The organism is Alistipes sp. D31t1_170403_E11 (assembly GCF_015553985.1).
Taxonomy (GTDB): Bacteria; Bacteroidota; Bacteroidia; order Bacteroidales; family Rikenellaceae; genus Alistipes; species Alistipes montrealensis.
On record NZ_JADNHQ010000001.1, the window covers coordinates 57,672 to 115,342 of the forward strand.

Below are 57,671 nucleotides of genomic sequence, written 5' to 3' on the forward strand. Positions count from 1 at the left end.
CAGCGCGGAAGCCACAGCCGTCATGGCGGCATTTTCCATCAGCGCCACCATCGCGGGAGTGGCGAAAACGGCAAGGTCGCCCGAACCCATCGCGGCGGCCGTATTACCGGCAGCGACGGTTGCGGCGCTGCGGGCGGAAAGTCCTTTTTCAAGCATAATATTATTCGTTTGCAATTCGTTTATTCGGTTGAATCGTTATCTTTGCCGCATAGGCTGTGCAAACCGGATGCAAAACCCCGCAGGGCCGCCCCGGACATAGTTGCAAAGGTAACAAAATTTCACAGACATTGAAAAAGTGGCTCTTCCTGCTCATCGTACTCGTCGCGGCGCTTCCCGAAGCGCAGGCGCAGGGCGGCCGTGGCTTCTGGCATCAGGAGTGGACGGTCGAGAAGGGCGATTCCATTCCGCTGGTCCACATACTGCCGGTATACGTTTTCAGCCGTCCGGTCGACCTGCGACGCTACCGCCGGCTGGTGGACGCCGTGAAGAAGGTCTACCCCATTGCCAAAATCGCCAAAGCCAAGATGGCGACGATGGAGGAGGAGCTGTGCCGCCTGCCGACCAAAAAGGCCCAGAAGGAGTATATCAAGCAAATCTACCAGGAGATCAAGGACGAATATACGCCTGTCCTGAAGCACATGACCCGCACGCAGGGCCGCGTGCTGCTGAAACTCATCGACCGCGAAACGGAATACACCGCCTACGAAGTGCTCCGGGAGTTCCGCGGCGGCTTCGTGGCGGGATTCTGGCAGGGAATTTCGAAAATTTTCGGCCAAAACCTCAAATCAGAATACGACAAGGACGGCGAAGACAGGATGATCGAGCAGATCATCATCTATTACGAGGCCGGACTGATCCGGTAAAAATCCCTAAAAATTGAACGACAGGCCCACGCCCAGTCCCATGTAGGAACGCGAAGGACGAAACTCCCCGGCGCGGAAATTGTCGGTCAGGTAGCAATGGTAGGTGAAGTCGCCGAAGAGGTTGAAACGCCAGATCGGAATAATCAGCCGCGCTCCTACGTCGAACGTACACGAGAAACGCTGCCGGACGGTATAGGGCCGCCACGAAGGGTCGGTCGTCGAATAGCCTTCGGTCGTAAACGGCCCGCACATCAGTCCCGGGGTAAAACCCGCATGCACTTCGAATGCCGAAGGCAGAATCGAGAGCAACGCATTGAGGAAATAACTGCCGTCCGCCGACCTGTCGTCGGGGTAATATTCGTGGTTATAGTAATATCCCCGGTCTTCGAGCGCATATCCCGTCGCACGAAAGTGCCTGGTCCGCCAGGTGAATTGCAGCGGCACGGAGAAATAGTCGTTGGCGTCCTCGTCGATAAAGACGTTCAGCCCGGTCCTGAAACCGATGTTGTAAAAATTATAACGGGCATAGTCGATCGAAAAGGCCTGCAACTCGGGTCCCCGCCCGTCGCCCACATAGATTTGCGCCCCATAGCGCACGCCCAGTTCATTGTCGAACGTCTTCGGGGACGGCGGCATCTCGTGCTCGCCGGGATAGACGAGGGTTTGCGCTGCGGCTGTCCCGGTCGCGGCAGCCAGCAGCAGGAAGACAAGGAGTCTCTTCATTGCATGTAATTCGGTTAGGTCCGTCGTCAAAGGTATAAAAAAGCGCACAACGTCGGTACATGGGGCAATTTTTAATTCACGAAGCTTTATTTTTTCATTCTGTTTGCCTATCTTTGCCGGGAATTAATCCCGGCTCAGACGGACGGCGCCCGGCAAGGTCAGAAAAACCGGCCGCAGCATCCCGGCCTGTACGGTCTCTGCGGGCAAAATTTCACAGTATATGTTTGAAAATTTAACAGATAAACTCGAACGGTCGTTTAAAATCCTCAAAGGCGAGGGCCGCATCACCGAAATCAACGTCGCGGAGACACTCAAGGAGATTCGCCGCGCACTGATCGACGCCGATGTCAACTACAAGGTAGCCAAGACTTTCACCGACGAGGTGAAGCAGAAGGCCCTGGGCCAGGACGTGCTGAAAGCCGTCAAACCGGGCCAGATGATGACCAAGATCGTACGCGACGCGCTGGCCGAACTGATGGGCGGCACGGCCACGGACATCCGGCTGGAGGGTACTCCGGCGGTAATCCTGATCGCGGGTCTCCAGGGTTCGGGTAAGACGACTTTCTCGGGCAAACTGGCCTCGCTGCTCAAGAGCAAGAAAGGCCGCCAGGTGCTGCTCGTAGCGGGCGACGTTTACCGTCCTGCGGCCATCGACCAGTTGAAGGTGCTCGGCGGGCAGATCGGCGTAGAAGTCTACACCGAAGAGGGGAACAAAAACCCCGTGCAGATCGCTGAAAACGGTATCAAATACGCCCGGCAGAAGAATTACAACGTAGTGATCGTCGACACCGCGGGCCGTCTGGCCGTGGACGAGACGATGATGCAGGAGATCACGGCGATCAAGGCCGCCGTGAAGCCTTCGGAGACGCTCTTCGTCGTGGACGCCATGACGGGCCAGGACGCCGTGAACACCGCCAAGGAGTTCAACGACCGCCTCGACTTCGACGGCGTGGTCCTCACCAAGCTCGACGGCGACACCCGCGGCGGTGCGGCCATTTCGATCCGTTCGGTAGTCAACAAACCGCTCAAGTTCATTTCAAGCGGCGAGAAGATGGACGCTTTGCAGGTGTTCCACCCCGAGCGTATGGCCGACCGAATCCTGGGCATGGGCGACGTGGTGTCGCTCGTGGAACGCGCCCAGGAGCAGTTCGACGAGGAAGAGGCCCGGAAGCTGAAGAAAAAACTGGTGAAGAACCAGTTCAATTTCAACGACTTCATTTCGCAGATTCAGCAGATCAAGAAGATGGGTAACCTCAAGGACCTCGCTTCGATGCTCCCGGGCATGGGCAAGATGCTCAAGAACGTGGATATTCCGGACGATGTCTTCAAGCAGACCGAGGCGATCATCTCGTCGATGACCCCTTCGGAGCGCAAGCACCCTGAGATCATCAACGCCCGCCGCCGCGAACGCATCGCCAAGGGTTCGGGTACGACGATGGCCGACGTGAACCGACTGATGAAGCAGTTCGACGACACGCGCAAGATGATGAAAGCCGTGGCAGGCGGCGGCATGAAGATGCCCAAGATGCCGGGCGGCATGATGCGCCGATAAACCCGATCACACAAAAATCCCCGGAACGCCGTTCCGGGGATTTTTTTACTCGGCCCAGCCGTTGCGGCGGACCTTTGCGGGGTCCCACTTCTGCTTGGGAGCAGGATTTTCGGCCGGATAACCGATCGGTATCACGTTGAGCGGCACGACGTGGCGGGGAAGCCCCAGCACGTTGCGAACGGCACGCACGCGATCCTCGTAGGAATACACGCCCGTCCAGACAGCCCCCAGCCCGACGGCATGGGCCGCCAGCAGCAGGTTCTCCGAAGCGGCCGCCGCATCCTGCACCCACCACCCGGCATTGGTCGCACCCTGCGACTCGGTCAGCACGCCGCACACCACGACCGCCATCGGAGCCGCAGCGGCGCTCTGCGCATAAGGCAGCGAGTCGGCCAGTTGCCGCAGCATGTCCTTGTCATCCACCACGATAAAGGCCCACGGCTGGCGGTTGCGGGCCGAAGGGGCCGACATCGCGGCGCGCAGCAACAGTTCGACCGTGTCGGCGCCCACCGGGCGGTCCTGGTAGGCGCGGATGCTGGTGCGCGCGGAAATGGCATCCAGCACCGCCTGTCCGGCATTGGAAGAGCTTCCGCCGCAGGAGACAACCAGCAGGATCGTCAGGACGATCCCGGGGACCATGTTGAAAATTTTCGGCATATTCATAAATTCGGTATTGCGGTTACGGCAAATATAACGGAAAAATTTCCGAAATGAAACCCCGGCGGTCTAAACGGCAAATTTACGGGGCAAATAATCGTTCCCGCGTTTGCAGGGGTCTGTTTTTATCGTTACCTTTGCACGTAATAGCTAAAAAACGCCCCTGACACAACATCAACTATGCATAAATCGGGCTTCGTAAATATCATCGGCAACCCCAACGTGGGTAAATCGACGCTGATGAACGCATTGGTCGGCGAAAAACTCTCGATCATCACCTCGAAGGCGCAGACCACGCGCCACCGCATCATGGGCATCGTCTCGGGCGAAGATTTTCAAATCGTCTATTCCGATACGCCCGGCATCCTGAAACCTTCGTACAAACTCCAGGAGTCGATGATGAAATTCGTGACGGGCGCCGTGACCGACGCCGACGTGATCCTCTACGTGACGGACACCGTCGAACGGAGCGAACGCTCGGCCGAAATCATCGAACGCATCAACCAAAGCGGCATCCCGACGATCGTGGTCATCAACAAGATCGACCTCACGACGCCCGAGGCCCTGGACGCACTGGTCGACAAATGGCAGGCCGAAATTCCCGGGGCACAGGTCGTTCCCACGTCGGCCAAGGAGAATTTCAACATCGAAGGGTTGTTCAAGACCATCCTCAGCCTGCTGCCCGAAGGCCCGGCGTTCTACCCCAAGGACACGCTCACGGACAAAACGCTGCGCTTCTTCGCTTCGGAGATCATCCGCGAGAAGATTCTCAAATTCTACGACAAGGAGATCCCCTACTGCTGTGAGATCGAAATCGAAAGCTACAAGGAGGAACCGACGATCGACCGTATCGCCGCGACGATTTACGTGGCCCGCGACTCGCAGAAAGGCATCCTGATCGGCCATAAGGGCGAGAAACTGAAGAAGGTCGGCCAGACGGCGCGCGAAGACATGGAACAGTTCCTCGGCAAGAAGGTTTTCCTCCAGTTGTTCGTCAAGGTCAGCGACGACTGGCGCAACAACGAGCGCCAGTTACGCCGATTCGGATACGAACAGGAATAATAAATCGCACGAAAAGCCCGTTAAAAGAGCAAAAACAGTCAGCATGCGGAAACTCATCGCCGGAATCATATTGGGGGCCGCCCTGCTGTGCGGCACGAAAACCTATGCACAGTACAACCGGGAATATTTCTTCTGGGTCGGCCGGTCGTGCATGATGAACAACGACTACCAGGAGGCCATCCGCACGCTGAATACCCTGCTGCGTTTCGACGAAGACGCTTTCGAAGGCTACTTCCTGCGCGGTATCGCCAAATACAACCTCGACGACCTGCTGGGCGCCGAGGACGATTTTTCGACGGCTATCCGCCTGAATCCCGTCTACACGCAAGCCTACACCTACCGCGCTATTACGCGTTCGCGCCTGGGCAATTACGACGATGCTTTGCAGGATTTCCGCGAGGCGATCGAACTGCGCCCCGACCTGCCGGGTCCTTATTACAGCCGCGGCGTGACGCGTCTTTTGAACCAGCAGTTCAAAGAGGCCATCGACGACTTCGACAAATTCATCCGCCAGGAAAACAAGGTCGCCGACGCATTCATCTGCCGGGGCTTGAGCTACCTGCACCTGAAAGACACCACGCGGGCCTACGAGAATTTCAACACCGCGATACGCACTAACCGCGAAAACCCCAACGGCTACAACCGCCGCGGCGGACTGCACCTCCAACAGGAGCAGTACAAGGAAGCGGAAGCGGATTTCAACAAGGCCATCGAGTGCGACTCGGCTTACCTACTCTCCTATTTCAACCGCGCATTGGTCTACTCGTCGACCAACCGTCCGATGCAGGCCCTGGCCGATTTCGACAAGGTAATCCAGCTCGATTCGACCAACTCGCTGACCTATTTCAACCGCGCGATGCTGCGCACGCAGATCGGCGACTACAACCGTGCGCTGGAGGACTACGACAAAGTGGCGCTCTATTCGCCCAACAACGTGCTGGTTTACTACAACCGTGCGGGCGTCTTTGCCCAACTGGGTGAGATCGAACGCGCCGTGGAGGACTACTCGTCGGCCATCAAACTCTACCCCGATTTCGCCAACGCCTACATTTACCGCAGCCGCCTGCGCGAGTTGCTGCGCGACCCGCAGGGAGCCAAGGAGGACCGCAATATCGCCCAGCGGAAAATCGCCGAATACAAGTCGCGCCTGAGCGACAGCACCTATTCGATCTATGCCGACACGACGCAGCGTTTCGACCGCCTGCTGTCGTTCGACAGCAAGTTCGCCGGAGGCGGTTTCGACCGCATCACGGGCCACAACGGCGGCCACGAGGAGATGCGCCTGCTGCCGCTGTTCAAGTTCACGCTGATGCGCCCCGACTCGGTTCCCGCCGTCAAGCCCTACCACCTCCAGCGTGTCGACGACTTCAAAAAACGCATCGACAACGAATACCTTACCCTGTCGTGCCGCGAAAGCAACATCGCGCCCGATACGCTCGTGATGCTCGACAAGCACTATGTGCAGGAACTCAAGACCAGCGAGCCTTCGTGGACCGTGCTCTTCGAACGCGCCGTCACACAGTCGCTCATCAAGCAGTACACCAACTCGGTGAGCACTTATTCGTCGGCCATCGAACTCAACCCGTCGAACCCGTTCCTCTACCTGAACCGTTCGACGACGCGCGCCGAGATGATCGACTTCATCTCGTCGATCGACAACTCCTACCAGCGGATCACGATCGACTCGGACCCTGCCAACCGATTGAACAACAATTCGAAACGCACGTACAGCTACGACGAGGCGGTGGCCGACCTGATCAAGGCCATCAAGCTCTTCCCCGACTTCGCCTATGCCTATTATAACCGAGGTAACCTGCTGGCCCTGTCGGGCAGCCTGCCCGAGGCATTCGAGGATTACTCGAAGGCCATCGAACTCAACCCCTCATTTGCCGAGGCCTACTACAACCGCGGCATCATCCAGATATTCATGAAGGACACCCGCAAGGGCTGTCTCGACATTTCGAAAGCCGGCGAACTCGGAATCACCGAAGCCTACGAGGTGCTGAAACGTTACGCATCACTGGATAACTAACTCAAACAAAAACAAATATGGTAGAAACTATCCAACGCAAACTGAACGATTCGCCTGCGGCCCGATGGACGGCATTGGTGCTCATCGCATCCACGATGTTCTTCGGCTACATGTTCGTCGACCTCATGTCGCCGCTCCAGAGCATGATCGAAGCACAGCGCGGATGGACTCCCGACGTGTTCGGCATGTACGGCAGTTCGGAGTTTATTCTCAACGTCTTCGGATTCCTGATTCTCGCGGGCATCATCCTCGATAAGATGGGCGTGCGGTTTACGGGTGAACTGTCGGCGTCGCTGATGTTTATCGGCGCCGCAATCAAATACTACGCCGTGAGTGACCTGTTCGCAGGTTCGGGCGTCGAAGCGTGGCTCAATTCGTGGTGGATTTCGTTCCCCGCTTCGGCCAAGCTGGCGTCGCTGGGTTTCATGATCTTCGGGTGCGGTATGGAAATGGCCGGCATCACCGTTTCGAAGGCTATCGCCAAGTGGTTCGAGGGTAAGGAGATGGCCCTGGCCATGGGACTCGAAATGGCCATCGCACGCGTCGGCGTCTTCGCCGTCTTTTCGCTTTCGCCCTGGCTGGCCAACATGGCTCCCGCCACGGTCGTGCGTCCCGTGGCGTTCTGCACCCTGCTGCTGCTGATCGGCCTGCTGACCTTCGTGATCTTCTCCTTCATGGACCGCAAACTGGACAAGCAACTCGGCCTCGACAGCCGGGGCGGCGGAGGCAGCGAAGAGGAATTCAAGGTCAGCGACCTGAAGTTTATCCTCAGCAGCAAAGTGTTCTGGATCATTGCCTTCCTCTGTGTGCTCTATTACTCGGCCATCTTCCCCTTCCAGCGTTTCGCCACGAACATGCTGGAGAGCAACCTCGGCGTATCGGCCCAGACTGCGGCCGACATTTTCCGCTGGTTCCCGATGGGTGCGGCGGCCATTACTCCGTTCCTGGGCCGTTATCTCGACCACAAGGGCAAAGGCGCCACGATGCTCATTCTCGGCGCAATGCTGATGATCGTATGCCACCTGACCTTTGCATTCGTGCTCCCGGAATTCCCGAGCAAACCCATCGCCTACGGTTCGATCGTCCTGCTCGGCATTTCGTTCTCGCTGGTTCCGGCAGCACTCTGGCCGTCGGTTCCCAAGATCGTGGAGACGCGCTACCTGGGTTCGGCCTATTCGCTGATCTTCTGGATTCAGAACATCGGACTGTGCCTGTTCCCGATGCTCTTCGGATTCGCACTCAAATATTTCAACGAGGGGCGCGCCGAAGGTATGCCCTATGACTACACGCGGCCGATGCTGATCTTCGTCGCCTGCGGCGTGCTGGCGATGTTGCTGGGAATATGGCTCAAGGCCGAAGACCGGAAAAAGAAATACGGGCTGGAACTGCCCAATATCAAGAAGTAGCCCAAGCTACACCCAATAAATGAAGAAAGGGCCTGTCATGCGATGCACGACAGGCCCCTGTTTTTTCAGATTTTCAGGCGACCGCGCAGGGCGAAACGCACCAGGAAGAAATTGATGGGAAAAGCGACCGCAAAGACACACAGCGGCGCATAGAGTTTCGGCACGCCTACCCACAGCCAGATTTCGAGCAGCACCAGTTCGTTGACCAGGTTAATCAGGTGAGCCGCCAGGAACTTCGCGGCGCGCGCTACCGAAGGCTGCACGCGGAAAGTGAAATAACTCGACAGGATGAAATTACACACGATGCTGACACAGAAGGCGCAGACGTAGGCAAAGGCGGGCCTGAGGTCGTCGAAATGCCTTACCAGCACGACATAGGTCGCATAATTGACTCCCGTGGCAATGCCGCCTACGACGGCGAAACGCACGAAAGCGCTCTCGTAGAGCGCCCGGATCAGCATTCCTACCCTATTCATCGCATCCGAGGTATTCGCGGGTCGTCGTAAAACGGCATCCGCGGGATTTCAGCCACTCCAGCAGCCGGGTGAACTTATTTTGCAACGCTGGTCCCGAACAATGCGAAAGATAGCCCGGAACGCCGAATGCAGGGTCTTTCAACCGTCCGGAGAACTCCCACGGGTGGAAGTAGAGGTTCAAGTGCCCATCGCGGTGCAGGGCACTGCGGCAAAGCTGTTTATAGAGCGGCAGCGGCATGACGTGCAGCGAAATCCAGAACAAAGGGACCCGGAAGGGCGCGGAGACCGAAACCGGATAGATTGCCAGTCCGTCACGGTGCGACACCGAACGCGGAGCGCGGAGGTTGTTGTAACGCGTCGGAATCCAGGTCGGGTTGATCGACGAATCGTATTTGTAACCCGCAGTGGCAAGCGTTGCGGCGGAGACCGCGGCCAGGCGCGGAGCACGGTAACCGGTCACGGTCTGCCCGGTCAGCTTTTCGAGCGCCTGTTTGCTCCCGGCAGGGTCGGCTCCGGCGGTCAATCCATGATAATAGTCGTGCGAGGCCACCTCGTGTCCTCCCGTGACGATGCGGCGGATGAGTTCGGGGCGGTGGAGCGCAAAATTGGCCGTCGTGTAGAACGTCGCCCGCAGACCGAGCCGTGCAAGGAGCTGCAACAGGAATTCCAGCCCTTCGGTGCTCACCGCGAGCTGTGTATCGAAGTCGATCTTCCGTCCCCTTTCGAGCGGGAAATCGAACTCCTCGACATCGAAACCGAGTGTTACTGTCATAAGCGGATGGCTATGCGGAAAAAGTTTCTCAATTCACGGAAAAGCACACGCCCGGACATCTTCGACATGACGATCCCGTCGCGGAGCGAAGTTTCGACCTCCCCGATGCGCAGGCGTTTGTCGCGCGCCGCAAGGACGACGAATTCGGTGTCGAACAAAAAGTCGGAAATCCGCGTGCGCAGCATGACTGCCCGGGCACGGGGCGACAGCCCTTTCAGGCCACCCTGCGTATCGGTATGGCGGATGTTCAGGAAGATGCGGTTGAGCATCTTCGAACCGTAGGACATCAGTTTGCGGACGGGCGAAAGCTGCGAATGGTAGCTCCGGTTGCGGACGGCGATCACCACGTCCTCCCCGGCGAACACCCGGTCGACCACCTCGCGCATCGACTCGGCGGTATAGGGCATGTCGATGTCGGTATAGATGGTGTAAGGCGCCCGGGAGCATGCGATACCGGCGCGGATGGCCGCACCCTTTCCCCCGTGGGGAATATCGACGATCTCGACTCCCGGAACGGCCTGCCGGAGAGCGGCGCGCTGCTCGTCCCCGAAGTTGCGCGGCGAACCGTCGTTGACGACGATCAGGTGCAGTTGCTTGTCCGGATAAAATCCGCGCAACTCCTCAAGTCCGTGTGCCAGCGAACCGACGAATCCCGGTTGCGGGTTGTAGCAGGGGCAGACGATATCGAGCGTATCGCCGGGCTGTGCCGGACGGGGTTCTTCGAACGCGTCGTCCTGTGTCGGACGGGGTCCATATCCCAGAGCAAGGTCCGTCGCGGCAAAATCCTCGCGCCACAGCCGCCAGATGCAATGGAGCCAGACGGCAGCGAACGGCAATGCACGCAGCGCATAGGCCATGAAAACGCCGCGGTAGAACTTCGTCGGCAGCAGGTTATAGGAGAAACTGGCGAAGAGGACTAAGGCCAGCAACAGCCATTCAAGCCAGCCGCGCCGGGGGGGGGAAAGTGTCACCCACCAGATGCCCGCGCCGAGCGAGGCGATCACATAGCCGCTGACCTCGCTGCCGCTGCTGAACAGCACGACGAACAGCAACAGCGAAGCCAGGATCGTCAGGCGGTAGCCGAGGTATTTATATTGCCCGATACGCAGGTACGAAACCAGGAACATCAGCATGGCGGGGACGATGATCAGCAGGTCGGAGTAGGCGGTCGATCCGCTGATTTTGCGTACGGCGCCCACCAGCGAGATATTCGTATAGGCGCAGAACATGTTCTCGGCATTCTTCTGCGCAATGTCGACGTACCACGCCTGGTACTGCGCCCAGAGGTATTCGGGGCTTACGAACAACAGCGGCAGCAGCAGGGCCACGGCGCTCCACAGCGCCATGTAGCCTATAAACCGCCATTTGCGCCGCACGAAGAAGAAGAAAGCCAGCCCGACGATGCCGTAGATTTTGACGAACGTACCGATGACGATGAACAGTGCGGCCCACCCTTCGCGGCGTTTCTCGATCATAACGAACGCCCCGACGACCAGCGCGGCAACCGCGATGTTGAACTGCTGCTTGAAACAGGCTCCGTAGAAGTCGTTGAGCGTCAGCCACAGGATGAGGGTCGTCAGGACGACGGGCAGCGGAAGCCGCCGCACCGCCCAGTAGAGCGACAGCGAAAGACACATACACCACAACGACAGGCCCAGCCACACCGGCAGCACGGCAAAAGGCGCGATGATAAACCCGAAGACCGGACCGTAATGGTTCAGGTCGCCGTATTCGAGCGGATAAGCTTCGTAAAGGGGCAGCGAGGAGAACAGGTGGTCGAAAACCCCGCGGAAAACCAGGAAATTATTGTAGCTGGCCGGAGCGGCCAACGATAGAGAGATGCAGATCTGGAGGGTGCAGAGCACCCACACGGCCAACACGACATACGGATTCAGCAATCTGCTTTTCAGATTGATCGATTGTGACGCCACTATTCGAGAGTAAGGTTAGGTCCGGCAAAGATAGGTCCATTTCACCCAAATAGCAAACGAAATACCAAAAATGTAAGCCTTTGCCGGCCTGCACCCTATTTCGGAGCCACCATGCCGTAGAGTTCCGTGATGCGGCTGCACATCTCGGCCCACGAAAAACGCCGGCGCACATCGACGCAGTTTTCCCGGAAACGCGTCAGCGTATCGCCTTCGTACATCCGCCCGATAGCCGCGGCAACCCCGTCGGCCGTCGGGGGGCAAACATAACCCACACGCCCGTCGGGCACGATCTCGGGCAGTCCGCCGACCGCCGTCACGACCATCGGCACGCAGAACTGGTAAGCGATCTGCGTCACACCGCTCTGCGTGGCGGTCTTATAAGGCTGGACGACGAAATCCGCCGCCGAAAAGTAATATTTCACATCGTCGTCGGGAATGAAGCGGTCGTGCAGCAGCACTTCGTCCTGCAACCCGTTGTCGGCAATCTGTTTCAGGTACGGCTCTTTCGCCGTGTAAAACTCACCCGCGACGATCAGCCGGCGGCCTTCGGTGCGGCCCGCCCGTTTGAGCTGCGCCCAGGCGTCGAGCAGCAGATCCAATCCCTTGTAATCGCGGATCAGCCCGAAGAAAAGCACATAGCGGTTTGCAGGGTCCACGCCCAGGCGCACGCACGCCTCCGAACGCCCGACGCGTTCGCCGAAATTCTCAAACAGCGGATGCGGCGAGAACAGGGCCGGAGCTTCGCTGTATGGTTTGAGTTCGCTGTGGACCTGTTCGGACATGTAGACGAAACCGTCGACCGAACGCAGGTAATAGCGGTTGAACGATTTGTCGGTCAGGTGATGTTCGTGCGGTTCGACGTTGTCGATCTGGCACAGCACCTTCGTATGGCCGTTGCGGCGGGCGATGCGGGCGATGGTCCCGAAGCAGGGGGCCATGAAAGGCGTCCAATACTTCATCAGCACGAAATCGGGGCGTTCGCGCCGGATACGGCGGCCGACACGAATCCAGTTCAGCGGATTCATCGTATTGACGCACCGGCAGATACGAAGGTCCCCAGGAGGAGGAGTCGCGACGGTCTGGCTCTCGCCGGGAAACAGCAGCGAGGGGTATTGGAGCGTAAAGGTCTTGATGTCGACCTCGTTGCCCCGCTGCTGAAACGTGCGGGCCATGATCTCCATGATCGACGCCAAGCCGCCGCGGTACGGGTGCGCAGGTCCCAAAATCGTAATTTTCATAGTGTGCAAATCATCTTTCTGCAATGCAGGACTTCTCTTCACAAAGATACGAAAAAACGGGGCCCCGCAACCGGGGCCCCGAAGATTTTGTCCGAAGGGCGTGCTATTCGCCGCTGCCCGAATGTTTGAAACTCTTCGACGTATGCTTGCTGCCGGCGGCAGATTGCAGTGCAAGGTACTCCTCACCGTAGTCGATCACATTCTGCAACTCGGTGCGGAAAGTATCGAGATGCTCTTCCTCCTCGACGATGATGTCCTGGAACATCTTGTGCGTCACGGCGTCCTTGTTCTCCGAAGCGATGCGCGAAGCCTCGTTGTAGCTGTCGATCGTGCTCTGCTCGAGCTGCATTGCCATGCGCAGCATCTCCTTCACGTCGGTAATCTGCTTGGTGCGGAACGAAGCGTTCATGTCCACGTCGCCCTGCAGGAACAGGATGCGGTCGGAAAATTCCTCGATGTGGCGCATTTCGGCGATCGAAATCTCACGCATGATCTTCGAGAGATACTGGTAACGGTCATCCTCGAAATGGGTGTGGAAATACATGTATTGCAGCGAGGTGGCGATCTCCTTGCCTACGGCATCGTTCAGCAGGTCGATGCTTACCTGATACTTGTTTTTCGTTTGTGTTTTAGTTGCGCTTTCCATAATGAAAAAGGTTTTGCAGCCTTAGTTGCAAAACCCGTTCCATAAACACCTTCCGGAGCATTCCCCGAGGGCCTATTTCCATTCGATAGAGGCACGCACGGCGGCCGTCGTTCCATCGCCCGAAATTTCGAACAGCGCCGAGCGGTCACGCAGCTCGCACCCCACCTGCAACGTCTGCCCGAAACGGCACTCCCTGAGGAAATGAATGTCCAGCCGTACGGAAGCCTCCTGCGTCAGTATTTCGACGGGCAGCATGTCGAGCATCATCTCGATATAGCGCATCGTGTTGACATGGCGGTTAAAGTCGATGTCGCTGTAAACCACGCGATGTTCGACCGTTTCGGTCGGATTTACTTCACGGATTTTGCGCGGTTTGTCCGTCGGAGGCGCGGCATCGACAATAGCGTCGGCATGGGCGTCGCCCACCCACGAAAGGTCCATCGCCGAGCGGGTTTGCAGGTCGATCATGGCCCACTGCGTCACGGCACGGCCGAATTCACGGCCCGTGGCAAGGTCGGTCAGCGTGAAATTTCGCGTCGAAAGCACGCGGCCGTAATCGCTGATCCACGTAGCAACGGTATAGTCGGTATATTGGGTGGGCTGGTAATCGAATTCGACGGCCATACGCGAGAGCACCCACGAATGATTGTCGGCGTTCAGCGCATCGACGCCGAAACCCTTTCCGTGGGCGTCGATGCCTGCGGTATTGAGGATCGAACCGCCCAGCGAAGGAATCGTCGCCCGCAGCGTGAAGTCCACATCCTGGGGTTCGACCCGGTAATTATAGCATGATTTCTCGGCCATTTCGTTGAATTTTACGGTTATGCAGGCAAATATACGATTTTTTTCATATATTTGTGAAAGACGCTAATCCTTAAAAATTGTTAGTTATGGAAGTAAAAAAACTTGATTTCGGAGAAACCCTAAAAGATTCCGTCGCCATCGGCGTGAAGAATGCCCCGTCGGTCATTGCCGCCGTCGTGCTGTTTTTAATCACGATCTGGATCCCCTACATCAACATCGGAACCTTCATCGCCATCACACTGCTGCCGACGCAGCTTGCCAAAGGCGAGGTAATCAATCCGTTGGGAATCTTCGACAGCAAGTACCGCCGTTACATGGGTGAATTCCTGATCACCATGGGCCTGATGGTCATTCCCATCTACATCGCCATGATCTTCATGATCGTTCCGGGCATCGTGCTCTCGATCGCATGGTCGCTGGCCTACTATTTCCTGATCGAAAAAGGCAAGAACCCGATGCAGGCCATCAAGGCTTCGAACGACGCTACCTACGGCAGCAAATGGACGATGTTCTTCGTCATCCTCGTATTCGGAGTACTCGCCTCGATTGTCATGCTGGTTTTCAGCGCTATCTGCGGCATGATCAACGTCGGCTTCATCACGTTCGTCGTCATGTTCGTGCTGGTCGTCCTGTTTATGTCGATCGGCATGTCGATCAACGCTTCGTTCTGGAAGCAGATGAAAGACAACGTAGAGTAAATTTCACCCCGTAAAACAGAGAAGGCCGCATCTATCGGATGCGGCCTTCTTGTCTGTCTGTTCAATCACTTATTGTTGACCGGAATCTTCCCACCATCCTTCCATTCGCTGATCGTAGGGTCGGTAATCGAAGGAACGATACCTAACGTCGAATCCAAATTCAACGTAATATCATAGGTATATGCATATCCGCTCAGCCAGGCCGTTGCAGGAACAGTCAAGGTAACCGTTTTATTTCCATTGAGATTGCTGTCGCCCATGTTCTCGACGGCTGCTACATCCAGCGTAATCACCATTGATTTATCCTGGGGATTCTGCGGAATCAGCATCAACACATCGTTGCTGGCATTAGTCATCTCCACCTCGGTTGCAGTCAAGACCTTATCGTAAGTAATAGAATAGCTGACAGGCGTTGTCAGCGAAGTCCAGGTACCGTCACTGAACTTCAGATTACCTTTCGAATTGATTTCCTGAAGCTCAATCGTCTTCAGGGTTACGGTATAATAAGCCGAATAATCTTCTGTCGTCTTAGCCGTAAAGCGCACCTGTGCAAGGGCATGTTGGAATCCCAAACTTACGACAGCCGTTTCATCTGCCTTCGTAAAATCCTTGGAAGCAGAGGCATACAACAGGTCTTTCTGGTCGGCAAGAGTGGTGGATACGGTATAAGGCACAGCCTCGGGGGCTGTCATTGTAAGGGCTGTTTCCGTAGGCGAATAAGCAGCGAAAGAATACTTATAGCCTTTTTTGAAGTAGTAGGTATCCCCAAGGCTGCTCCAGGCACTCCCCGTCTTAGACAAGACGATACCATCCATCCACGAAGTTTGCATGGCGGCTCCCAATCCGCTCGTAGCCGTAACGCTGAATTTATCTCCGTCCTCAAAATTTTTCTTGATTGTCGGCGCCGTTCGCGTAACACTGGAAATTTCGGTCGAAAATTTAACCGCAAGGTCTTCGGGGCCGACCGGAGTATCTTCCGTCGCACAGCCGGTAAAGGCCAGTGCAGCAACAGCTGCAGTTAAGAGTAGGCTTTTCATAATTTTTGCTTTTTAAGGGTTAGTGACTTTTTTTAATATACATTTATCAGTTTGCGTTATATCCTCGTTCAAAGCTAAGACAAAGTTAACACGTCCATACTACCGTTGTCCTTCCATTTCCGACACATTCAGGGCCTCTGAGAGTACGAAAACGACCGTGTATGATCATCGGACGCTTTTGTTTCATTTTCACCCGGATTGCCGGACGAATCCCTGTCGAGTTCTGGATCTTGAAACTTCAAAACGCTAAAAAAATTATCGAAAAACGATAAATATTATTTGTTTTTCGAAAATTAATCCTATCTTTGCATCAGTTAAAACCAAAAGAGTAACACATGCAGAACAAAAAATCACTCCTGCAGCGCCTGCTGGTCATCTACATTACGTTTTTTATCGTACTCGTAGCCAGCATCGCCCATGGGGTCCTGCCCAACTTTTCACGGGGTGCGGCCGAAGGCATGGAACTCGGCCACGACATTGCCGAAAAATGGAAATCCGGCGTCCCGCGCATGATTTACATGCTGGGAGACATCCGCATCACAGGACAACCCGAAAACGTCGTCCAGGTCGCCGCAACCACAGGCAGCGAAATCAGCGCGAGCGTCCGGCAACTCGAACTGATCGTCGAACAGGACGCCCCCGAGGCGTCGCCGCTCGGACTGGCCTTCCGTTCGGTAGGCGGCAGCGCATGGATTTATGCGCTGGTCATGCTTTGCCCGCTCCTCTACCTGGCCATCATCGTACTGATGTTCATGATCATACATTCGCTGCGCCGCTCGATCCGCGAAGAGCGCACGCTCGACAAGCGCAACGTCTGGTATCTGCGTGCGATCGGCATGCTGACGATCGTCACCGAACTGATCAGCGACGCTGTAAACTGGGTGATGAACAACCGTGCCGCCGAACTGCTTGCTGACAGCGGATACACCGTCGACACGGGTTTCCACATCTCCTATGCAATGATTATCATGGGTATCCTGATTCTTTTCGCCGCCGAGGTCTTTGCTATCGGCCAGAACCTGAGCGAGGAACAGAAGTACACTATTTAAAATAACGCCGACATGAGAGAACTGAAACCAAAACAAGGAGAAGGGAGGGAATTATGGCGATAATCATAAATATAGACGTAATGATGGCCAAACGCAAAATGTCGCTCGGCGAACTGGCCGAACGGGTCGACATCACGCCCGCCAACCTCTCGATCCTCAAGAACGGAAAAGCCAAGGCGATCCGCTTCTCGACACTCGAAGCGATCTGCCGCGAACTGGACTGCCAGCCGGGGGACATCATCGAATACCGCCCCGAAGAGACGAAAGAATAACACCCTCATACCAAAGCCTATGAAAAAATTAATGATGCTGGCCGTAGCGGCGTTCGCCGCAGGCAGCGCCGTGGCACAGATGAACCAACCCATCCCCGTCGACCCGGAGGTACGCACGGGCAAGTTGGAAAACGGGATGACTTACTACATCCGCCACAACGAAAAGCCGAAAGGCCAGGCGGATTTCTACATCCTCCACGACGTGGGAGCCATCCAGGAGAACGATTCGCAGCAAGGACTCGCCCACTTCCTGGAACACATGGCCTTCAACGGAACCAAAAACCTCCCGGGCAAACAGCTCACGGAGTATCTGGAAACCGTAGGCGTGAAATTCGGCGCCAATCTCAATGCCGGAACCAGTTGGGACTATACGGTTTACAACATTTCGGACGTACCGACCTCACGCCAGGGGATTATCGACTCGGCGCTGCTGATCCTGCACGACTGGTCGCATTTCATCGCCCTGGAACCCAAGGAGATCGACTCGGAGCGCGGCGTGATCATGGAAGAACTCCGCACGCGCGACGGCGCTTCGTGGCGTTCGTCGATGAAGATGCTGCAAGCTCTGGGCAAGGGCTCGAAATACGAGCACCGCAACCTGATCGGCTACCTCGACGGGTTGAAGAGCTTCCAGCACAAGGAACTGGAGGATTTCTACAACCAGTGGTATCGTCCGGATTACCAGGCCGTAGTGATCGTCGGCGACATCGACGTAGACGCCGTGGAAGCCCAGATCAAGACGCTGATGGCCGACATTCCGGCTCCCGCGGCCAATGCCTCGCAGAAAGAGACCATCGTGGTTCCCGACAACGAGGAACCCATCGTGAGCATCTTCACCGATCCCGAAATGCAGGGTACGAAGGTGCAGGTCTTCATCAAGCGTCCGGCCCTTCCCAAGCAGATGGCCAATACGATGCTCGCCGAAGCGACCAACATAATCGAAGCCTACATGACCACCATGGAGAACGCCCGTCTGCAGGAGATCGCCATGCAGCCCGATGCGCCGTTCCTCGGAGCCGGCATGGGTACGGGCGATGTAATCGGCATCATCCCGACGCTCGACGCCACCGTATTCGTGGCCATGACGCAGGACGGCAAGCTGGCCCGCGGCTTCGAAACGCTCTACACCGAAATAGAAAAGGTGCGCCGCTACGGATTTACGCAGGGTGAGTTCGAACGCGCCCAGGAGAACCTGATGCGTCAGGTCGAACGTTCGTACGCCAACCGCAACGACCGCCGCAACGGCGAATTCGTACAGACCTACCTCGACGGCTTCCGGAAAAATCACCCGATGCCCGACGCCGAGACCGAATGGAAACTCGACAGCATGCTGATCAAGATGCTCAACGTCGATGCCGTCAACGCATTCGCACAGCAGACCATAACTCCGACGAACCAGGTGATCGTGGTCAATGCCCCCGAGAAAGAGGGCCTCGCGACACCGACCGCCGAGGAGATTCTGGCCATCCGCGACAAAGTCACCGCAGCGGAAATCACGGCCTATGAGGACAACGTGGTGAAGGAGCCGCTGATCGCCGAAGGAACCGAACTCAAAGGTTCGCCCGTGAAGAAGACGACCGAAGACAAGCTGCTCGGCACGACCGAATGGACGCTGGCCAACGGTGCGAAAATCGTTGTGAAACCCACGACTTACAAGGCCGACGAGGTGCGCATGAGCGCCGTAGCCAAAGGTGGACTGTCGCTGCTCTCTGACGAGGAGTTCTATATGGGCGAGATGATGCCCGCCGTGAACTCGATGTCGGGCGTCGGCAAGTTCTCCGCCACGGAGCTCAAGAAACAGCTTTCGGGCAAATCGGCTTCCGTACAGCCTTCGGTGGAGAATTACACGAGTGCCATGGGCGGCGTCTGCTCGCCCAAGGATATCGAGACAATGCTCCAATTGCTCTACCTCAATTTCACGCAGCCCCGCTTCGACCGGAACGATTATGACAACCTGATCAAGATGCTCCGCACGCAGCTCGACAACGCAAAAACGAACCCCGATTATCTGATGCAGGAGAAAGTCATCGATGTCACCTACGGCAACAACCCCCGCCGTCAGATGATTTCGGTAGAAATCGTCGACAAGTTCGACTTCGAGCAACTGCCTGCCATCTACGAGAAGCTCTACCCCGGCGCCAACGGATTCGTCTTCACGTTCGTGGGTAACGTCGATCTTGCGACGCTCAAACCGCTCGTCGAAAAGTACATCGGCTCGATTCCCACGTCGAAGAAAGCGATAAACTACGTCGACGACAAGGTGGCTCCCGTCACGGGTGAAGTTACCGAGGAATTCACCGTTCCGATGCAGCAGCCCAAGGTTTCGGTCGTCTACCAATTCACCGGCAAGATGCCCTACACGCTCAAGGAGAAGATGGCCCTGACCTTCCTGACGCAGGCGCTCAACTCGCGTTACCTGGTCTCGATCCGTGAGGAGAAGGGCGGAACCTACGGCGTACGAGTCAAGGGAACGACGACGTATATCCCCCACCAGACATACGGCGTAACCATCGCATTCGACACCAACGAGGAGATGGCCGACGAACTGCGCGAGATCGTGATGAAGGAGATCGAAGAGATTGCCGAAAACGGTCCCAAGACCGAGGATATCGAGAAAACCCGCGAATACATGCTCAAAAGCTGGAAAAACAGCCTCGAACAGAACGGCAGTTGGATGCAATACCTCCAGATCAAGGAGGAGTCGGGACTCAACTACGTCGCCGACCACGAGCAGGCAATCCGCGACCTGACCAATGCCGATGTGCAGGCCATTGCCAAGAAGATTCTTGCCGACGGCAACCTTATGAAGGTGATCATGCGTCCTTCGAAATAAGCACCGACAAGCAGCTATTTCTGAAAAGGCAGCCTCGCTAAGGCTGCCTTTTCTTTATCCGGATAATCCCGCAAACCGTTCGCTCCGCAACCGGTTTACTCCGCCGAAGGGCTTTCGCCCGTTTATCGGCATACGCCGACGCACAGCGCGCGGCCGAGCCTCTTCCTATTGCAACGGAGATGCCCCGAAACCCACAACCAAAGTCGCTTCGAGAACCCCGCACTCCTGCTGCCGCAAGCAATCTGCCTCCACAGCACAAAAAAACTGCGACCCGGAAGAGTCGCAGTTTTTTATTGCCCGAAAGCGGAATTACTCGCCGTCGTAGTCGTCGCCGGCGTTCTTCACAGGCGGATTCAGCGACTCGGAAGGCGTATTCGCCGTGATCCATTCATCGGAAAGCAGCGACTCTTTGGGGAAGTCGAGGTCTTCGATGCGGCTCACCGAGATCTGGTATTGCGCCCAGTCGTTCGAACCTCCGGTAAAAGTACTCTGCTTCGAGTAGATACCGAAGATGCCGAGCACCGTGCCCTCTGTCCCGTCCTTCGGGATGGGCTTCATGGCGAACTGGCTGTAACCGCTCGTACGAATGCCGTAAATGCCCGGATCCGAAGTATATTCCGCCTCGTCATTATAGCTCATCAGCACCGAACCGTACAGTCGGATGTTCTGCTCACTATTGTTGTAGGCCCAGCGATACCATGCGCCGAAGATCGGCGTTCCCCAGTCGGTTACGATCCAACTCGGATAGGGATTCGCATTTCCGCCGTTTTTGAGGCTCGGGGGAGTTACGCCGTCCTGATTCTTCACGCCCGCATAGCGGATCTTCACACCCTTGAAACGCACCAGACGGCCCAGGCTCTTCTCGATATTGGCAGGCGTACCCAGCACCTCCTTGTAGTTCGAAGAAGTTACCTCCAGAATATCGTTCGCTTCGAGCGTCGTATATTCGCCCGGGAAGACATTCAGGGCGGCAACCTTGGGATTGTCGAGGTTCGAATTGGCGTAGTACTTATGGTTGCCGGCCGTATTGATACCGTCCGAAGGAGCGCCTCCGATCGAAAGCATCATGCGGTAGTTACCCAGGTAGAGACCGTCGAGACGCACGTAAACCCACTGGCTCTTCATCGTCTCCAGATCGAGCAGGTAGTCCACATACAGGCCCGAATAGAGTTTGAGCTCGATACCGGCCGTACCGTCGTAAATGAAGAGCGACTTGTAGATATTACCCTGGCGGTCGCTGCTGATCACCTTGCCCTTGATGTAGTAGTTCGCAGCCTCGGGCCAACCCGTAAGGCCTTCAAACTTGGTCTCTTCGGATGTGAGGGTTCCAAACTTGAGACTCTTGGTCGTAGCGAAATTATCGTTGGTTCCGGTATTGGAAATAGGACCGAATTTTTCCTTCACCTTGGCAATGGAAATCGGCGTAAGCCCCATCAGCGTCATATCCTCGTTCGTATAGAGTTTCCGCGGAGCCGGGGTTTCGAAATCGTTGTAGCAGCTCACGGCCACGAGGCCGATGAGAACCGCTATTGCTATTTTAAGACTTTTCATAGATTATGCTTTGCTCGATTAGAAACGGAAATAGACATTCAGGTAATAGGTCGTGCCGAACAGGTAGAAATACTTCGAAGGGAAACGACCGTAGATCTGTTCGCCTCCCGTACCCCTAACCTTGCTCATACGCATCTGTTCGTAACCGCCCGTGCGGATGTCCTGGTCGTTGAGGATGTTCTTGACCTCGAGGCTGAAGCCCAGCATATAAACACGGTGGATATACCAGTTTTTGCCCACGTTGGCGCTCAGCGTATAGACGCCGTCGAACTTCTCCTGCGCACGAATCTTTTTGATCGACGCAATGGCGACTGCCTTCTGATCGTTCGTCGCCGTATTGGAAGTCAGCACGTTGGCATAATACTTCACAGCGGTAGCCGTACGGTACAACGGGTTCATCGAAAGATAGAGGTTGTCGTAGTAGTTGAAGTTCACACCGGCAAACCAGTTGCGCGGTCCGCGGTAGTCGAGGCCGATGTTGAAAGCCAACTGCGGCGAACTCTCCACATGATAACCGTCCCAGTTCACCTTGTCCTTCAGCACGATCCGGTCGACGTTGTCTACCGTCTGCACGAAGTTGGCATTCGAGGTATAGGTGTAATCGCCCCAGCTCAACGCACCGACGACCGAAAGGCCCTGCCATACGGGAACCGACAGGCCCAACTCGACGCCGTAGTGGCGCTTATCGATACCGCTCATCGCAAAGTTGGTGAACGATCTTTGGATATCGTCGTAGAACGAAATAACCTTCGACTGGTCCTCGATCGTCGTATAGTATCCCGAAAGGCGGGCCTTGACGTAAGGCAGATTGAGGTTATAGGTGAGGTCGGCAGCGAAAACCTTCTCGGCTTTCAGCCCCGGAGTGGTCGTATTGCGCGTACGGGGCGACACGAATGCCGTTGCGAACTTGGGAGCCTGCTGCATGTAACCGACATTGGCTTCGATCGAGTGTGCTCCCGAGAACTTGTAGCCCAGCGAGAGTTTCCCCTCGTAAGTCAGGTAGTCGAGTTTCTTCGAATCGCCCTTCGAATTGTTGGGGAACAGACCCTTGCGCCACATGCCCTCGCGGTACATGTTCGAATAGCCGACCGATCCGGCCAGTCCCAGCGAGAACCCGCCGACAGCCCACGTATAGTTGGCCCAGGCGTTGGTTTCGAGCAGGTGAGCACGGTAGTAATAGCCGTACTTGTCGCCGCGGCGGGCAATACGGGCATGTCCCGTAGCCCAGTAGTAATCCAGATCGTTTTGGGCAGCCGTTGCACTGGCCATGTCGCGTTCGGCGAACTTGTCGATGTCGTACCAGTAATCGCCACCCATCAGGTCCTTGACCTGCGAATAGTAGTTCGTGCGGTTCACGCGCAGGTTCACACCGCCGACGATACGCATGTTGTTGCGCATGTTATGCTCGACATTGGCCGCGAAGTTGTAATCGAGCTGGTCGGTATGGCGCTCCTCGATCATGTAGTTCGAACGGTACTGGTTGCCCATCAACTTGGTCAACTCCGTGTCGATATAGTGGTTTCGGTTGTAGAGCTGGTCGTAATCGATCATGCCGTCCCATACGTTGGCTGCCGTAAGAGCGTCCTGCATGTAGAAGTAAATCGTTTCATCGGTCGTGATACCCGGAACAACCTGCGTGAAATCCGACGTAGGCATAAAGCGGTAGTAATCGCCGCGGGGATCGGAACCGCCGTTCCACGTCAGGGCCGAATAGCCGTTCTTGCCGAAACGCAGCGACGTGGCAGCGTTCAGGCGCGTATTGCCCGACATGTCCCACGTGTAGTTCAGCATCACGATCGGCTCGTGGGTATTGCGCACGCGCGAGTTGCGGAGCTTACCGGCCTGGTAACCCACGTTGGGGTTGTAGTAGTTATTGCCGAAAAGGCGATAAGCCTCGTCGGTCGAAGCCTGCTGGGCGCCGCGCTCCGAGGGCGAAGCGAGCAGCGTCAGCGCAAGGCGGTGGTTCTGGCCGAAGAGCTTCTCGGCCGAAGCGAAATAGGAGTAGGAGTTGTAATAAACACCGTCCACATAGCCGTTACCGCCCTGACGGGTTCCCACCGAGAAGGCATACGACCAACCGTTGTCGAGCTGTCCCGAGCCGTAGGAAACCATCGCGCGGAAGCGGTACATCTGGTTGCCGTTCGAAACGCTCACGCGGAAGCCCTTGCGCATCTGCGAAGCGCGGGCGTTGATGTTGGTCATGCCGCCGATGCCGCCGATGCCGAAATCCGAAGCCTGAAGGCCCGTGTAATTTTCCTGGTTACGCGTCGCGTCGTTCAGACCGCTCCACAGCGACCAGGGACCGTAGCCCGTCATGGCGTCGTTGAAACGGATGCCGTTCAGGTAGATGTCCGAGTACTGCGAATCATAGCCGCGGACGTTGAAACGCATCTCGCTGAAGCGGTACGAAGCGATGTTGTTGAAGAGGTCCTTCGACGACGAGAGCGACGAAGGCAGCGCCTGCGTATCCGACGACGACGAGTCGCTGTCGAATTCGGCGAAAACGGCGTCGTCCAGCACACTGCCCGGGCCCGACGGAACGATAATTACCGACTTGAGGTCCTGTACGTGCTGATTACCCACACGGACCATCAGGCTGAGGTCCTCGAATTCGGGTGTAGAGAAGAGCACCGTATAGCTGCCCGCGGGAAGATTCTCGAAGATGAAGTTGCCGTCCTTGTCCGTCGTTGCCGCCAGACCCAGCGATTCGATCTTCACCTGTACATTGCTCAGGGCCACGCGACCGTTGCGCGAAACCACCTTACCGCGGATGCCTCCGTCCTGCGCATAGGACGTGAAGGTCACGGCGGCGAGCATCAGAATAAGTAGAACTTTGAGTTTCATACAAATATTTTAGAGTGTTTATTTGGCGATGTAGATATAGACGGGGAAGTGGTCGCTGAAACCGCCCTGGAAATCGTTGCCCACGAACGTACGCAGCGGATAACCCTTATACTGGCCATCCTTCTGGATCATGTAGGGACGGCGGAAGATACCTCCGTAGAATTTCGAATTGCCCACAGGCTGGATTTTCAGTTCGCCCGTGGAGCCCGTAGCGAGGTTTTCCGAGACGATGATGTTATCGAACAGGTTCCATTCGTCGCGGTAAGCCAGCGTTCCGTAACCCGACTTCAGCAGGTTGATGAACGGGTTGAACATATCGCCCTTCTTAACCTCCTTGATCTTGCCTTTGGCGTTCAGTCCCTCGACGATGCTGGCATCCGTAGCATCGTCGTTCAGGTCGCCCATAATGACCACCTTCGTAGCCGGATTGGCGGCAATCACCGAGTCGACGATGTGCTTCACCTGGTTGGCCGCAGCCAAACGCTTGGGCGCCGAAGCCTCCTTGCCGCCCAGGCGCGAAGGCCAGTGGCTCACGAGGAAGAAGAACGGCTCGCCCTCGATCGTACCCCACATCGTGACGAAATCACGCGTCTTGAAGTTAGGCAACTCGGGCATCTTAAACGGAATGGCGGCGCTGCCTTCCAGCTTGAAGACATCGGGCCGGTAGTAGAAACCGACATCGACGCCGCGGGCATCAGGCGAATCGTAATGCACGATACGGTAGTTGCCGGGAACGAGTTTGGGCTGAGCGATCACATCTTCCATCACCGAACGGTTCTCGATCTCCGAAACGCCGATCACGACGGGATAATCCTTATCCTCGGCGGCAATGTCGAACAGCACGCGCTCCAGGTTCCCGATTTTCTTGGTGTACTTGGCCGTGTTCCACTTCTTGGGACCTTCGGGCGTAAACTCCTCGTCGAGCACACCGGGGTCGTGAATGGTGTCGAACAGGTTTTCGAAGTTGTAGAAGACTACCTTGTAGGGCTTCTGCGCGAAGCATGCCACCACGATCAGTGAGGCAAACAGTCCTGTCAAAAAGATTCTCTTCATAAACGTTTTGTGTTATTAAGGTTCTATCCGGTTTAATATTAATTCCAGTCGGAATAATTATAGTTGCTCTTCACCGCATCGGCGACCGCAGGGTCGAGATTGCGGAAGAACTCGAAGCCCGTCAGCTCCTCGATTTTCTTCACCGAGCAGGCGGCGTCCTGGAGTTCCGTGTCGGCACTCGACGATGTGTTGTCGAAGACAAAACCTATGGCTTTCAACTCATCGGCCCCAAACTCCGAAATCTGCTTGTTCTGATTGCCGCGCTGGCGCAACAAAACCTTCCAGCATTTATCCGGCACGGCTACACGGATCGTACCGCCCACATTCGTGTTCGTCATGGTCCTGTACGAATCCGAAAAATACGTTCCCGTTACGACATAAAGCGTATCGTAATTACGGAGGCCTCCCCAACCGCGGACTTTACCTTCGAGAGTGGCCCAACTTCCTCCGTTGAAATCACCGTTTTGCGGCATCATGTTCGTGGAGAAGAACGTCTGCGCATTGGTAGTCCAAGTGCTGTAACGCGATGCCGAAGGCAGCATGTGTCCACGCTGGTAACCCGAAAAATAATTGATCACATTCGCCTGATCGCGTTCAGAAATGGCAGGTTCGAAAATTTTCGTGCCCGTCTGCCGATAATAAGGCTTCGACGAAACATATTCCGTCGTCCAGTCGTCGTAGGCCCACGCATCGGTGCGCCCCTGCGTGCCCGGACCGGTCTCATAGGTGCGGCTCGACGTATAATCGCGGTAAATCGGATAAGCCACCCAATGTGAAACATGTTTCGTACGGTCGTAGCAGATCGAATAATTCCGCACGTATTTCCCGTTGACAAGCGTCGTATAGTAGGTCTTATAGGTGTAATCTGCGTTTTCGGCATATTCCGGCTGTTCGCCCCAGGCCCGGTCGTAGTCGAACGTAGAGTTTGCCGCCTTCTGCGTCAGCGTCAGCGAGGTGGAATAGCCGTTGGTATAGGTTACAGCGATCGTAGCGACACGATCGTTGTCGGAATTGTTTTTCAGCAGGTAGAGGTACGCCGGGTCCCCGACATTTCCACTGGCGGAGGAGACTATCTTACCGTCGTCCCTGATTAAAGCAAACGAACACCAATCCGCATCCCCGGACTGCGAAACGATCAAAGCCTCGAAAGTGATGCCCGAAGGCCCCTGGGTCGAAATCTTGTTCGTTGTGGTTAAACTGCTCACGGTCTCTGCAACGAGCTCTGCGTGGGACTGCTTATCGTCCCCGTCGTCCTTGTCGCCGCATCCCGCAAACAGGACAAGCATCGCCGACATCGTCACGAGCAGCACGCTTATCTGTTTAATTTTCAACATCATTCAAAAAATATATAACATTTGGTCCGCAGACCTTTTTAGAAACCAAACTCTTGACGGGGTGTTATCCCCGCCAAGAGTGGTTTGGTTTAAAAAGTCAGTTTCCTTGACTACTGAAGTTTATACAGCATCACAGATTTCTGTGTACTTGCGTAGATCGCAAAACGCTCCTGACCCGCATTTGAATTGAACTGGAAGAGACGCGGCTTTTTGCCAGCTTCAAACGACGTACACGTCAACACGATAAGATTATCTACCATCGTAGGAGTCCACTGATAATCCGGAGTAGATGCACTCGGAACAACTGACGAGAACGCACAACTGTTACCCGTAGAAGCTTCCCATCCTACATACATATCGCCGTATTTAATCGAATAGAAATCCGTATCGGTAATTTTAGCAATCGTTATCGTATTGTAAGCAGCATCATAAACGATATTCGTTTCATCGAAAGCCGGACTTTCAAGTTTATCATAGGTAAAAGTGGACTTAGTAGCAGTTGCACCCGAATATTTATCTTTCAAAATATAGCATACTTTGCCATCCGGATAGCCGACTACGTACTCTCCCGACCAGTCTGCCGGAGCTGCAGTCAAAGGCACATAATTTTTGGCATTCGATGCTGCCTGCTTCAATTCCACCGAAGCCAGCGTCACACCAGCGACTTTTGCAACGAGATTCGCCGTATAAGCAGCATCGGTAGTGTTATTACCAACAGCGTTTACAACAATCGTGTTATCAGTTTTGGTTCCGAGCGAGAATTTATCGATATTCGTGCCTTCAAGTGCAAACGTTACCTGATCGGCGGTCGTATTCGCGACTGTATAGGAAAGCGTCTGTGCTACCGGAGAAGTTGCCGCAAACTGCTGCGGAACAGTCGTAATCTCAACGGCAGGTGTGGTAGTATTCTTCGAAATGCTGCGAAGCATGATATTGATCTTGGAGCTGTCGTAACCAAGAGCAAAACCCAATACATCGACCACGTCGCCATCAGCATAACCATTGAAATAGGAATCCAATCCGTAAGCAATCTGGATTTTCTTATCCGAGAATCCGGTTACATCAATCGTATAAGTATTATACGAAGCACCTTGTTCGATATTGAGCGTACCGGAAATCTTGGCATACTTGTACACACCAGGGCTTGCGATATAAGCAGAAAGGGCGGCCGCATCAAATGTTGCCGGAGCAGGCAGTTGAAGCGACGAAGCCGCACCTACCGTAACCTCGAAGGACGAGAACTGATAGAGATCGATACGAAGTTCGCTGGTTCCCTTTACAGTAGCGGTCTTGTCAATATCACCGATATAGGGATTTGCGGTCTGCGTATTCCAATCATTATTGAAGCCCAAGATGTAGTTTACGGTTCCATTGTTGTTCTGCGCGAACAGCACGCCCTTTTGATGAACGCCTACAATGGTAGCATTCTCAACCTCGAACTTACCTGCGCTCTTAATCTGATCAATAGTAACTTTCTGATATTCTTCAACAACACCGCCTCCGAGTTCCGGACCGTTACCGCCTGCGAAAAGTTTGAAATCGTCGAGACGCAGACCCTGATGGCCGTCGACACTGCTACCCGTGAAGGGATAGTCGTTGAAACGTACCGAAATTTTGTCCGTCGAAGCGGATGCCGGCAGTTTGAACTCCGCCGTGCAGATAGACCAGTTGCCCGTACCGACTTTTTTAGCCGTAAATGCAACGGGCGAATAGGTCGTACCGCCATCGATACTTACAGCGAGTTTCACCGTCGAAGTGTTGATTTCCGCAGGTACCGGAGCACCACTGACATATTTTTCCTGATCCAGGGCCGTGAAGGTAAACGTGAAATTGTTATTCGAGCCGATATTGATATTCTCGATCTCGAAAACAGCCGAGGTTTTGCCGATATAGACATAGGGAGCGCCCGAAACCTCGGACTTCTCGCTGTCGGAAGGCTGATAAGCCGCACCGCTGTTACGTACCGAAGCGTCGGTGCCGCCATAGGCAACAGCCGACTGATCGAGCGAACCGCCACGGGTCCAGCCTTCGAACTTGTCGACATAAGGCCAGTAGCCGTCAGTGCCCTTCTCGACCTTCGTACCGCAATTCTCGCTGTAAAGGGCGTCGCCGACCGGAATGTCGCCGTCGCTCTGCACAACCTTGATCGTAGCCTCCCGCTTCAAGGGAATACCCTCGAACGTGGAATAAGCAGTCAGCGTAAGTTCTGCAGTACGTTCCGCCGTAGCCTGACCGAGCGTAAAGGTCAGCGTCGTAGTGCCGGTTTTGCCCGACATGGCGCTGGGCGTGCACCACTGCGAGTCGCCCGCGTTTTTGAACGTCAAATCCCAGTCGCCTTTCGAAACGACCTCTACAGACTGTTCGAGCTTGCCTCCCGCAAGTTTACCGGCGATGGTCACGACCTCGCCGCCGTTCACGGTAATTTCGGGCATTCCCGAATAACCGTTGTCGTCATCGTCCGAGCATGCAGTGAAGGCTGTAATTGCCAACACCGAGCAGAACAATGTTTTCCAGAAATTTACTACTTTCATAGAGTTGAGTGTTAGTTAAAAAATGTATTTTTTGTAGCCAAAATTATTCGAAATCATTACATAATAGTAATATTATGCCTCAAAGTTAAAATTATTTTCCGGACCATCAAAGGTTTGTAACACTCTTTTAATAATCAGATCGGTCCAATTTACAACCTTTTTTAACTCCTGCCGACAGTTCGCCGATGAGGACAGAAGACCCGGAACATGCTCATCGGGCATACTCCGGGTCCAGTAGTATTCGGTTAATCAGCGTATTCTGTCGGCAGCGCGCACCAGCAATTCGTCGCGGAAAATCGCACGGGCCGCCAGATAGGCAAACAGCAAGCAGACCAACGGCAGCACAATGGCGGGTCGAAAGCCCTGGGTGTGGAACGTCAGGTCGGAAAAGACCCTCCAGCTCAGGAAGTAGTAGACGCCTTCCATGATCGCGGAGCCCAGCAACAGCACCATTTCCACCACGCAAAGGCGGAGTTGCAGCAAACGGCGGCGGAACAGGAAAATCGTAACCAGCGGCAGTGCGCAGGCCAGCGCCAGCAATACCCCCATATAAAGGGTGGACTGAACGACTGCGCCGTCGGTGGTTTTCAGCCCGAAGGCGTAGAGTCCGAATTCCCCGGCATCGCCCGCAAACCATGCCAGCCCCGCAAAAAGCGTCACGGCCATAAGTGCCGAAATGACAAGCAAATAAAGCGTTTGGATTCGTTGTATCATCATTTACAAAGTTTTGTCGATCAAATATTTGTTCCGCTCGGAGGATCCTCTGTTGATCAATTCGCCCAAAAATCCGGCCAAAAACAACTGAACGCCGAGAATTACGGCTAAAATCGCCAGATAAAACAGCGGCTGGTCCGCAACGGGCCTCAGCGGCAGGCCGTGGGACTGTTTCCAAAGTTTTTCGGCGATGATCCACACGGTCGTTCCGCCGCCGAGCAGGAACATCAGCGTCCCGAGGCTCCCGAAGAAGTACATCGGCGAACGCCCGAAATGAGTCATGAACAGCACCGTGATCAGGTCCAGATACCCTTTTACCGTACGTTCGAGGCCGAATTTCGAACAACCATATTTGCGGGCATGATGGTCCACGACCTTTTCTCCGATACGGCCGAAGCCGGCCTTCTTGGCCAGGATCGGTATAAACCGGTGCATTTCGCCGTAGACCTCGATGGCCTTCACCACCTTGCGGCGATAGGCTTTGAGCCCGCAGTTGAAATCGTGCAGTTTGATGCCCGATACGGTCCGTGCCGTCCAGTTGAAGAACTTGCTGGGCCAGCGCTTGCCGATCGGGTCGTGGCGCTGTTTCTTCCACCCCGACACGAGGTCATAGCCCTCTTCGAGGACCATGCGCCGCAGTTCGGGAATTTCGTCGGGCGAATCCTGCAAATCGGCGTCCATCGTGATGACCACCTCGCCTTCCGCCGCTGCGAATCCACAGTAAAGAGCCGCGGATTTGCCGTAATTGCGGGCAAAACTGATGCCCCGGATTGCCGGATACTGCGCCTTGAGGCGTTCGACCTCCTCCCACGAACCGTCCGACGAACCGTCGTCGATCAGAATAACCTCGTACGAGAACCCGTTTTCACGCATCACACGGTCGATCCATGCCACCAACTCGGGCAGGGACTCCGCTTCATTGTAAAGCGGTACGACGACCGATATATCCAGTTTATTCATTCCTATTCGTTAGTGCCTTCCGAAAAGACATCGGGATCGCGCTTGGTAAAAGCCGCAATAAACAGACCGAAAAAGCCGCCCTTGATGACCGAGCCGAACATTCCACTGAAAATCTGCACCAGCGGCGACCGCATCAGTTTCATCATCAGTTCGATCTGGTCGGCCGTATAGAAGCCCGTATTCTCCAGCATGGCGATCGACGGAGTTATCATCGCCTCGTACTTGGCCGCAAAAAGCCAGTTGGCCGCCACGCCCATGAAAGCGCCCTCGATAAACCCGGCGCAAAGCATCACGCAGACCATAAAGCCCAGGCACTGTCCATAGCTGTATCCCTTGGCTCCGTACTCGGCCACACGGCGTTTGGTGAAATAGCCCAGCAGCAGTACGAACACAACCAGCGACAAAAGCGACAAAAGCCTGTTCTGCACATAAAAGCCCAGTACGTCGAAAAGGATGGCGACCAAGGCCATGATTACGCCATATCGCGCGGCCTCGTTCCAGAAATTGTTCTTCTTCATTTTGTATCGATCATTTTATCAATCTATTGCAGTTCTCCCTTGCCCTCGCGCAGGATTTCCGGCTCATTGTCCGTCAGGTCCACGATCGTCGTGGGAATATTGTCGCCGATACCGCCGTCGATGACCAGCGCCACTTCGCGGCCGTATCGTTCGTGGATCAGTTCGGGATCGGTCGTGTACTCCACCACCTCGTCGTCGTCCTTGACCGACGTTGTAATCATCGGACACCCCAACGCCCCGACCACAGCCCGTGCAATCGGGCTGGCGGGAATGCGGATACCGATCGTACGACGCCGCTCGAGGGCTTTATCCGGAATGCGCGCCGAAGCAGCCAGCACGAAGGTAAACGGCCCGGGCAGGTTGCGTTTGAGGATTTTGAAGACGGCATTGTCCACCCGGCAGTACTCCGCGACCTGGGCGATACTTTCGAAAACCACGGTAAATTCCCCGTTCCCCTTGCCTTTGATGCGGCGCAGCCGTTCGATGGCCTTCGGCGAACGCAGCGAACAGCCGAAAGCATAGACGCTGTCGGTGGGATAAATAATGATTTCATCCCGCTCCAGGGCGTCTACGACGCGCTGCAACTCCTTCTCCGAAGGATTCTGTTCGTATATCTTCGCAAGCATGGGATGACAAAGATACGAAAATTATTTAATCTTGCGCCGATTAAGTTCGTCGCTGTATGCCCGTGCGTTCTTATTGTGTTCACTCAGGGTTTTGGCGAAATTGTGGTAACCGTCGAACTCGGGCCGCGCACAGAAGAAGATATAGTCGTGTTTCTCGTAGTCGAGCACGGCGTCGATGGCGTTTTTCCCCGGCATGCAGATGGGCGAAGGCGGCAACCCCTTATTCACATAGGTATTATAGGGTGAATCGTATTTCAGGTGTCTGTAAAGGATGCGGCGCAGTCCGAAGTCCTGCATGGCATACTTTACCGTCGGGTCGGCCTGCAGCTTGATATCTTTGTTCAGGCGGTTGATGTAAACCCCCGCCACACGGGGCATCTCGTCGGTCTTGCGTGTCTCCTCGTAGACGATCGACGCCAGGGTCATCACCTCCAGCCGGCTCAGTCCGCTGCGCTTGCGTTTGTCGTCGCGCCCGGAGGTCCAGAAACGGTCGTATTCGCGCTTCATGCGCTTCACGAACTCTTCGGGCGTCACCGTCCAATACAATTCGTAGGTATCGGGAATAAACATTGAAAAGAGCGTCACGCTGTCGAACCCGACCTCTTCGGCCAGTTCTTTCGAGGTCAGCGCCTGCATGATAGCCGTGGAATCGGCGTCGATCTGCCGGGCGAGTTTCTGCGCCAACTGCGCCGGAATACGCACGTTGTTGATCGCCACCCGCACAGGGGTCTGCAACCCCAACTTGAGCATACGCGCAATTTCGACGACGCTCATGCCGCGTTTGAGGACATAACGGCCGGGCTTGAAGGTTTCACCCAGGTTGATCCGGCGGGCATAGGCATCGAACGCCCGGTGGTGTTTGATCTGCGGCAGCAGCGAATCCACGACCTGCGCGTAGTCCGCACGGCTGCTCACATACAGGTCGCGTTCCGCAACTACCGCATTCCCATAGAATTGCTGCCGCGCGACGAAGGCCGCGACGACCGCCAGGACGAGCACTGCCAGCAGGCTCCGGAGCAATATTTTCTTACGCATTCGGCAATATTTTTTTGCGAAGGTAATAAAAAAATATACGATTTCATCGTCCCGGCGTCGTCCGGCCGGGAAACAACCGGGCGCACAGCGCCGAATCGCACCGTCCCGAAAAAAAATATTTTCATCGCTGCGAATTGTTTTTTCTTGATTCTTAGTTTTTTATCCATATATTTGCAGGGTAATAGCCACTGCATCATTCTGAATTCTGAAAATATGAAACACCAGTCTACCCTACTGTTTCTGGGGGTATGCGCTCTTCTGACAGCGGGTTGCGTCAAAGAGCCCAATTCCAATCGCACCCCTTCGGGTCCCGACGACTACTTCGATTTCAAAATCGACCAGCAGGTCGCCTTGTCGGTCGATTACGGCTTCCCCAATAAAGACTACGCCGTCCTGTTCGAACTCTACGATCAGGACCCGATGACCGAAAACGCGGCAGGCGAAAGCGTCAAACGGGACATCGAACCCATCTACCGCGCAACAACCAATGGTTCGGGCAAATTCTCCGCCGACATCCAGGCGCTCTCCAGCCTCTCGAAAGTGTGGCTCTACTCGGATTATCCGGGAACGCTCTCCCCTGTCGAACTGGAAATCGAGGACAACCGAATCACGTACAGCCAAAAGGCTTATGTCGCGCAGCTCCGCACAAAAGGCACGCGGGCCGTCACGGGCAACAAACACACCTACCCCGACGGATGGCTTACGCTGGGCGACTGGGACCAGTACGGAACCCCCGACTACCTGGAGCCCGAGCGAACCATGCCTTCGGCCGGTACGCTGTATGACATCAACGAGGTGTTCGTCAAACGCAACGACATGCGCAAACTGAAAGAACGCTACCCCGAATTTTTCGCCGACGGGCTCAGTTCGGACCTCCGGATCGTCAAGCCGACGAAGGTCTATCTGGTATTCATCAACAGTACGGCAGCCTGGCGGAATACCGTGGGTTACTACACCTACCCCACCGGGCAGGAACCGCAGAGCGCAGCCGAACTCCAGCGGGTTCTGGTCTTTCCCGATGCGTCGCCGTTCGTAAAGAAAATCGGCGCCACAACGGCGCGCGGCGCACTGGCTGGCGGCGACCGGGTCCAACTCAAATACTGGGACGGCGAAAAGTTCAACGACGAGTTCCCCGCGGGAGTTTCTATCGGCTGGTGGCTCGAAGGAATGGGATTCAACGCCAACACCGGCAACATCGCCATCCAGAACAAAGGACAGTTCAGCAGGTTCTCCACCGACCACCTGAATACCGACGGCGAAAGGCGCACCATCGCGCTGCTCGATCCCCAGAGCCAGAAAATCGTGGCAATCGGCTTTGAGGACAACCTCGACCTGCGCTACAACGACGCGACCTTCTACCTCGAAGTCGAGGAGGACGGGGCCATCGACGGCAACATCCCCGAACTGCCCGACGACGGCAACGGCCCGTCCGACGAGGAAAACTATGTCAAGACCGACGGATTCCTGATGTTCGAAGACCTGTGGCCCTATGCCGGCGACTACGACATGAACGACGTGATGATCAAGTACAGCAGCAAGGTCTACAAGCACATCCTGAACAATTCGGTATACAGGATCGAAACCGAGTATACGCCCTGCCATAACGGCGGCAAGATTCAGTCGGGATTCGGCGTTCAACTGACGAACCTCGCTCCGGATGCCGTCCATAAAGTCACCGCCACAGGCGCCATTCCGTCGCAATATATGCAGGGGCAGCCGCTCGAACCGGAACAAAAACATCCGACGGTCCTCCTGTTCGACGACATTCAGCCTGTCCTCGACAACAAAATATCCGTGACATTCGAACTCAACGACGTGATCGAGTCCACCGTAACGCCGCCTTTCAATCCGTTCATTTTCGTCGAATCGGACAAGATTCGCGGCAAGGAGGTGCACCTGGTGAAACACATGCCTACCGACAAGGCCGATCCGAGCCTTTTCGGCACGGGACACGACGGGTCGAAGCCAAGCCAAAACCTCTACTATGTGCTGGCGAAGAACGACACACAATATCCGTTTGCGCTGAACATGCCTTTCCTGGAGAATATTCCGATCCCCGACGAAGGCGTGAAGATCGACTACTCCTACCCCAAATTCCGCAGTTGGGTGGAATCGGATGGCAAGACCAATAAAGACTGGTATCTCTATCCGGCCAAAAAATAGGATGGATTTGAATCTGAAAAAAGTCCCGGGCAGGCTTGCCCGGGACTTTTTATTTGCCATGACCTACCGAAACCACCCTGCGAAATACCCTGGCAAAGAAAGAAATACGATTCCGGCAAAGAAAATATTCCCGATGTGTTTGCGGGGATGATAAAATTTTCCTACTTTTGTCCCCGGGTGAGTCTTATACGACCAGCTCCTACAGAATCCCCCAGGCGAGGAATCGAGCAAGGGTATGTGGTCGTAGCGGTGCGATGTAAGTAGCTCACCCTTTTTTCTATAACAGCGTTTAACTCGGTGAGTTAAACGCTGTTTTTTGCAATGGACATGAAGGTCATAACCGTCGTATGAAAAGGCTTCATTTTCAACATACGAAAATTCCCCAACTCAGTACCGTATGTGCATAGAATTCAACCTCACCCTGCACCATATCGGTCAGCTTGGGCTCTTGATCGACCGGATAAGCACGTTCGAAAACTCTTATGACGCTGCTGTTCAGTTGTAACCTATCATTGGCAATGTATTGAAAATATTTCTTTTTCTGCGGGCTGATCTGCACGCAAAAGACATTGCCGATCTTGGTAACAATACGTTTCGGCTTTTCCATAAAACATTTAGTGGAAAACTATTCCGATAAAGATCCGGATTTAAGAATCACATCACGCGGAAAAACAATCGTCCAATCGCCATCCACTGCCGTAGCAGTCGTAAGGTCAATATATCCGACATAGTCATCCGGCTTCAATAAGTACTGTTTGCCGCCAGCACTGTTGAATACATTGCTATCGATAAAATAGAACCGCAATTTATCCCACGACGCCGGGTTTCCACCGATCGGACCTGTAATTTTCTCAACAGCGCCAATTTCCTTATAAAAGTCCATTGTGGAAGCCAATAATACTATTTGCAGAAAACACAAATATCAACAATTACACAAATCTCGCCGAACGATATCCTCGCCGATCGGGAATCGATTATCTCCATAAACGAGGATATCGTCGTTCATTTGGGTAAATCACAGAAATAATATAGGCCAATAACTCCTTTTAAATTTACTGCAAGCATCTAACAATAATTCACTGTCAACAGCTTCTGCCCAACCAAAATGCTGATTCTGAAGGCCTGCAATATTTTTATCCAACACTATTCCCGACATAAATACGATCTTATTATTTTGTATCACATATATGGCACTTTGAACAGTTGCCATATCGCCCCCTGTCACTACACAATCAAAATTTGGCAAAATATCTTTCAGAATATTTTTATTATTGCATTTCAGGTATAGCCCCTTGAATAATTGGGGATCGAGATCTTGCCGGTCATTTTTATTAACGATAATATATACCGCCAGGTCCTTATTATCAAAACACAAATCATTTAATGGATTGATCGTATCCCCAACAATCCCTTTCATATGATGCATATCAATATTGGATGTTAAAATTACAATAGGGCTTCCAATCACGAATAGCTCGAAAAGCCAACAGGTGAGTATAATAAAGATAAAACCTAAAAAAAATTTAATGCCCGATTTCATATTTCTATTTATCTTTTTCTTTTACCATGAATTATGACGATAGTACCTTTATTGGGAGCAACTAAAGTCTTATCACTAACAACTGCTCCCGGATAAAAAACTCTCACATCTGATGCCCGCACTTGACCATTAGCCCCAATTTTAGTTGCCATTTTTTCAGCTACGCTTTTCCCCAAAAAAGGGCTTATTGCAGTTCGGCATCCACCTACCAGATTTATATCCGCATCAAGAGCAAATGCTCCTGCATTAAAGTTTGAAACATTCAAAGTTTCACTGGTCATCATATTCATCATATCGTGACCCACAAATCCGACATCTAAATCACCAGGTGTTGCATGGCCAATATATGCAAAATTGCTAACTAAATCATTAGTTCTTGAATCTTCTCCTGTTTTATCATTCACATAATTAACTATATCATCACTACTGGATACAACTTGCATCGTTACGCCAACATCAGCAGCTTGTTTTTGATAATCATTGAGGGTTTTAGTGTCATATCCACCTTCACCACCACCATTATATACTATCCACGTTGCTTTTTCCCCATTCCCTTGTTTATTGAATTTTTTTTGCATTTTTTTTGCCCTATCTAAACCATTTTCCAAAAAATGCAGTTTGTTTCCATGATCCCCAGGTTGTCCTGAAATGACGATACCTTCCTGACCATCTGGATCAATATACTTAATTGGATTATTATAGCAATACGCATACGGCGAAATCGGGTGGTAGCCGTAACTCAAATTTACTGAAAATAAAGCGATAATGCAAATCGCGGTGTTTAAAAGAGCCGCAAAAAACAAAACATTCGGAACCCATCAAACGCAGGAAATCACCAGATCACAAATCAGCCCGACGACATCATTACCGACGGTGGCCCGATAACACCCAAGACAAACGATGGAACACCGACCGAGCGACATTTGGAGAAGGATGTTGTAAACATCAATTCCTCGGTCGATAGCGTGGAGAACTGGGGGGGGGTAATAATTCTTAAAAGAGGTATTATTTGCAGATAGTTAAAAGCCGAACAAATTGTCCGGCCTTTACGTATTTCCTACATATAGCTATTTATGAACTATTAATTTCAGCTCGTCATCATCATATCGGAAGATCCAAGTGCTGAAGCTATCGTTTTCTATACCGTCTAATAGTAAGGTTCCGCCCTTCAAGATTTGCGTTTGGTTTACAGCAAAATCGAAGGGAACTTTTTTCTCTGTAATATTCACCTTGTTGTTTTTCTTCCCATAGAAAATGAAAATATGTCCTTTATAGGTCATTACCCCGAATTCAATTCCGTTTTTCAGAACCCGGCGGCCAATAGCCTCAATTTGGATGCAGTCGTTACCATGTTGGTCTGAAAAGAAAGTAATACCATAATTGAAATCTTTTCTGTAATAACTCTCTTGGGCATCAGTTGTCAATACATTGTCGAGCATATTTTGAAATATACTATCAACCTGTATCTCAGGCAAATATTCCCGTTTTGTTTTGTTTGGATCAGGTTGTGACGATACATGCTGGCCAAACGAGATAAAGAATACGATAAATAGTAAGTATTTCATTGCAATTATGGTTTTTTACCCCAAATCGTTACTGAAGGCAGCCCGATTATTCTATATTCCGAATCTTTATTAAATGGCGAGTATTGGGATGGATTAATAGTATATATTTTAGTTGTAGCATTAGGAAACGTTCCGTTTATCATTCCGGCAGTTGTTACATCACCCAGTGACGGTGTTGTTATTCCATTCGTATGGCTGTGATTATTTGCCCGAACGGTATATCCTGTTTGAAATACATATTGCCCGACAGAAGTTTCTCCCTTTTGGTGCATATTACCCACAATATTTTTCTGGGATTTATCTGTTCCAACTTTTACGTGCGACCATTCAACATTTGTCGTTGTTCCGGGATTAGCCATAAATTCAAAAAGTTCTGTCGCTTTATCATCTCCTTTGACCTGGAAAAGAGTTAACCGCTCTTGTGTAATACTCCCGTCCTCCCGTATAACATTCACTTGGGGTTGGTTAACTCCAGTAATAGTACCGTATTCAAATATTTTCGACTGCCCTTCTATGCGTTGCCGTTTCCCGTCAACCTGCTGTACAATATGAAAAGCATCCTGCGTTGTATCTTCGATGCGATTGACAATTTGTCCATTCTGATTAATTTCCCAAACATCTTTCCCATCCGGATCAACATATTTTATCGGATTTCCCGCACAATACGCATACGGTGAAATCGGGTGGTAGCCGTAACTCAAATCTACTGAAAATAATGCGATAATGCAAATCGCGGCAGTCAAAAATTTGGTTTTCATAACAATATAATTTTTAAGGCTATAGCATCGGCAATTCATTCGTGGTTGCCCCCTGCATTTTCTTTCCCTGTTCGTTGCCCTTTTCCAGCTTTTCATGCAGTTCCCCGCTCATCTGCTCCCAGCCCAGGGATTTCAGGCTTTCGTAAAGCGATTGTGACCGCGCTTCGATCTGCCGGGTATATTCATCCTCCTTATACCCGTTTTGTCCCAAATGCGACATAAGGGCCGCATCGAGCGATTTGCCCAGGATAATGCAGGCATTGGGATTTTGAGGATAGTATTCCAGCGATTTTTCACAACAGCGCCGTGTAAACCCGTCGTAACATTCGAATTTGCGCCAATACCCGAACGCAAGGTCCGCAAGCTGTACGGCAACGGTTTCCCGATCCGTCAGCGGGGCAAGGTACACCTTGCTCTCAATGGCCTTGTCTCCGATCTCGAAATGCTCCTTATAGAAGAATTCCGGGGTTATCTGCTGGGTTGTCAGTTCCACGTTAACCCACGGCTCGGGATACATGTTATCCTCATTGCGGTAACGGATAAACACATGGGCCGGGGCGCGGGCAATATATGCTTCAGCCCCGAGGGATTCGGCCAGAACCTTGTAGTACATCGGCAGGGAACGGCATTGCCCGGTATGCGTCCGCATGACTTTGCTTACGAACTGGTCGGTAAAATCGGATTCGTCCCCCGTATGGTCGAAATCGTAGGTGAACGGTTTATGTCCGTTCCCGGAATAAGGGCGGAAAAAATATTCCGTGAGCGCCAGGTTCTTCCCGGTCTTATACCGGCCGAGTCCGTTTGCTGCAATCAGCCGTTGCAGGAACGCAACTGCGGTATCTATGCCGTCGCAATACGCCTTGTAATCCAGGCCGCCGTCGAGGTAAGCCCACTCCGCAAGGAAGACGGCACGTTTTACACTCAAGGGGGCTTTGCCGTCGAGCATATCCGTAATTTCGAGATACGCCTGCCGGTAATGCCGGCTACGGGATTCGTCCGGCGTATGATTCAGCACCGGGCCGCCCTGCCGGCCGTTCGCCGGTTGAAGCGGGAATACACAACAAAACAGAAGCAGGCAGAGTACTCCTTTTACGATTAATTTTACATCCATAGATTTATCCATAAACAGGTAATTAAAATTAACGGATAAACCTCAAAACACCAAGCAATAACGGCCTTACATATACACACACAAACCAATAATAACCAATGAATTACAAAACAAAAACGCTTACATGGAGATAACAGGCTGAAAAGGCACTGAGATCATCGGATAACGAGGCCGGTTTTCAATCCGTCCGGACGGACTGATTTAACCGGGAGAGGGCACGCCGGGCCTCCCCGGTTCGTTCACGACCAGGACGCTTCGGAAACATCTCCCCGGCCTCAGGCAGGAAACAATCCGGCGGCGCCAGTTCCGGCTTTGGAAAAATAATTGTACCTTAACCTCGCAGAAAACCAAAAACAATGGAAAACAGAATCACAACGCTCTTCGGCATCCGCTACCCCGTCATCGCAGGCGGAATGGTGTGGTGCAGCGGCTGGCGGCTGGCCGCCGCCGTCAGCGAAGCCGGCGGGCTGGGACTGATCGGCTCCGGCTCGATGACGCCCGAACTGCTGCGCGAACATATCCGCAAATGCCGCGCAGCCACGTCCCGGCCTTTCGGCGTCAACGTGCCGCTCGTTTATCGCTATACACCTGAATTAATGGATATTATCATAGAAGAGCGCGTGCCGGCTGTTTTCACATCGGCAGGCAACCCTGCGACCTGGACCGGACGTTTGCACGACGCCGGCTGCCGCGTGGCACACGTGGTGTCGAGCTCGAAATTCGCCCTCAAAAGCCGCGATGCAGGCGTAGACGCCGTCGTGGCCGAAGGGTTCGAAGCCGGAGGTCACAACGGCCGCGAGGAGACGACCACCATGGCCCTCATCCCGCAGGTCAGGCAGGCCGTCGATCTCCCGCTCATCGCCGCAGGAGGCATCGCCACGGGAGCCGGCATGCTGGCTGCCTTTGCCCTGGGAGCCGAAGGGTGTCAACTGGGAACCCGTTTCGCCCTGTCGCAGGAGAGTTCCGCCTGTGAAGCCTTCAAACAGTTGTGCATCGGATTGCAAGAAGGCGATACGATCCTGGCGCTCAAAAAGGTCGTTCCGACACGCCTCATCCGCAACGGTTTCTGCCGCACGGTGGAGGAAGCCGAAAGCCGGGGCGCCGATGCGGAAGAGTTGCTCGCGCTGGTGGGTCGCGGACGGCCGAAACGGGGCATTTTCGAGGGTGACCTCGACGAAGGAGAACTGGAGATCGGGCAGATCACAGCGCTTATCGACGACCTGCCGTCCGCAGGCGACATCCTCCGCCGGCTCATCGCCGAATACGAAACCGCCCGGAAAAAGCTCTGCCCGCTCTGACTTCTGCCGGAGACGAACCCATACATCCTCCATTCCGATTTTCGCCTCCGCCGCCCGAAAACAAGTCCGGTTCGTTCTTCCGCATACCGTCACAAACGATATTTCCCGGTATTAAGATTCGGTTTCACGTTACAATGTGACAAAAAAATACTTATATTTGTAAACAGTTAAAATCAAAAACAAGAAACTGATGATACGACTCAATGTATTTATCCGCACGACGGAAAGCAACCGCGAAGAACTGGTACGCACGGCCAAGGAATTGGTAGCCGCCTCACTCAAAGACGAAGGATGCGTCGCCTACGACCTGTTCGACAGCGCCACGCGTAACGACGTACTGATGATCTGCGAAACCTGGAGCGACTCGAAGGCACTGGCTGCCCACGAGCAGGCGTCGCACTTCACGACCCTCGTGCCGCGCCTGGAACAACTGGGCGAACTGAAAATCGAGAAGTTTATCTTCTGATCGGCCCGTGCCGCCCGGCGGCAACCGGACACAAAAAACCTCCGCGTTCGACGCGGAGGTTTTTTCATTTACTCTTCGATTGCCTTGAAGTCGGTCTTGTACAGGCCGCAGATCGGGCAGGTCCAGTCGTCGGGAATCTCCTCGAAAGGCGTTCCCGGCGCGATTCCCGTCTCGGGATCGCCCTTTGCAGGGTCATAGACATAATCGCAGGCCGTACACTTGTAGCGCTTCGGGATGCAGCGGTCGGCAACCTTACCCCAGTCGATCAACTCCCAGAATGCAGCCAGGAAATCGGGACGGCGGTTACGGTAGTCGATGTAGTAGGCATGCTCCCAAACATCGACAGTCATCACCGGGCGCAGACCGTCGGTCATCGGATTGCCCGCATTCGATTTGGCGACGATCGACAGTTTTCCGCCCTTATCCATCGCCAGCCAGGCCCATCCGGAGCCGAAAAGCCCTACGGCAGCCTTGGTGAACTGCTCCTTGAAAGCCTCCACCGAACCGAACGCCTCGGAGAGTTTCGCGGCCAGTTTCGCAGGAATCGGCTGCTGGGCGGGAGTCAGCATCTGGAAGAAGAAGGTATGGTTCCAGGCCTGGGCGGCATTGTTGAAAATACCCCCGTCGGCCTTCCGGACGATTTCGTCGAGCGGCATCTCCTCATAAGGCGTGCCCACAATCAGGTTGTTCAGGTTATTCACATAGGTCTGCAAATGCTTTCCGTAGTGGTAATCGAAGGTTTCCTTGCTCATCTTCGGAGCAAGCGCTTCCGGTGCGTAAGGAAGCTCAGGCATTGTATGTTTCATAGTCGTGTGAATTAAAGTCTGCCCTAATTTAGCGAAAATTCCGATCGGTTACTCCGCCTAAGCGAAAATGATTATCAATTAAACGAATTATCGCCTTTTACGGCACAAAAAACGGGGATATTTTCGAAAATCCCCGTTTCTGCAAAACCGTCCCCGTCGGAAACGGCTTAGAAATTCGCCTTGATACCCACCGTGAAGTTGGCTCCCAGTTCGGGATACCACGGATATTCGTACAGGCGGCGGTTGATGAGGTTGCGCCCTTCGGCAAAGAGCATCACTCGGCCCGAAACCTTCCAGTCGAAATTGACCCGCAGGTCGACTGCAAAGGGGGCTTCGAAAGAGAGTCCGTGAGCCGGTTCTACGGCATCGGTCGTAGCCAAAAGATCGATTACAGTCCAGCGGCGGACGCTCTGCATCAGGGCTTTCACGCCAAACGAAACCTTGCGGCCCTCATAACCGACGCCCAGATTGCCCTCAAACGAAGGAGCACCGTTTTTCAAATCCGTTTCGTCGTTGTAGAGATAACCGTGCACACCCAGGTCGAATTTCAGCACGCTGACAGGCCTAAACTCGATTTCACCGTTGAACGAAGTGACGGTCTGCCGCGCCATTACAGGAACGATGGCTCCTCCGAAAATCTCAAGGAACGCCGGATCATCCGACAAACTCCGGTAAGCAGTCCAGTAAAGATGGTTGTCCCGAACCGAAAGCCCGGCGTAAACGCGGTAATTGAAGCGGCTGCGCCACAGGCTGCCGCCCAGTCCGAGGCGGAAATTGTAGTCGACCGAACTCTTGTCGAGCCACATCGAAGAAGCGACATAGGGATTCTCCAGCGTCAGGGCCCGGAAATCGTTCGGTTTCACAGCTCCGTCGGCCTCGAAGAAGGGTTTCAGTCCCGGTGTTCCGAGGTTGAAATCGAGCCGGGCATAAGGGATGATATAGTTTTCGGATTTCACACGCGAATCGGGAACCTGGTCCCCGAACTCAAGGCGGTCGTGGTAATAGTCGGCTCCCACGTCGAGGCGCACCACGCCTCCGGCAAAACCGTAGCGCAGGGCAGCGTGGATCAACTGTTGGTTCCGCTCCGAAATGGATTTCTGCCCGGCCAGCCGTTCATAACCCGCTTCGAGCGAGAAATGGCTGCGGCCGAACCCGCGGGCGATTTTGGCCCGGGCTTCGAGCGTCGTTTGACGCGCCTTGTCGTTGTACTCCGGCCATTCGGAGTGGTCGAAGAAGAATCCTCCGCGCAAGGCGATTTCGAAGTTCGTGCGGCTCAGGTCCTGGAAATTATCCCCGAAGCGAACCGCAACGTTCGCATCGCCGTAGTCGTTCATTCCGCCGGGCTTGATCGACGATTCGAAAGTCTCGCCGGCATAGGCCCCGTAGCGGTGATACATCCGGTTGTCGTAATAAATATCGCCTTCGAGGATATGACGGCCGAAATACTTGCCCGCAGCGGCTCCGATACGGTTGAACATCCGCGTGGAATTATTCTTCACGCCGAAGTTGTTTTTGATCTTGGCATACTGCCCCTCGTGGTTGATATATCCCACGACGTAACCCGTCGAGGGATTCTGCGACGAAGCATAGAAATCCAGCACCGAGTTGAGCGGATAGCCCGCTCCGGCCTTCACGTAGAACGGCAGCGGACGGTTGAATTCCCAGTAGGTCACCGTCGCGGGACGGATCGGACGCGTCGAAAGCGTCGTCCGCAGCGACAGCGGCGTAATGGTGTAATCTATTTCGGGGCGCATGCGCGCCGTATCGGTCATGTCGGGCTCGACGGCCAGTTTCGAGGCGCTCTCCACCTTCGGAACATAGGCTTTGGTCACCTCGACCTGTTTTTCGACCTGCGCCGCAGCCAGTTGCGGCAGCACCGCCGCGAAGGCGGCCGCTATCAGAATCTTCTTCATCGTCAGTTGAGTTTTGCGATTCGCGCCTTCGCTTCGTCCACGATGCCGTCGTCGGCAGGCGAATATCCGTCGGCGACACTCTGCCACGTTGCCCGGGCCTGGAAATTATCCCCTTTCTTCACATACACGTCGCCCAGCAGGATAAAGGCTTTGGCCAGCCAGTAGGCCTGCGGTTCCCGCTCCGAGAAGGCGAAGACCTCCTTTTCGGTCTTGTTCATGTCGCCGCCCTCGAACGTGGATTCGATCACGTAATAGGCAGCCTCGGAACCCTCTTTGGTCCGCACGTCCTTGGCCAGTTCCTTGTAGAGTTTCACCGCTTCGTCGCGGCGGCCTTCTGCGCGCAACTGCCCGGCCCAGGCGTATTTCGCTTCACGGAGCGCCACGGCTCCCGCATCGGCATGGCCGCAGACATCGGCGGCCATTTCGGCGATTTTCGTCCCGTCGCCACCGGCCACCGTGGCACGCACATACCCCTTCATGGCATCTTCGCGGCCCGTGATGGTCGGCGCCGCGTCATAAAGCCTGCGGTAAGCCGAAGCGGCCTCCTCCCAGCGTTTGTCGGCATAGGTCATTTCGGCGAGTTTCTCCAGCACGGCGACCGTGTACTGGGTCGTACCCTGGTCGGCCAGCGCCGTGAGCGCCTCGATAGCCTCCTCGCGCTCGCCCGAACGGAGGTAACAGTCGCTCAGGTAGTAGAGGGCATCGGTCATGTAATAGCCCTTCGGGTAGCTCTTCACATAGCTGCGCAGCGACTTCGCGGCGGCATCCCGATGTCCGTCGAGGTAAAGCTTCTGTGCCGCGGCGAACGACAGCGAGTCGCGTGAAAGGGCCGTCAGGTCGCTCTCCACACCGGCTTTGGCGGCATAGTCGAAATAAGCGTCGGCATCGCCCTGCGAAACGTAAATCTCGCGGATCGACTGCATCGCCCCCTTGGCTTCGGAGGATTGGGGCGATACCCCGACCACCATATCGTAGTATTTGAGCGATTTTTGCTTGTCGCCGAGGTTCAGGTAAGCCAGTCCGAGGTCAGACAACGCCTGTGTGTAACGCGGCGAGGAGGGATAGGCCGCCACGAACTTTTCGAGCTGCGCGGCGCCCTCGGCATACTTCTCCTGTGCGATGAAACTGCGGCCCAGTTCATAGGAAGCTTCATCGGCATAGTCGCCGCCCGAAGCGATGATCTGCCGCAGGGCCTGCTGTTTCTGGTCCGTACGGCCCAGGATACCGAGCGTCACGGCCCGCTTGTAACGGGCGTACTGCTGTTCGGGAGTCCCCAGGGCGATCGCCTTGTCGTACTCCCCCACGGCCGCCTCAAAACGACGGTCGGAATAGGCCACGTCGCCCAACCGGTTGTAGGCGTCGGCCCGGTAGCGGTCGCGCGCCGGATACGCGGAGAGGAACTTGTCGAACGAACTTTGCGCCTGCTGGAGGTCGTTGCGGTCGAAAGCGCAGTAACCGAGGTTGTACCACGCCATCGCGTACTCCCGCTCGGTGCGGGGCGCACGCTTCAGGTAGGCGTTATATTTGGCGGCGGCCACCGGATAGTCGCCCTGTGCAAAGGCGATCTCACCCTGCCAGAAAGAATTCAGGGCCGTGTATTTGGGACTGACGTTCACCGCAGCGGATTCCGCGAGGTAACGCTGTGCAGACGGCATGTCGCCCGCCTTGTAAGCCTCCAGTCCACGGAAATAGGTAATCTTCTGCAATGCCGCGCGGATGTCGGCATCCCCCGTAGGCATCTGTTTGATGGCCCGGTAGGCAGCATCGTAGTCGCGGGAGTTGTAGTAGGCGGCAATCAGCAGCGTGCGGGCCTCCCCGACGCGCGGCGACGAGGGATAACGGTCGATGTAACGCATCAGCACGTTGATAGCCCCGTTGAAAGCGCCGCCGCCCAACTCGTATTGCAGTTTGGCGTAGTTGAACAACGCATCCTCGGCAATCGCCGCATCGAGCGACTCGTCCGAAGCCATTGCAAAAGCCTGCATCGCCGACTCCTTGTCCCCGGCGCGCAGGTAACAGTCGGCCAGGTGGTAGGAGGCGTTCTGCGTCAGCGCGTCTTCGGCGCCGCACGCCTTACGCAGCCACTCCGCAGCCTCGGGATAACGGGCCGTACGGTAGAGCGAGAAACCCATCAGGTAGCTCGCGTCGCGGTCCATTTCACCGCCGGCAGCCTTGAAGGCCGCCAGGTGGTCGAGGGTCTTGTTGTAATCTTCGAGGTGGAACCACGACTCGGCTATCACGCGTTCCAGTTCGGCGCGCCGTTCGGGAACGGCCCGGCGGGCCAGCGCTTCGCCGTTTTCGACCACATAGCGGTAGTTGCCCTCGCGGAACTCGATCTGCAGGAGGTAATAAGGAACCACGTCGCGATAGGCGTCGCTGCGCGCGAGCACCGTGAAGCCCTGCTTCGCCCGGCCGTAACGCCCCTCGGCGTAATCGATATACGCTTTGTAGTAGCACGCATGGTCCGCATATTCGCTGCGGCTGCCGATGCGGTCGAAATAACCGTAGGCCTTCGGATAATCTTCCTCCGCAAATTCGACGTAACCCATGCGGATATCGTATTGTTCCCGGCGCGATGCGCTCAGCGCCTTGTATTCGGTCTTTTCGAAAGCCTCGCGGGCCTTTTTCATATTCCCGGCAGCGCAGTAGAACGAGCCGAGAGCGAAACGCACGTCGTTGGCATAGACCGATTCGGGATAACGATCCGAGAATGCCCGCAGCGCCCCTTCGGCATCGGGGCTTCCCAATTCCACGGCGCAAGCGGCCAGGTAAAATTCGACCTCCTGGGCCAGCAGGCGGTCCGACGGGGTCAGCGCAGCCCTGACACGCAGGAATTCCTGCCGGGCGTCGCTCCAGCGGCCGTAATCGAACAGGTCACGGGCGCGGCCTGCGAGTGTCTCTATTTCAGGCCCGGCGGCCTGCGCCCCGAAAGCGCACGCCGCAAAGGCGAAGGTCAGCAATACAATCCGGAATTTTCGCATACGCACATATTCTCTAATAGACGGGCAAATATACGAATTTTTGCCCATAAAAAATATACCCTTTCGCCGATAATAGCAAATATGGCCCATTTTATATTTCATTTGAAAAATACAAAGACATAAACGCTGTATTCCGATATAAATCGCTAACTTAGCACGTCCAAACATGCGTCCAATGAATTTTCATTTCTTCCGACACCGAACCACAGCGTCTTCCGGGACGGACTGCGCCATGCCTTCCGGGAAAGATACCCTGAGTCTGCTGTCGATTGCGTCGGTCTCGGCGACTCCCGACGGCAAAATACTTGAAATTAACGACCGGGCCCGCAGGGACCTGTGTATCGGAGGGGGGGGGAAATCCCTCTAAGCATTTCCGGCCTGTTCTCGGTCTGCTACGGCAAACAGGACCTCATACCTGAGATTTTCGACCGGCTCCGGCGACATGACGATCCCGGCGACCTGCCCGAATGGACCACCCTCCGCCGCTGCGATTCCGACCTGAAATTCTACATCCAGGGCCGTTTCATCGGCCGATACGACGATCGCGGGCGGCTGCACCGCGTACAGTTCCTGTTCCGCAACATCGGAGAAGAGATAACCCGCCGATTCGTGCTCGACATGGCACTGGCGCAGACCCGGATTTTTCCGTGGTTCTTCGACCCCGACGACAACAAAATGACCATCGACGCACGCTGGTTCAGGCATCTGGGAATCGCCGACACGGCCGACACGATAAGCGCCGAAACGTTTTTCGGATTCGTGCACCCCGATGACCGGGCAATGCTGCTGGATGCATTCACCCGGCAGCTTTCGGGCGCCCTCGACGACAAGTGGTACAGCTACCGCCTGCGGCGCGGCGACGGAGAGTGGGAGTGGTTCGAAACCCAATCGGTCTACCTGGGCCGGAGCGACGACGGTTCGCCCTGCCGCGTGGTCGGAATCTGCCAGAGCATCCAGAGCCACAAAACCATCGAAAACGCCCTGATCGAAGCACGCGACAGGGCGCGCGAAAGCGACCGGCTAAAAAGCATGTTCCTGGCCAACATGAGTCACGAAATCCGTACGCCGCTCAACGCCATCATCGGATTTGCCAACCTGCTGACCAACGAGGAATACCCGTCGGACGAAGATGAGAAAAAGGAGTACAGCCGCCTGATCACCACCAACGGCGAACAACTGCTACGCCTGATTTCAGACATCCTCGACCTCTCGAAGATCGAATCCAACACCATGGAGTTCAACTTCGCCGACTTCTCGGTAACGGCGCTCCTGACCGACATCTACCAGGCCCAGAAGCTGAACATGAGGCCCGGCGTCGAACTGCGGCTCGAACTTCCCGATGAGGATATCCGCATCGACACCGACGCCGAGAGGCTCAAACAGGTGATCAACAACCTGATCAACAACGCCGTAAAATTCACCGACAAAGGCAGCATCACATTCGGCTGCCGTACCTGCGGAAACGGCACGACGGCCGAATTGTTCGTAAACGACACGGGCCGCGGGATCGAAGAAGAACACCTCGAACGGATTTTCGACCGGTTTTACAAGGCGGACAGTTTTGTAAAAGGCGTAGGACTGGGCCTTTCGATCTGCCGCACCATCGCCGAAAGCCTGGGCGGAAGCATCTCCGTAACCTCACGGCCGGGCCAGGGAACGCGCTTCACGCTCCGCCACCCGTTACGCCAGCCACAGCCCGAAGCTGAAGCCGTATCCTGAACCGCTGTACGGAAAAGGTACGGAATTTGCCTCTCATCTGTCGTTCAACAAAAATTCCGAGACTTATGATCGAAAAAGTAACTTTGCAAATGACCGTGGATGGGAAATTCCAGGTCGAAGGCGGCTCCGGGTGCGAGGCGATGAACCCCAAGAAGCTGCTGCTCTACGCCGCCGCCCAGTGTTCGGGCCAGACGGCGCTGATGATCATGCAGAAAGAACGCATCACGCCCAAGCGCTTCGAAATCAGCTACTCGGGCGATTTATCTACCGAGAAGATTCAATCGGAAAGCGTATACCGCTCGTTCCATGTGGTTTACAACATCGAGTGCGATACCGAAGACAACCAGGCGAAGGTCAGCCGCGCAGCCGAACTGACGCATGAGAAATACTGCGGCATGGTGCAGATGCTGCGCAAAATTGCGCCCGTATCGCAGGAAATCGCCGTAGTCAGCACCGAACCTGCAAAAGCGTAAAAAGCACTGAAAAGCAATAAAAAGAGCCGGGATTGTTCCCGGCTCTTTTTTTACTGCGCCGTAATGCGCTGGTAATCCGACACGGCGACGGCGTAATTGTAGTGCGCCCGGATGGCGTTGGAGTACAACTGAATCCAACTCAACTGGGCCTGCAATACATCCAGGATGGTCGCCATGCCTTCACCGTAGGAGTAAGTGCTGATTTCGAGGTTCTCGCCCGCGATGCGGAGGCTCTGCTCCGAAGCATCGACCTGCGCACGGCTCTGTACGATGGCTGTCCAGCCGTTCATCTCCTGCCGTACGATGTCGTCGTGCATGAGCGCGGCGTTCCACTCCTGTTGCTGCTGCACGGCACGCGCAGCCCCCACGGCCCGGCGGCGTTCGCCCCAATGGAAAATCGGCACGGAGAGCTTCACGAAAGCCGATCCGTCGACATAAGTCGCACCCGTACTGTTGGGATAATAGGGCTGCCACATGCCGCCTACCCCGACGCTCAACTGGGGATTGAACGGCGCGCGGACAGCCTTGATCCCCGCCTCGGCCTGCGCCGAGCGCAGTTGCGCGGCGGCATAGTCGGGACGCCGTTCCAGCGCCTCGGCCGCCACCACCCGCCCGGGCATCGGCAGCGAATCGCGGATACCCTGCACGAGGCGTACGCCGAGCGCGGCATCGGTTCCGCGGAGAATGTTGAAATTGTGGAGCGCCACCTGGTAGTTCTGTTCGGCGCTCACGAGCGAATATTCGGCCTCGCTCAACCGGGCGTCGATCATCAGCACGTCGCCTTTGGCGATGTAACCTTCGGAGAAGCGGCGGTCTACGACCTCCTTGAGCGAACGGATGATCGCAACGTACTGACGCATCGAAGCGGCGTAGAGTTCCACGGCCGAGAGGTTCCAGTAGGCATAGTCGGCGGCGTAACGCACGTCGAGGCGCGAAAATTCCTCGTCGCACAGCGCGATGTCGTAACCCAGTTCGGCCTGCTCGGCGGCAGCCCGCACCGCGCCGCCGCCGTAAACGGTCTGCACCAACTGCGGCAGCAGGCTGAACGTCCAGTGCTCGATGCCGTCGAAATGGCGCAGCGTAGCCGTAAAACTGCCGTCCATCGACAACCGCGGCAAATAACCCGTACGGGCCTGCCCCACTGTCTCTGCCGCTGCATCCCGCTTCGAGGCGGCGATCTTCAGTTGCCAACTGTAATCGGCGACGGCCGTGCGGTAGTCGGTAAGCGAAGTCTGTCCCAGCGCCGGCACACAGAGGCACAAAGCGAATATCGAAACGATTTTTCTCATGGTTTGCGAATATTATAAAACAGGGCATAGACCACCGGCAGGACGCAGACCGTCAGCAGCGTGGCCACCAGCAGTCCGCCCATGATCGTGGCGGCCATCGCCCCGAACATCGAGTCGAACAACAGCGGCAGCATGCCCAGGATAGTCGTTCCCGAGGCCATCGCCACGGGGACGATACGGCTGCGCGTGGCCGATGTCAGGGCTTCGTAGGGGTCCTTGCCCGCGGCACGCAGCAAGCCGATCTGCTCGACGAGCACCACGGCGTTCTTGATGTTCATACCCACCAGTCCGAGCAGTCCCAGCAGGGAGAAGAAATTGAATATCTTGCCCGTCACGGCCAGTCCCAGCACCACGCCGATAAAGATCAGCGGAATCATCAGCAGGATCACGACCGGTTCACGGTAGTTGCGGAACAGCAGCAGCAGGACGATCAGGATGAGCACCAGCGTCAGCGGCATGTACTTGGCCAGCGCTTCGTTGGACTCCTGCTGGCTCTCCTGTTCGCCGAAAACCTTCATCGAGTAGCCTTCGGGCAGCACGACGGCGCGTTCCACCGAATCCCTCAGCGCAGCGAAAAGCTGCATCGTATTGACTCCGCGGCCCGGGTCGCACTGTGCTTTCATCACCCGCTGGCGGTTGAACCGCTTGATCACCCCGGCCCGGAAATCGAACCGGAAGCCGTCGGTCGCCTGCTCGATCGAAAAGACCTTGCCCGAAGGGTTGAAAATCGGCAGGGCCTGCAAATTGGTCAGGTTGTAGGTTCCGATATTCTCGTCCTTCAGCAGAATCGGCATAAACTGGTCGCCCTCGCGGTATTCGCCCAGGTTATAGCCCTGCGTGGCAATGGTAATGCCGCGAGCCATCTGGCTGCGGGTGATGCCGATGCGCTGGCCCTTCATCTGCGAATAGACCGGCTGCCACATCGGCACGCGGTTGCCCCAGCCGTTGCGTACGTTCACCGCCCCGGGCGTGCGCCACATCACCTGCTCGGCCCGCGCCGCCAGGCGGCGCAGCGTATCGGCGTTGTCGCCGATAAATCCGAACTCGATGGCCGCATCGGGCACGGGTGAAAGTTTGAAAAGCGACGAACGCAGCCACACGTCGGGGAAGTTCGCCGTAACATAGGCGTTGAAACGCTCCTCGACAGCCCCGGTGAGCCGCTTATCGTACAGTTCGACAAGGATATTCCCGAAATTGGGCCGCATCGAAATACTGCTGCTGGCCAGATAGTAACGCGGCGGCGTGGAACCGAGCGTCATCGAAACGGTCTTCACTTCGGGCTGCGCCCGAAGCCACTCTTCCATCACGACGAGGTTGCGCTCCGTGTCGCGGATATTGTACCCTTCGGGCAGCAACACGTCGGCCCGGAAATACGGTTTGTCGAGCGACGGGAAGAAATTCTGGGGCATCAGGCCCATAATGCCCAGCGACAAGGCAAACAGCCCTACGACCGTCGCCACAACAGCCCACCGCCACCGCAGCATCAAGGCCAGAAAACGATCGAAGGCCCGGTAGAAGCGCGTGTCGTAAGGATCGCGGTCGATGGGTTTCACACGCAGCATGAAATCGCCGAACAGCGGCGTCTGCGTCAGGGCCAGCACCCAGCTCAGCAGCAGTGAGAGGGCCAGCACGACGAACAGCGGCTTGACCATCTCGGCCACCGACGAAGGGGCAAGGTACAGCGGCAGGAACGAGAATATGGCGATCAGCGTGGCCCCGAGCAGGCTCCACCGCGGGGCGTTGGCTCCGTCGACGACGGCGCTGCGGCGTGCCACGCCCCGCAGCATGGCCTGTTGTGCATTATCGGTGACGACGATGGCATTATCGACGAGCATGCCCATGGCGATGATGAATCCCGCGAGCGACGTGCGGTTCAGCCCTTCGCCCAGGAACTGCATCAGCAGCAGCGTGCCGCCGATCGAGAACAGGAGCGAACTGCCGATCAGCACCCCGGCGCGGAAGCCCATGACGAGCATGATGATCAGGATGACGATACCCACCGACTCGGCCAGGTTGAGGATAAACGTGGAGTTGGCCTCCTTGGCAATGCGGTTTTCGGGATATAGCACCGTCAGGTCCATGCCCACGGGCATCTGGCGCGTGAGCGACGCGAGCAGGGCGTCGATCTTCGCACCGGTCTTCACCACGTCGACACCGCCTTCGGTCGAGATGCCGATACCCACGGCGCGGCGGCCGTCGACGCGCATCATCGTCTGCGGCGGCTCGGCGTATCCCCGCTCCACGCGGGCGATGTCGCCCAACCGGTACTGTTTGCCCGACGAAGAGATCAGCAACTGGTTCGAAAGGTCGTCGAGGTTCTTATAGGTCCCGTCTTCGAGTATCTGTATCTGGAGTTTCCCGGCCTGTTTTTCACCGCTGTTGACGATGGTGTTCTGCTGGCTGATGGTCGCGACGATCGTCTCGGGCCGGATGGCGAAGTTGGCCAGCGTGGCCAGGCTGACGTAGACGTTCACCACGGGTGTCTGCTCGCCGTAGAGCGTCACCTTCTGCACGCCGTCGACCGTCACGAGCGCCGTTTTGAGCCGCTGGGCCCAGTCGCGCAGTTCCGACCAGGTGAACCCGTCGTCGATCGAAAGCCCGTAGTAGATGCCGTAAACGTCGCCGAAATCGTCGGCGACGGTGACCGGGGAAGCCCCCGCCGGCAGGCGCGGCTGGACATTGAGCACCTTGCGGCGCAGCTCGTCCCACATCTGGGGAATTTCGGCAGCGGGAGTAGCCGGGTCCAGTTCGACCTGTATTTTCGAAAGTCCGTAGTAGGACTCCGAGGTGATTTTGTGTACGCGGCGCATCGACTGCACCTCGCGCTCGATCGGTTCGGTAATCAGTTCTTCGACTTCCTGCGGCGTAGCTCCCGGATAGGAACAGACGAGCGACGCGCTCTTGATGACGAAGACCGAATCCTCTTTCTTGCCCAGCGTGACGAAGCCCAGGGCCCCTCCCGCCAGCAACACGAAGAGAAAGAAATAGATTACCTTGGCGCTGCGCAATGAATATTCGGGTAGATTCATGGCAACCTTATTTTATAATACGCACCTGTTCTCCCTCGCGCAACTGGTAGACGCCGGCCGTCACAACCCGTTCGCCGGGCGCAAGGCCGCTGTCGATAACCACCCTATTACTCCCGAATAACTCCCCGAGTTTTACTTCGCGGCGCATGACGCGATCGTCTTTTCCGACCACCCAGACGTAAGTCCCGCCCTCCGCCGGGGCATATACGGCCGAGACGGGCAGCGACACGGCGTCGGGAACCGGATCGGCGCTCTGCATGGTAATAGAACACGACATGCCGGGCGAAATGCGGTAACGGGCCGGATCGGGGTTTTCGAGGGTCAGCGACACGGGGAATCCCGAGGCGTCGGACGACGTTTCGACATACTCCTTCAGGCGGGCCGGAATCGCCGCGCCGCGGTAGTTGTCGAATTCGACGGTGAAACGAGTCGTACTGTCCCGCAACAGGTCCAACCCGGTCTCAGGCAGGGTAAACTGAACGGTCGTAGTGACGGGGTTGACCAGCCGGAGAATCGCCTGTCCGGCCTGCACCCGTTCGAAATTATCGACGAGTTTGCGTTCGATAACCCCGGAAAACGGCGCCAGCAGGCGCGTATCCTTCAACAGGTCGAGGGAGTTTTCATAGGTCGATTTGGCCTGCGCATAACGCGTTGCGGCCGCTTCGGCCTCCTGCCGCGATACGGCCTGGTGTTCCAGCAGGCGCTGCATGCGCTGCTGCTGCGAACGGGCCTCTTCGAAAGCCGAACGGGCCGCAGAGACCTGCAATTCGATGTCTCGGGGATCGAGTTCCGCAAGCAGAGTACCCTTCTTCACGCTCGCTCCCTGCGAAACGGGAACGTCGAGGACCTGCCCCGAAACTTTAAAAGCGAGGTTCACAGCATCGTCGGGTGTAGCCATACCGGCGAAATCCTTGTCGATAAGGCCCGCGCCTGCCGCCGTCGTAACCTTCACGGGGCGTACCACCGCGGGAGCAGGCGTTCTGCGGGAACATGCCCCGGCAAGCAGGGCAACGCATAAAATGAGGATTGTTCGCATACGAAAAAAGTTGAAATTCTTTCTTCTTTTTCTGCGCTCGCCAAATACCGCAACCGGATTGCGGCCCGGATCTGGCGAAACGAAAAAAGTTGACACTGAGAACTCAGCGTCAACTTTCATACCATCGAACCGTAGGAAGTCCCTACGGACGAATATCGCGACAATTCTTTTTAGACGAGATGACCCCTTCGTCCAGAACGACCAGTCCGTTATTCGCGCGAAGCATGGTTTTCATCGTCGAAGCGTCGATGTTGTAACACCGTACCTCCCCCGTACCGAAATCGTGCCACGTAACGCCATAGAGCGGATCGGGCGTCAGGCAGACCACATGTGCACCCTCTTCACGGGCACGCTCCACGAGCCGCGCCATGCGCCGGGCGCAGGGGCGCGACAGGCGGTCGAAAGCCGTGACACAGAGCATGTAAACCCGTCCCGGCATCGTGATCACCTCCTCCGTCGCATCGCCTTCGGCATCGCGCAGGGCGAATTCGCTTACGAGGGGCCTGACGGCCGGCGCTTCGCTCGTAGTGCGGGTATCGACCCACTCCCACTTTTCGGCATCCTGCCATTCGGTGTCTTCGAGCGAGAACTCCCGCTCCCTGCCCGTCTCCCGGTTGCGGTAGATCAGCACGGTTTCCGACTCGCCGGGTTCGACGACGGGAGCCTGCATCGCCTCGTGGATGTTGACCCCGACCTTATAGGGCAGGAAGTCGATCAGCGGCAGGTGGATGTAGCAGTAATAGCCGAGGTACATCGCCAGGAAAAAGAACGTGCAGGTCAGCACGATCTCCAGCGGCTTGAAAGCGAAAATCTTGTCGGGACGGTAGCGCCACCACACCACGAAAGCCATCGGCAGCAGTACGACGTTTTTGGCAAAAGTCTCCCACGGGGAGAGTTTCAGAGCCTCGCCGAAACAACCGCAGTCCTCGACCGGGATAAGCGTGGCGCTCAGCAGCGTCAGCAGTGTAAAGAAAAGCATCGACAACACGGCGAAGATCGAAATCAGGCGGATGCGGACCTTGAAGAGCAGCATGCAGCCCATCATCAGTTCCGCGCCGCACAGCCATATCGAGAAGGTCATCGCCGCAGGCTGCAGGTAATCGATCCCGTAGATCGAAAGGTATTCGTTGACTTTCAGCGCCGTGCCCCACGGGTCGATCACCTTCGTGAAGCCCGAAAGGATAAACGTGCACGCCAGGATCAGCCGGCAGATGTTGGCTATGATTTTAAATACCCGGGTCGTTCTCATCGCTTATCGAGTATCGGGGCCAGCGCCGCACGTATTTTATCGAAATTATGCTCGGGGGTATCCATTGCTCCCGACGGGTCGCTGCAATCGACCACACGCAGTGCAGCGTCCTTCGCAGCAGCCTGCAAATAGACTTCGCGCACACGCTGCTGCAGGTCGAGGGCCCCCTCGTGAATATCGTTTCCGCCCTGCAGGTAGTCGCGGTCGTCACCCTCGCGCACCTCCGTGAGTTTACGCTCGGTAAAGGCGAACGGCACGTCGAGGAACAGCGACAGGTCGGGACGCGGCAGGTTGTTGTAACCGAATTCCAGGTCGAGGATCCACTGCGCGAGGCGGTCGCGCTGCTCCCCGGCCGGAAGTTTGGCGCACTGGAAACCTACGTTCGAATAGACGTAACGGTCGAGGATCACGGCTTTGCCTTCGGCGATCCAGGCGCGGATCTGCGGACCGGCAGCAGCACGGTCGCCCGCAAAGAGCAATGCCACCAGATAGGGATCGACCTCGTTTACGCCGCCGAACTCGCCGCGCAGGAAGCGGGCGACCAACTCGCCGTAGACCGGTGCGTCGAAACGCGGGAAATGAATATACTCGCTCTCCACGCCCCGCTCGGCGAACAACTGGCGCAACATACGGATTTGGGTCGATTTGCCCGCTCCGTCCAATCCTTCGAGTACGATGAACATAGGTAGTAGTGTATTAATTAAAAATTAAGAATGAAAAAATAAAAATTACATCTCATATCCAACATCGAGTAATGCAAATTTTCAATTATACATCCCTAATTTTTCATTTTTAATTTTTCATTTTTAATTACCTCAGCATCCGCACCGCACGTTCGACCCCGTCGGCCAGCGCATCGGCCTCGGAGAGCGTATTATACAGGGCAAACGAAGCCCGGCACATGCCGGTCGTAGCGTAGTGGTCCATCACGGGTTCGGCGCAGTGCTGGCCCGTACGGACCGCAATGCCCAGTTTGTCGAGGATCATTCCCATATCGTAGGGATGCACACCTTCGACGTTGAACGACACGATGGCGCATTTGCCGGGCGCAGTCCCGT

The 57,671-nt window shown here is 55.4% G+C and carries 50 protein-coding genes and 1 other RNA gene (2 of these 51 cut by a window edge); 15 read left to right on the top strand and 36 right to left on the bottom strand.

The genetic code is table 11. From position 1 onward, the window contains the following. On the bottom strand, window positions 1-156 hold the start of the coding sequence (locus I2E69_RS00250; RefSeq protein WP_195458152.1) for a thioesterase family protein. It extends 219 nt beyond the left edge of the window; 156 of the gene's 375 nt are visible here — the first part of the coding sequence; its start codon is at window positions 154-156; its stop codon lies beyond the left edge, outside the window. A 131-nt stretch (window positions 157-287) separates the two neighbouring features. Here I2E69_RS00250 and I2E69_RS00255 point away from each other — a divergent pair, with 131 nt between their 5' ends. After that, complete coding sequence (locus tag I2E69_RS00255; protein WP_195458153.1) at window positions 288-863, top strand: DUF4294 domain-containing protein; 576 nt, start codon at window positions 288-290, stop codon at window positions 861-863. Window positions 864-869: 6 nt separating this feature from the next. Here I2E69_RS00255 and I2E69_RS00260 read toward each other — a convergent pair whose 3' ends face one another. Beyond that, entirely contained in the window at window positions 870-1,586 is a 717-nt protein-coding gene (locus tag I2E69_RS00260) for a hypothetical protein (protein ID WP_195458154.1), read from the bottom strand. 220 nt (window positions 1,587-1,806) lie between these two features. Here I2E69_RS00260 and ffh point away from each other — a divergent pair, with 220 nt between their 5' ends. Then, the gene (gene ffh, locus I2E69_RS00265) at window positions 1,807-3,138 is read left to right on the top strand and encodes a signal recognition particle protein (RefSeq protein WP_195458155.1); all 1,332 of its coding nucleotides are present in this window, start codon (window positions 1,807-1,809) and stop codon (window positions 3,136-3,138) included. A gap of 45 nt (window positions 3,139-3,183) precedes the next feature. On the opposite strand, the gene I2E69_RS00270 is transcribed toward ffh, so the two are convergent. Beyond that, window positions 3,184-3,801 carry a nitroreductase family protein gene (locus I2E69_RS00270; RefSeq protein ID WP_195458156.1) on the bottom strand — a complete coding sequence of 206 codons (618 nt, stop codon included), beginning with the start codon at window positions 3,799-3,801 and terminating at the stop codon, window positions 3,184-3,186. Between the two features lie 174 nt (window positions 3,802-3,975). On the opposite strand from I2E69_RS00270, the gene era reads away from it, so the two are divergent. The 3 genes from era to I2E69_RS00285 are packed head-to-tail and all read left to right on the top strand — an operon-like array spanning window position 3,976 to window position 8,295. Next, a complete protein-coding gene (era, locus tag I2E69_RS00275) occupies window positions 3,976-4,857 on the top strand; it encodes a GTPase Era (RefSeq protein WP_195458157.1) in 882 nt (293 codons plus the stop codon). 43 nt (window positions 4,858-4,900) lie between these two features. Beyond that, window positions 4,901-6,889 (top strand): tetratricopeptide repeat protein, encoded by a 1,989-nt coding sequence (locus tag I2E69_RS00280; protein WP_195458158.1) that lies wholly within the window; start codon window positions 4,901-4,903, stop codon window positions 6,887-6,889. Window positions 6,890-6,906: 17 nt separating this feature from the next. Further along, a complete protein-coding gene (locus I2E69_RS00285; RefSeq protein WP_195458159.1) occupies window positions 6,907-8,295 on the top strand; it encodes an MFS transporter in 1,389 nt (462 codons plus the stop codon). A gap of 65 nt (window positions 8,296-8,360) precedes the next feature. Here the strand turns inward: I2E69_RS00285 and I2E69_RS00290 are convergent, their stop codons facing one another. From I2E69_RS00290 to I2E69_RS00315, 6 genes are all read right to left on the bottom strand, one after another. Further along, the gene (locus I2E69_RS00290) at window positions 8,361-8,771 is read right to left on the bottom strand and encodes a GtrA family protein (RefSeq protein ID WP_229095295.1); all 411 of its coding nucleotides are present in this window, start codon (window positions 8,769-8,771) and stop codon (window positions 8,361-8,363) included. Further along, on the bottom strand, window positions 8,764-9,543 hold the full coding sequence (locus I2E69_RS00295) for a polysaccharide deacetylase family protein (protein ID WP_195458160.1): 780 nt from the start codon (window positions 9,541-9,543) through the stop codon (window positions 8,764-8,766). The genes I2E69_RS00290 and I2E69_RS00295 overlap by 8 nt, the downstream gene beginning before the upstream one ends. Then, complete coding sequence (locus I2E69_RS00300; protein ID WP_229095297.1) at window positions 9,540-11,441, bottom strand: glycosyltransferase 87 family protein; 1,902 nt, start codon at window positions 11,439-11,441, stop codon at window positions 9,540-9,542. The genes I2E69_RS00295 and I2E69_RS00300 overlap by 4 nt, the downstream gene beginning before the upstream one ends. Window positions 11,442-11,569: 128 nt before the next feature. Further along, entirely contained in the window at window positions 11,570-12,712 is a 1,143-nt protein-coding gene (locus I2E69_RS00305) for a glycosyltransferase (protein WP_195458161.1), read from the bottom strand. A 103-nt stretch (window positions 12,713-12,815) separates the two neighbouring features. Then, window positions 12,816-13,358: a ferritin-like domain-containing protein gene (locus I2E69_RS00310; RefSeq protein WP_195458162.1), complete on the bottom strand. Its 543-nt coding sequence runs from the start codon at window positions 13,356-13,358 to the stop codon at window positions 12,816-12,818. 72 nt (window positions 13,359-13,430) lie between these two features. After that, window positions 13,431-14,162, bottom strand: a complete 732-nt coding sequence (locus tag I2E69_RS00315; RefSeq protein WP_195458163.1) for an acyl-[acyl-carrier-protein] thioesterase — start codon at window positions 14,160-14,162, stop codon at window positions 13,431-13,433. Between the two features lie 86 nt (window positions 14,163-14,248). Between I2E69_RS00315 and I2E69_RS00320 the strand changes: the two genes are divergently transcribed. Beyond that, window positions 14,249-14,860 carry a hypothetical protein gene (locus I2E69_RS00320; RefSeq protein ID WP_195458164.1) on the top strand — a complete coding sequence of 204 codons (612 nt, stop codon included), beginning with the start codon at window positions 14,249-14,251 and terminating at the stop codon, window positions 14,858-14,860. A 65-nt stretch (window positions 14,861-14,925) separates the two neighbouring features. Here I2E69_RS00320 and I2E69_RS00325 read toward each other — a convergent pair whose 3' ends face one another. Next, a complete protein-coding gene (locus I2E69_RS00325; protein ID WP_195458165.1) occupies window positions 14,926-15,897 on the bottom strand; it encodes a fimbrillin family protein in 972 nt (323 codons plus the stop codon). A 335-nt stretch (window positions 15,898-16,232) separates the two neighbouring features. Between I2E69_RS00325 and I2E69_RS00330 the strand changes: the two genes are divergently transcribed. Genes I2E69_RS00330 through I2E69_RS00340 form a run of 3 tightly spaced genes read left to right on the top strand, consistent with a single transcriptional unit; the run spans window position 16,233 to window position 20,051 of the window. Further along, on the top strand, window positions 16,233-16,946 hold the full coding sequence (locus I2E69_RS00330) for a DUF2975 domain-containing protein (protein ID WP_195458166.1): 714 nt from the start codon (window positions 16,233-16,235) through the stop codon (window positions 16,944-16,946). Window positions 16,947-16,999: 53 nt separating this feature from the next. After that, a complete protein-coding gene (locus I2E69_RS00335; protein WP_195458167.1) occupies window positions 17,000-17,218 on the top strand; it encodes a helix-turn-helix domain-containing protein in 219 nt (72 codons plus the stop codon). Window positions 17,219-17,252: 34 nt separating this feature from the next. Then, window positions 17,253-20,051 carry a M16 family metallopeptidase gene (locus I2E69_RS00340; protein WP_195458752.1) on the top strand — a complete coding sequence of 933 codons (2,799 nt, stop codon included), beginning with the start codon at window positions 17,253-17,255 and terminating at the stop codon, window positions 20,049-20,051. A gap of 309 nt (window positions 20,052-20,360) precedes the next feature. On the opposite strand, the gene I2E69_RS00345 is transcribed toward I2E69_RS00340, so the two are convergent. The 10 genes from I2E69_RS00345 to mltG form a co-directional block, all read right to left on the bottom strand. Continuing rightward, window positions 20,361-21,602 carry a DUF5689 domain-containing protein gene (locus tag I2E69_RS00345; RefSeq protein WP_195458168.1) on the bottom strand — a complete coding sequence of 414 codons (1,242 nt, stop codon included), beginning with the start codon at window positions 21,600-21,602 and terminating at the stop codon, window positions 20,361-20,363. Window positions 21,603-21,620: 18 nt separating this feature from the next. Further along, window positions 21,621-24,446: a TonB-dependent receptor domain-containing protein gene (locus I2E69_RS00350; protein ID WP_195458169.1), complete on the bottom strand. Its 2,826-nt coding sequence runs from the start codon at window positions 24,444-24,446 to the stop codon at window positions 21,621-21,623. An 18-nt stretch (window positions 24,447-24,464) separates the two neighbouring features. Beyond that, complete coding sequence (locus tag I2E69_RS00355; RefSeq protein WP_195458170.1) at window positions 24,465-25,499, bottom strand: endonuclease/exonuclease/phosphatase family protein; 1,035 nt, start codon at window positions 25,497-25,499, stop codon at window positions 24,465-24,467. 38 nt (window positions 25,500-25,537) lie between these two features. Further along, window positions 25,538-26,836 (bottom strand): DNA/RNA non-specific endonuclease, encoded by a 1,299-nt coding sequence (locus I2E69_RS00360; RefSeq protein ID WP_195458171.1) that lies wholly within the window; start codon window positions 26,834-26,836, stop codon window positions 25,538-25,540. A 107-nt stretch (window positions 26,837-26,943) separates the two neighbouring features. Beyond that, window positions 26,944-29,364 (bottom strand): BACON domain-containing protein, encoded by a 2,421-nt coding sequence (locus tag I2E69_RS00365; protein WP_195458172.1) that lies wholly within the window; start codon window positions 29,362-29,364, stop codon window positions 26,944-26,946. Between the two features lie 249 nt (window positions 29,365-29,613). Further along, a complete protein-coding gene (locus tag I2E69_RS00370; protein WP_195458173.1) occupies window positions 29,614-30,081 on the bottom strand; it encodes a DUF4293 domain-containing protein in 468 nt (155 codons plus the stop codon). After that, window positions 30,082-31,038: a glycosyltransferase family 2 protein gene (locus I2E69_RS00375; RefSeq protein WP_195458174.1), complete on the bottom strand. Its 957-nt coding sequence runs from the start codon at window positions 31,036-31,038 to the stop codon at window positions 30,082-30,084. Between the two features lie 2 nt (window positions 31,039-31,040). Further along, window positions 31,041-31,556 (bottom strand): DUF4199 domain-containing protein, encoded by a 516-nt coding sequence (locus I2E69_RS00380; protein WP_195458175.1) that lies wholly within the window; start codon window positions 31,554-31,556, stop codon window positions 31,041-31,043. A gap of 23 nt (window positions 31,557-31,579) precedes the next feature. After that, window positions 31,580-32,182, bottom strand: coding sequence for an L-threonylcarbamoyladenylate synthase (locus tag I2E69_RS00385; RefSeq protein ID WP_195458176.1), 603 nt, complete (start codon window positions 32,180-32,182; stop codon window positions 31,580-31,582). A 21-nt stretch (window positions 32,183-32,203) separates the two neighbouring features. Beyond that, window positions 32,204-33,217 (bottom strand): endolytic transglycosylase MltG, encoded by a 1,014-nt coding sequence (gene mltG / locus I2E69_RS00390; RefSeq protein WP_195458177.1) that lies wholly within the window; start codon window positions 33,215-33,217, stop codon window positions 32,204-32,206. A 213-nt stretch (window positions 33,218-33,430) separates the two neighbouring features. On the opposite strand from mltG, the gene I2E69_RS00395 reads away from it, so the two are divergent. Continuing rightward, window positions 33,431-35,380 carry an LruC domain-containing protein gene (locus I2E69_RS00395; protein ID WP_229095298.1) on the top strand — a complete coding sequence of 650 codons (1,950 nt, stop codon included), beginning with the start codon at window positions 33,431-33,433 and terminating at the stop codon, window positions 35,378-35,380. A gap of 175 nt (window positions 35,381-35,555) precedes the next feature. Further along, window positions 35,556-35,654, top strand: an RNA gene (gene ffs, locus I2E69_RS00400) — signal recognition particle sRNA small type. 90 nt (window positions 35,655-35,744) lie between these two features. Here the strand turns inward: ffs and I2E69_RS00405 are convergent. From I2E69_RS00405 to I2E69_RS00435, 7 genes are all read right to left on the bottom strand, one after another. Beyond that, complete coding sequence (locus I2E69_RS00405) at window positions 35,745-35,987, bottom strand: hypothetical protein (protein ID WP_195458178.1); 243 nt, start codon at window positions 35,985-35,987, stop codon at window positions 35,745-35,747. A gap of 18 nt (window positions 35,988-36,005) precedes the next feature. Then, window positions 36,006-36,263 carry a hypothetical protein gene (locus I2E69_RS00410; RefSeq protein WP_195458179.1) on the bottom strand — a complete coding sequence of 86 codons (258 nt, stop codon included), beginning with the start codon at window positions 36,261-36,263 and terminating at the stop codon, window positions 36,006-36,008. 132 nt (window positions 36,264-36,395) lie between these two features. Further along, complete coding sequence (locus I2E69_RS00415; RefSeq protein WP_195458180.1) at window positions 36,396-36,920, bottom strand: hypothetical protein; 525 nt, start codon at window positions 36,918-36,920, stop codon at window positions 36,396-36,398. Between the two features lie 8 nt (window positions 36,921-36,928). Further along, window positions 36,929-37,663, bottom strand: a complete 735-nt coding sequence (locus I2E69_RS00420) for a hypothetical protein (protein WP_195458181.1) — start codon at window positions 37,661-37,663, stop codon at window positions 36,929-36,931. A 324-nt stretch (window positions 37,664-37,987) separates the two neighbouring features. Next, window positions 37,988-38,485 carry a hypothetical protein gene (locus I2E69_RS00425; RefSeq protein WP_195458182.1) on the bottom strand — a complete coding sequence of 166 codons (498 nt, stop codon included), beginning with the start codon at window positions 38,483-38,485 and terminating at the stop codon, window positions 37,988-37,990. A 5-nt stretch (window positions 38,486-38,490) separates the two neighbouring features. After that, the gene (locus tag I2E69_RS00430) at window positions 38,491-39,243 is read right to left on the bottom strand and encodes a JAB-like toxin 1 domain-containing protein (protein ID WP_195458183.1); all 753 of its coding nucleotides are present in this window, start codon (window positions 39,241-39,243) and stop codon (window positions 38,491-38,493) included. A gap of 19 nt (window positions 39,244-39,262) precedes the next feature. Further along, window positions 39,263-40,354, bottom strand: a complete 1,092-nt coding sequence (locus I2E69_RS00435) for a transglutaminase family protein (protein WP_195458184.1) — start codon at window positions 40,352-40,354, stop codon at window positions 39,263-39,265. Between the two features lie 356 nt (window positions 40,355-40,710). Between I2E69_RS00435 and I2E69_RS00440 the strand changes: the two genes are divergently transcribed. Together I2E69_RS00440 and I2E69_RS00445 are read left to right on the top strand one after the other, a co-directional pair. Continuing rightward, entirely contained in the window at window positions 40,711-41,652 is a 942-nt protein-coding gene (locus I2E69_RS00440; RefSeq protein ID WP_195458185.1) for an NAD(P)H-dependent flavin oxidoreductase, read from the top strand. Between the two features lie 190 nt (window positions 41,653-41,842). Then, window positions 41,843-42,118, top strand: coding sequence for a putative quinol monooxygenase (locus I2E69_RS00445; RefSeq protein ID WP_195458186.1), 276 nt, complete (start codon window positions 41,843-41,845; stop codon window positions 42,116-42,118). Window positions 42,119-42,186: 68 nt separating this feature from the next. Here I2E69_RS00445 and I2E69_RS00450 read toward each other — a convergent pair whose 3' ends face one another. The 3 genes from I2E69_RS00450 to I2E69_RS00460 form a co-directional block, all read right to left on the bottom strand. Then, window positions 42,187-42,924, bottom strand: a complete 738-nt coding sequence (locus I2E69_RS00450; protein ID WP_195458187.1) for a Fe-Mn family superoxide dismutase — start codon at window positions 42,922-42,924, stop codon at window positions 42,187-42,189. Between the two features lie 167 nt (window positions 42,925-43,091). After that, window positions 43,092-44,837: a hypothetical protein gene (locus tag I2E69_RS00455; protein WP_195458188.1), complete on the bottom strand. Its 1,746-nt coding sequence runs from the start codon at window positions 44,835-44,837 to the stop codon at window positions 43,092-43,094. A 2-nt stretch (window positions 44,838-44,839) separates the two neighbouring features. Then, window positions 44,840-47,818, bottom strand: a complete 2,979-nt coding sequence (locus tag I2E69_RS00460) for a tetratricopeptide repeat protein (protein WP_195458189.1) — start codon at window positions 47,816-47,818, stop codon at window positions 44,840-44,842. Between the two features lie 336 nt (window positions 47,819-48,154). Between I2E69_RS00460 and I2E69_RS00465 the strand changes: the two genes are divergently transcribed. After that, window positions 48,155-49,537, top strand: a complete 1,383-nt coding sequence (locus I2E69_RS00465; RefSeq protein WP_317191080.1) for an ATP-binding protein — start codon at window positions 48,155-48,157, stop codon at window positions 49,535-49,537. A 65-nt stretch (window positions 49,538-49,602) separates the two neighbouring features. After that, the gene (locus I2E69_RS00470) at window positions 49,603-50,010 is read left to right on the top strand and encodes an OsmC family protein (RefSeq protein WP_195458190.1); all 408 of its coding nucleotides are present in this window, start codon (window positions 49,603-49,605) and stop codon (window positions 50,008-50,010) included. 50 nt (window positions 50,011-50,060) lie between these two features. Here the strand turns inward: I2E69_RS00470 and I2E69_RS00475 are convergent, their stop codons facing one another. From I2E69_RS00475 to I2E69_RS00500, 6 genes are all read right to left on the bottom strand, one after another. Further along, the gene (locus I2E69_RS00475) at window positions 50,061-51,299 is read right to left on the bottom strand and encodes a TolC family protein (protein WP_195458191.1); all 1,239 of its coding nucleotides are present in this window, start codon (window positions 51,297-51,299) and stop codon (window positions 50,061-50,063) included. After that, complete coding sequence (locus I2E69_RS00480; protein ID WP_195458192.1) at window positions 51,296-54,328, bottom strand: efflux RND transporter permease subunit; 3,033 nt, start codon at window positions 54,326-54,328, stop codon at window positions 51,296-51,298. The genes I2E69_RS00475 and I2E69_RS00480 overlap by 4 nt, the downstream gene beginning before the upstream one ends. A gap of 7 nt (window positions 54,329-54,335) precedes the next feature. Further along, window positions 54,336-55,364, bottom strand: a complete 1,029-nt coding sequence (locus tag I2E69_RS00485) for an efflux RND transporter periplasmic adaptor subunit (RefSeq protein ID WP_195458193.1) — start codon at window positions 55,362-55,364, stop codon at window positions 54,336-54,338. 142 nt (window positions 55,365-55,506) lie between these two features. After that, the gene (locus I2E69_RS00490) at window positions 55,507-56,613 is read right to left on the bottom strand and encodes a BT_3928 family protein (RefSeq protein WP_195458194.1); all 1,107 of its coding nucleotides are present in this window, start codon (window positions 56,611-56,613) and stop codon (window positions 55,507-55,509) included. Continuing rightward, window positions 56,610-57,296, bottom strand: coding sequence for a thymidylate kinase (locus I2E69_RS00495; protein ID WP_195458195.1), 687 nt, complete (start codon window positions 57,294-57,296; stop codon window positions 56,610-56,612). The genes I2E69_RS00490 and I2E69_RS00495 overlap by 4 nt, the downstream gene beginning before the upstream one ends. 127 nt (window positions 57,297-57,423) lie before the next feature. After that, window positions 57,424-57,671, bottom strand: partial view of an aminotransferase class V-fold PLP-dependent enzyme gene (locus I2E69_RS00500; protein ID WP_195458196.1) — the end only. 970 nt of this gene lie beyond the right edge of the window; 248 of the gene's 1,218 nt are visible here — the last part of the coding sequence; its start codon lies off the right edge, out of view; it ends in the stop codon at window positions 57,424-57,426.

Bases quoted from the DNA above. Each gene is read 5' to 3' on its own strand.
- I2E69_RS00475 (WP_195458191.1), bottom strand. From the start codon at position 51,299: ATGAGAAAAATCGTTTCGATATTCGCTTTGTGCCTCTGTGTGCCGGCG.
- ffh (WP_195458155.1), top strand. From the start codon at position 1,807: ATGTTTGAAAATTTAACAGATAAACTCGAACGGTCGTTTAAAATCCTC.
- I2E69_RS00455 (WP_195458188.1), bottom strand. From the start codon at position 44,837: ATGAAGAAGATTCTGATAGCGGCCGCCTTCGCGGCGGTGCTGCCGCAA.
- I2E69_RS00290 (WP_229095295.1), bottom strand. From the start codon at position 8,771: ATGAATAGGGTAGGAATGCTGATCCGGGCGCTCTACGAGAGCGCTTTC.
- I2E69_RS00445 (WP_195458186.1), top strand. From the start codon at position 41,843: ATGATACGACTCAATGTATTTATCCGCACGACGGAAAGCAACCGCGAA.
- I2E69_RS00450 (WP_195458187.1), bottom strand. From the start codon at position 42,924: ATGAAACATACAATGCCTGAGCTTCCTTACGCACCGGAAGCGCTTGCT.
- I2E69_RS00280 (WP_195458158.1), top strand. From the start codon at position 4,901: ATGCGGAAACTCATCGCCGGAATCATATTGGGGGCCGCCCTGCTGTGC.
- era (WP_195458157.1), top strand. From the start codon at position 3,976: ATGCATAAATCGGGCTTCGTAAATATCATCGGCAACCCCAACGTGGGT.
- I2E69_RS00260 (WP_195458154.1), bottom strand. From the start codon at position 1,586: ATGAAGAGACTCCTTGTCTTCCTGCTGCTGGCTGCCGCGACCGGGACA.
- I2E69_RS00495 (WP_195458195.1), bottom strand. From the start codon at position 57,296: ATGTTCATCGTACTCGAAGGATTGGACGGAGCGGGCAAATCGACCCAA.
- I2E69_RS00355 (WP_195458170.1), bottom strand. From the start codon at position 25,499: ATGAAGAGAATCTTTTTGACAGGACTGTTTGCCTCACTGATCGTGGTG.
- I2E69_RS00285 (WP_195458159.1), top strand. From the start codon at position 6,907: ATGGTAGAAACTATCCAACGCAAACTGAACGATTCGCCTGCGGCCCGA.
- I2E69_RS00335 (WP_195458167.1), top strand. From the start codon at position 17,000: ATGGCGATAATCATAAATATAGACGTAATGATGGCCAAACGCAAAATG.
- I2E69_RS00360 (WP_195458171.1), bottom strand. From the start codon at position 26,836: ATGATGTTGAAAATTAAACAGATAAGCGTGCTGCTCGTGACGATGTCG.
- I2E69_RS00480 (WP_195458192.1), bottom strand. From the start codon at position 54,328: ATGAATCTACCCGAATATTCATTGCGCAGCGCCAAGGTAATCTATTTC.
- I2E69_RS00435 (WP_195458184.1), bottom strand. From the start codon at position 40,354: ATGGATGTAAAATTAATCGTAAAAGGAGTACTCTGCCTGCTTCTGTTT.
- I2E69_RS00430 (WP_195458183.1), bottom strand. From the start codon at position 39,243: ATGAAAACCAAATTTTTGACTGCCGCGATTTGCATTATCGCATTATTT.
- I2E69_RS00305 (WP_195458161.1), bottom strand. From the start codon at position 12,712: ATGAAAATTACGATTTTGGGACCTGCGCACCCGTACCGCGGCGGCTTG.
- I2E69_RS00380 (WP_195458175.1), bottom strand. From the start codon at position 31,556: ATGAAGAAGAACAATTTCTGGAACGAGGCCGCGCGATATGGCGTAATC.
- I2E69_RS00375 (WP_195458174.1), bottom strand. From the start codon at position 31,038: ATGAATAAACTGGATATATCGGTCGTCGTACCGCTTTACAATGAAGCG.
- I2E69_RS00415 (WP_195458180.1), bottom strand. From the start codon at position 36,920: ATGAAATCGGGCATTAAATTTTTTTTAGGTTTTATCTTTATTATACTC.
- I2E69_RS00270 (WP_195458156.1), bottom strand. From the start codon at position 3,801: ATGAATATGCCGAAAATTTTCAACATGGTCCCCGGGATCGTCCTGACG.
- I2E69_RS00325 (WP_195458165.1), bottom strand. From the start codon at position 15,897: ATGAAAAGCCTACTCTTAACTGCAGCTGTTGCTGCACTGGCCTTTACC.
- I2E69_RS00395 (WP_229095298.1), top strand. From the start codon at position 33,431: ATGAAACACCAGTCTACCCTACTGTTTCTGGGGGTATGCGCTCTTCTG.
- I2E69_RS00485 (WP_195458193.1), bottom strand. From the start codon at position 55,364: ATGCGAACAATCCTCATTTTATGCGTTGCCCTGCTTGCCGGGGCATGT.
- I2E69_RS00345 (WP_195458168.1), bottom strand. From the start codon at position 21,602: ATGAAAAGTCTTAAAATAGCAATAGCGGTTCTCATCGGCCTCGTGGCC.
- I2E69_RS00340 (WP_195458752.1), top strand. From the start codon at position 17,253: ATGCTGGCCGTAGCGGCGTTCGCCGCAGGCAGCGCCGTGGCACAGATG.
- I2E69_RS00385 (WP_195458176.1), bottom strand. From the start codon at position 32,182: ATGCTTGCGAAGATATACGAACAGAATCCTTCGGAGAAGGAGTTGCAG.
- I2E69_RS00490 (WP_195458194.1), bottom strand. From the start codon at position 56,613: ATGAGAACGACCCGGGTATTTAAAATCATAGCCAACATCTGCCGGCTG.
- I2E69_RS00320 (WP_195458164.1), top strand. From the start codon at position 14,249: ATGGAAGTAAAAAAACTTGATTTCGGAGAAACCCTAAAAGATTCCGTC.
- I2E69_RS00350 (WP_195458169.1), bottom strand. From the start codon at position 24,446: ATGAAACTCAAAGTTCTACTTATTCTGATGCTCGCCGCCGTGACCTTC.
- I2E69_RS00295 (WP_195458160.1), bottom strand. From the start codon at position 9,543: ATGACAGTAACACTCGGTTTCGATGTCGAGGAGTTCGATTTCCCGCTC.
- I2E69_RS00425 (WP_195458182.1), bottom strand. From the start codon at position 38,485: ATGAAATACTTACTATTTATCGTATTCTTTATCTCGTTTGGCCAGCAT.
- I2E69_RS00405 (WP_195458178.1), bottom strand. From the start codon at position 35,987: ATGGAAAAGCCGAAACGTATTGTTACCAAGATCGGCAATGTCTTTTGC.
- I2E69_RS00460 (WP_195458189.1), bottom strand. From the start codon at position 47,818: ATGCGAAAATTCCGGATTGTATTGCTGACCTTCGCCTTTGCGGCGTGC.
- I2E69_RS00410 (WP_195458179.1), bottom strand. From the start codon at position 36,263: ATGGACTTTTATAAGGAAATTGGCGCTGTTGAGAAAATTACAGGTCCG.
- I2E69_RS00330 (WP_195458166.1), top strand. From the start codon at position 16,233: ATGCAGAACAAAAAATCACTCCTGCAGCGCCTGCTGGTCATCTACATT.
- mltG (WP_195458177.1), bottom strand. From the start codon at position 33,217: ATGCGTAAGAAAATATTGCTCCGGAGCCTGCTGGCAGTGCTCGTCCTG.
- I2E69_RS00370 (WP_195458173.1), bottom strand. From the start codon at position 30,081: ATGATGATACAACGAATCCAAACGCTTTATTTGCTTGTCATTTCGGCA.
- I2E69_RS00440 (WP_195458185.1), top strand. From the start codon at position 40,711: ATGGAAAACAGAATCACAACGCTCTTCGGCATCCGCTACCCCGTCATC.
- I2E69_RS00315 (WP_195458163.1), bottom strand. From the start codon at position 14,162: ATGGCCGAGAAATCATGCTATAATTACCGGGTCGAACCCCAGGATGTG.
- I2E69_RS00365 (WP_195458172.1), bottom strand. From the start codon at position 29,364: ATGAAAGTAGTAAATTTCTGGAAAACATTGTTCTGCTCGGTGTTGGCA.
- I2E69_RS00310 (WP_195458162.1), bottom strand. From the start codon at position 13,358: ATGGAAAGCGCAACTAAAACACAAACGAAAAACAAGTATCAGGTAAGC.
- I2E69_RS00470 (WP_195458190.1), top strand. From the start codon at position 49,603: ATGATCGAAAAAGTAACTTTGCAAATGACCGTGGATGGGAAATTCCAG.